Source organism: Micromonospora sp. NPDC004540 (genome assembly GCF_040610095.1).
Lineage (GTDB): Bacteria > Actinomycetota > Actinomycetes > Mycobacteriales > Micromonosporaceae > Micromonospora.
Window position 1 is genome coordinate 1 of record NZ_JBEXLR010000043.1, and the last position, 49,325, is coordinate 49,325.

The 49,325-nt window shown below is 74.2% G+C and carries 50 protein-coding genes and 1 pseudogene; 23 read left to right on the forward strand and 28 right to left on the reverse strand.

Features of this window, described 5'->3' with window-relative positions; all coding sequences use genetic code 11:
* From ABZV78_RS16375 to ABZV78_RS16400, 6 genes are all read right to left on the reverse strand, one after another.
* Window positions 1–1,074: glutamate mutase L (locus ABZV78_RS16375; protein WP_355639297.1), on the reverse strand; the 1,074-nt coding region annotated here is incomplete at its 3' end.
* A gap of 40 nt (window positions 1,075–1,114) precedes the next feature.
* Window positions 1,115–1,507: a hotdog domain-containing protein gene (locus tag ABZV78_RS16380; protein WP_091307206.1), complete on the reverse strand. Its 393-nt coding sequence runs from the start codon at window positions 1,505–1,507 to the stop codon at window positions 1,115–1,117.
* A 53-nt stretch (window positions 1,508–1,560) separates the two neighbouring features.
* Window positions 1,561–2,313 (reverse strand): OAM dimerization domain-containing protein, encoded by a 753-nt coding sequence (locus tag ABZV78_RS16385; RefSeq protein WP_355639370.1) that lies wholly within the window; start codon window positions 2,311–2,313, stop codon window positions 1,561–1,563.
* Window positions 2,314–2,366: 53 nt separating this feature from the next.
* On the reverse strand, window positions 2,367–3,926 hold the full coding sequence (locus ABZV78_RS16390; RefSeq protein ID WP_355639299.1) for a lysine 5,6-aminomutase subunit alpha: 1,560 nt from the start codon (window positions 3,924–3,926) through the stop codon (window positions 2,367–2,369).
* Complete coding sequence (locus ABZV78_RS16395) at window positions 3,923–5,497, reverse strand: amidohydrolase family protein (protein ID WP_355639301.1); 1,575 nt, start codon at window positions 5,495–5,497, stop codon at window positions 3,923–3,925. Before ABZV78_RS16395 ends, ABZV78_RS16390 begins: the two co-directional genes overlap by 4 nt.
* 5 nt (window positions 5,498–5,502) lie before the next feature.
* A complete protein-coding gene (locus ABZV78_RS16400) occupies window positions 5,503–6,552 on the reverse strand; it encodes a zinc-binding alcohol dehydrogenase (protein WP_355639372.1) in 1,050 nt (349 codons plus the stop codon).
* A 155-nt stretch (window positions 6,553–6,707) separates the two neighbouring features.
* Here ABZV78_RS16400 and ABZV78_RS16405 point away from each other — a divergent pair, with 155 nt between their 5' ends.
* Window positions 6,708–8,114, forward strand: coding sequence for a lysine 2,3-aminomutase (locus tag ABZV78_RS16405; RefSeq protein ID WP_355639303.1), 1,407 nt, complete (start codon window positions 6,708–6,710; stop codon window positions 8,112–8,114).
* A 54-nt stretch (window positions 8,115–8,168) separates the two neighbouring features.
* Here the strand turns inward: ABZV78_RS16405 and ABZV78_RS16410 are convergent, their stop codons facing one another.
* The 3 genes from ABZV78_RS16410 to ABZV78_RS16420 form a co-directional block, all read right to left on the reverse strand.
* Window positions 8,169–8,501: a YnfA family protein gene (locus ABZV78_RS16410; protein WP_355639305.1), complete on the reverse strand. Its 333-nt coding sequence runs from the start codon at window positions 8,499–8,501 to the stop codon at window positions 8,169–8,171.
* 79 nt (window positions 8,502–8,580) lie between these two features.
* Window positions 8,581–8,775 (reverse strand): CsbD family protein, encoded by a 195-nt coding sequence (locus tag ABZV78_RS16415; RefSeq protein ID WP_355639307.1) that lies wholly within the window; start codon window positions 8,773–8,775, stop codon window positions 8,581–8,583.
* Between the two features lie 114 nt (window positions 8,776–8,889).
* On the reverse strand, window positions 8,890–9,597 hold the full coding sequence (locus tag ABZV78_RS16420; protein ID WP_355639309.1) for an SDR family NAD(P)-dependent oxidoreductase: 708 nt from the start codon (window positions 9,595–9,597) through the stop codon (window positions 8,890–8,892).
* Between the two features lie 103 nt (window positions 9,598–9,700).
* On the opposite strand from ABZV78_RS16420, the gene ABZV78_RS16425 reads away from it, so the two are divergent.
* Both ABZV78_RS16425 and ABZV78_RS16430 read left to right on the forward strand, forming a co-directional pair.
* Window positions 9,701–10,540, forward strand: a complete 840-nt coding sequence (locus ABZV78_RS16425; RefSeq protein ID WP_355639311.1) for a helix-turn-helix transcriptional regulator — start codon at window positions 9,701–9,703, stop codon at window positions 10,538–10,540.
* A 48-nt stretch (window positions 10,541–10,588) separates the two neighbouring features.
* Window positions 10,589–11,200: a histidine phosphatase family protein gene (locus tag ABZV78_RS16430; RefSeq protein ID WP_355639313.1), complete on the forward strand. Its 612-nt coding sequence runs from the start codon at window positions 10,589–10,591 to the stop codon at window positions 11,198–11,200.
* Here the strand turns inward: ABZV78_RS16430 and ABZV78_RS16435 are convergent.
* The 6 genes from ABZV78_RS16435 to ABZV78_RS16460 form a co-directional block, all read right to left on the reverse strand.
* On the reverse strand, window positions 11,130–11,636 hold the full coding sequence (locus ABZV78_RS16435; protein WP_355639315.1) for an Lrp/AsnC family transcriptional regulator: 507 nt from the start codon (window positions 11,634–11,636) through the stop codon (window positions 11,130–11,132). The two genes, ABZV78_RS16430 and ABZV78_RS16435, sit on opposite strands and share 71 nt — an antisense overlap.
* A gap of 91 nt (window positions 11,637–11,727) precedes the next feature.
* A complete protein-coding gene (locus ABZV78_RS16440) occupies window positions 11,728–12,870 on the reverse strand; it encodes an acyl-CoA dehydrogenase family protein (protein ID WP_355639316.1) in 1,143 nt (380 codons plus the stop codon).
* Window positions 12,867–13,982, reverse strand: a complete 1,116-nt coding sequence (locus ABZV78_RS16445) for a Xaa-Pro peptidase family protein (RefSeq protein ID WP_355639373.1) — start codon at window positions 13,980–13,982, stop codon at window positions 12,867–12,869. Before ABZV78_RS16445 ends, ABZV78_RS16440 begins: the two co-directional genes overlap by 4 nt.
* A 43-nt stretch (window positions 13,983–14,025) precedes the next feature.
* A complete protein-coding gene (locus ABZV78_RS16450) occupies window positions 14,026–14,646 on the reverse strand; it encodes an FUSC family protein (RefSeq protein WP_355639318.1) in 621 nt (206 codons plus the stop codon).
* A 97-nt stretch (window positions 14,647–14,743) separates the two neighbouring features.
* Window positions 14,744–15,580, reverse strand: coding sequence for a siderophore-interacting protein (locus ABZV78_RS16455; RefSeq protein ID WP_355639320.1), 837 nt, complete (start codon window positions 15,578–15,580; stop codon window positions 14,744–14,746).
* Window positions 15,577–16,614: an ABC transporter substrate-binding protein gene (locus ABZV78_RS16460; protein ID WP_355639322.1), complete on the reverse strand. Its 1,038-nt coding sequence runs from the start codon at window positions 16,612–16,614 to the stop codon at window positions 15,577–15,579. The genes ABZV78_RS16455 and ABZV78_RS16460 overlap by 4 nt, the downstream gene beginning before the upstream one ends.
* A 197-nt stretch (window positions 16,615–16,811) precedes the next feature.
* Here ABZV78_RS16460 and ABZV78_RS16465 point away from each other — a divergent pair, with 197 nt between their 5' ends.
* The 4 genes from ABZV78_RS16465 (at window position 16,812) to ABZV78_RS16480 (ending at window position 20,069) form a co-directional block, all read left to right on the forward strand.
* The gene (locus ABZV78_RS16465) at window positions 16,812–17,762 is read left to right on the forward strand and encodes an iron chelate uptake ABC transporter family permease subunit (RefSeq protein WP_355639323.1); all 951 of its coding nucleotides are present in this window, start codon (window positions 16,812–16,814) and stop codon (window positions 17,760–17,762) included.
* Window positions 17,759–18,784 (forward strand): iron chelate uptake ABC transporter family permease subunit, encoded by a 1,026-nt coding sequence (locus ABZV78_RS16470; protein ID WP_355639324.1) that lies wholly within the window; start codon window positions 17,759–17,761, stop codon window positions 18,782–18,784. The genes ABZV78_RS16465 and ABZV78_RS16470 overlap by 4 nt, the downstream gene beginning before the upstream one ends.
* Before the next feature lie 26 nt (window positions 18,785–18,810).
* Window positions 18,811–19,650 carry an ABC transporter ATP-binding protein gene (locus ABZV78_RS16475; protein ID WP_355639375.1) on the forward strand — a complete coding sequence of 280 codons (840 nt, stop codon included), beginning with the start codon at window positions 18,811–18,813 and terminating at the stop codon, window positions 19,648–19,650.
* Between the two features lie 200 nt (window positions 19,651–19,850).
* A complete protein-coding gene (locus ABZV78_RS16480; protein ID WP_355639325.1) occupies window positions 19,851–20,069 on the forward strand; it encodes a hypothetical protein in 219 nt (72 codons plus the stop codon).
* A gap of 119 nt (window positions 20,070–20,188) precedes the next feature.
* Here ABZV78_RS16480 and ABZV78_RS16485 read toward each other — a convergent pair whose 3' ends face one another.
* Genes ABZV78_RS16485 through coxB form a run of 9 tightly spaced genes read right to left on the reverse strand, consistent with a single transcriptional unit; the run spans window position 20,189 to window position 28,860 of the window.
* Window positions 20,189–21,952, reverse strand: a complete 1,764-nt coding sequence (locus ABZV78_RS16485; RefSeq protein WP_355639326.1) for a ubiquinol-cytochrome c reductase cytochrome b subunit — start codon at window positions 21,950–21,952, stop codon at window positions 20,189–20,191.
* The gene (locus ABZV78_RS16490) at window positions 21,949–22,812 is read right to left on the reverse strand and encodes a Rieske 2Fe-2S domain-containing protein (protein WP_355639327.1); all 864 of its coding nucleotides are present in this window, start codon (window positions 22,810–22,812) and stop codon (window positions 21,949–21,951) included. The genes ABZV78_RS16485 and ABZV78_RS16490 overlap by 4 nt, the downstream gene beginning before the upstream one ends.
* On the reverse strand, window positions 22,809–23,594 hold the full coding sequence (locus ABZV78_RS16495) for a c-type cytochrome (RefSeq protein WP_355639329.1): 786 nt from the start codon (window positions 23,592–23,594) through the stop codon (window positions 22,809–22,811). The genes ABZV78_RS16490 and ABZV78_RS16495 overlap by 4 nt, the downstream gene beginning before the upstream one ends.
* 3 nt (window positions 23,595–23,597) lie before the next feature.
* Window positions 23,598–23,984 carry a c-type cytochrome gene (locus tag ABZV78_RS16500; protein ID WP_355639331.1) on the reverse strand — a complete coding sequence of 129 codons (387 nt, stop codon included), beginning with the start codon at window positions 23,982–23,984 and terminating at the stop codon, window positions 23,598–23,600.
* Complete coding sequence (locus tag ABZV78_RS16505; protein WP_355639332.1) at window positions 23,981–24,880, reverse strand: cytochrome c oxidase assembly protein; 900 nt, start codon at window positions 24,878–24,880, stop codon at window positions 23,981–23,983. The genes ABZV78_RS16500 and ABZV78_RS16505 overlap by 4 nt, the downstream gene beginning before the upstream one ends.
* On the reverse strand, window positions 24,868–25,269 hold the full coding sequence (locus ABZV78_RS16510; protein ID WP_355639334.1) for a hypothetical protein: 402 nt from the start codon (window positions 25,267–25,269) through the stop codon (window positions 24,868–24,870). Before ABZV78_RS16510 ends, ABZV78_RS16505 begins: the two co-directional genes overlap by 13 nt.
* On the reverse strand, window positions 25,269–25,898 hold the full coding sequence (locus tag ABZV78_RS16515; RefSeq protein WP_355639336.1) for a cytochrome c oxidase subunit 3: 630 nt from the start codon (window positions 25,896–25,898) through the stop codon (window positions 25,269–25,271). The genes ABZV78_RS16510 and ABZV78_RS16515 overlap by 1 nt, the downstream gene beginning before the upstream one ends.
* On the reverse strand, window positions 25,895–27,823 hold the full coding sequence (ctaD, locus tag ABZV78_RS16520; protein ID WP_355639338.1) for a cytochrome c oxidase subunit I: 1,929 nt from the start codon (window positions 27,821–27,823) through the stop codon (window positions 25,895–25,897). Before ctaD ends, ABZV78_RS16515 begins: the two co-directional genes overlap by 4 nt.
* Before the next feature lie 8 nt (window positions 27,824–27,831).
* On the reverse strand, window positions 27,832–28,860 hold the full coding sequence (gene coxB, locus ABZV78_RS16525; RefSeq protein WP_355639340.1) for a cytochrome c oxidase subunit II: 1,029 nt from the start codon (window positions 28,858–28,860) through the stop codon (window positions 27,832–27,834).
* 203 nt (window positions 28,861–29,063) lie between these two features.
* Between coxB and ccsA the strand changes: the two genes are divergently transcribed.
* From ccsA to ABZV78_RS16550, 5 genes and pseudogenes are all read left to right on the forward strand, one after another.
* Entirely contained in the window at window positions 29,064–29,759 is a 696-nt protein-coding gene (gene ccsA / locus ABZV78_RS16530) for a cytochrome c biogenesis protein CcsA (RefSeq protein ID WP_355639342.1), read from the forward strand.
* Entirely contained in the window at window positions 29,756–30,166 is a 411-nt protein-coding gene (locus ABZV78_RS16535; protein ID WP_355639344.1) for a cytochrome c maturation protein CcmE, read from the forward strand. Before ccsA ends, ABZV78_RS16535 begins: the two co-directional genes overlap by 4 nt.
* Complete coding sequence (locus tag ABZV78_RS16540) at window positions 30,156–32,099, forward strand: cytochrome c-type biogenesis CcmF C-terminal domain-containing protein (RefSeq protein ID WP_355639346.1); 1,944 nt, start codon at window positions 30,156–30,158, stop codon at window positions 32,097–32,099. Before ABZV78_RS16535 ends, ABZV78_RS16540 begins: the two co-directional genes overlap by 11 nt.
* 137 nt (window positions 32,100–32,236) lie before the next feature.
* A pseudogene (locus ABZV78_RS16545) lies at window positions 32,237–32,599 on the forward strand (TlpA disulfide reductase family protein); the annotation flags it as partial.
* Window positions 32,600–32,655: 56 nt separating this feature from the next.
* Complete coding sequence (locus ABZV78_RS16550; protein WP_355639348.1) at window positions 32,656–33,558, forward strand: cytochrome c-type biogenesis protein CcmH; 903 nt, start codon at window positions 32,656–32,658, stop codon at window positions 33,556–33,558.
* A 109-nt stretch (window positions 33,559–33,667) separates the two neighbouring features.
* Here the strand turns inward: ABZV78_RS16550 and ABZV78_RS16555 are convergent, their stop codons facing one another.
* Complete coding sequence (locus ABZV78_RS16555) at window positions 33,668–35,326, reverse strand: FAD-binding dehydrogenase (protein WP_355639350.1); 1,659 nt, start codon at window positions 35,324–35,326, stop codon at window positions 33,668–33,670.
* Between the two features lie 95 nt (window positions 35,327–35,421).
* Here ABZV78_RS16555 and ABZV78_RS16560 point away from each other — a divergent pair, with 95 nt between their 5' ends.
* Together ABZV78_RS16560 and ABZV78_RS16565 are read left to right on the forward strand one after the other, a co-directional pair.
* Window positions 35,422–36,609: a helix-turn-helix domain-containing protein gene (locus ABZV78_RS16560; RefSeq protein ID WP_355639351.1), complete on the forward strand. Its 1,188-nt coding sequence runs from the start codon at window positions 35,422–35,424 to the stop codon at window positions 36,607–36,609.
* A 48-nt stretch (window positions 36,610–36,657) separates the two neighbouring features.
* Window positions 36,658–37,038, forward strand: a complete 381-nt coding sequence (locus ABZV78_RS16565; RefSeq protein ID WP_107077591.1) for a YccF domain-containing protein — start codon at window positions 36,658–36,660, stop codon at window positions 37,036–37,038.
* A gap of 28 nt (window positions 37,039–37,066) precedes the next feature.
* Here the strand turns inward: ABZV78_RS16565 and ABZV78_RS16570 are convergent, their stop codons facing one another.
* Window positions 37,067–38,212 (reverse strand): DUF6596 domain-containing protein, encoded by a 1,146-nt coding sequence (locus tag ABZV78_RS16570; protein WP_355639353.1) that lies wholly within the window; start codon window positions 38,210–38,212, stop codon window positions 37,067–37,069.
* 6 nt (window positions 38,213–38,218) lie between these two features.
* Window positions 38,219–38,626, reverse strand: coding sequence for a YciI family protein (locus tag ABZV78_RS16575; protein ID WP_355639377.1), 408 nt, complete (start codon window positions 38,624–38,626; stop codon window positions 38,219–38,221).
* Between the two features lie 272 nt (window positions 38,627–38,898).
* Between ABZV78_RS16575 and ABZV78_RS16580 the strand changes: the two genes are divergently transcribed.
* Window positions 38,899–39,630 carry an FkbM family methyltransferase gene (locus ABZV78_RS16580; RefSeq protein WP_355639379.1) on the forward strand — a complete coding sequence of 244 codons (732 nt, stop codon included), beginning with the start codon at window positions 38,899–38,901 and terminating at the stop codon, window positions 39,628–39,630.
* A 59-nt stretch (window positions 39,631–39,689) separates the two neighbouring features.
* Here ABZV78_RS16580 and ABZV78_RS16585 read toward each other — a convergent pair whose 3' ends face one another.
* Window positions 39,690–40,196 carry a hypothetical protein gene (locus tag ABZV78_RS16585; protein ID WP_355639355.1) on the reverse strand — a complete coding sequence of 169 codons (507 nt, stop codon included), beginning with the start codon at window positions 40,194–40,196 and terminating at the stop codon, window positions 39,690–39,692.
* Between the two features lie 237 nt (window positions 40,197–40,433).
* Here ABZV78_RS16585 and ABZV78_RS16590 point away from each other — a divergent pair, with 237 nt between their 5' ends.
* From ABZV78_RS16590 to ABZV78_RS16625, 8 genes are all read left to right on the forward strand, one after another.
* The gene (locus ABZV78_RS16590; RefSeq protein WP_355639357.1) at window positions 40,434–41,435 is read left to right on the forward strand and encodes a LacI family DNA-binding transcriptional regulator; all 1,002 of its coding nucleotides are present in this window, start codon (window positions 40,434–40,436) and stop codon (window positions 41,433–41,435) included.
* Between the two features lie 122 nt (window positions 41,436–41,557).
* Window positions 41,558–43,234, forward strand: a complete 1,677-nt coding sequence (locus ABZV78_RS16595) for an ABC transporter substrate-binding protein (protein ID WP_355639359.1) — start codon at window positions 41,558–41,560, stop codon at window positions 43,232–43,234.
* A gap of 74 nt (window positions 43,235–43,308) precedes the next feature.
* Window positions 43,309–44,475 carry an ABC transporter ATP-binding protein gene (locus ABZV78_RS16600; protein ID WP_355639360.1) on the forward strand — a complete coding sequence of 389 codons (1,167 nt, stop codon included), beginning with the start codon at window positions 43,309–43,311 and terminating at the stop codon, window positions 44,473–44,475.
* Complete coding sequence (locus ABZV78_RS16605) at window positions 44,472–45,449, forward strand: ABC transporter permease (protein WP_346534230.1); 978 nt, start codon at window positions 44,472–44,474, stop codon at window positions 45,447–45,449. The genes ABZV78_RS16600 and ABZV78_RS16605 overlap by 4 nt, the downstream gene beginning before the upstream one ends.
* Window positions 45,450–45,452: 3 nt before the next feature.
* Entirely contained in the window at window positions 45,453–46,487 is a 1,035-nt protein-coding gene (locus ABZV78_RS16610) for an ABC transporter permease (RefSeq protein WP_355639362.1), read from the forward strand.
* On the forward strand, window positions 46,484–47,482 hold the full coding sequence (locus ABZV78_RS16615) for an ABC transporter ATP-binding protein (protein WP_355639364.1): 999 nt from the start codon (window positions 46,484–46,486) through the stop codon (window positions 47,480–47,482). Before ABZV78_RS16610 ends, ABZV78_RS16615 begins: the two co-directional genes overlap by 4 nt.
* A gap of 47 nt (window positions 47,483–47,529) precedes the next feature.
* Window positions 47,530–48,942, forward strand: a complete 1,413-nt coding sequence (locus ABZV78_RS16620; protein ID WP_355639366.1) for a GH1 family beta-glucosidase — start codon at window positions 47,530–47,532, stop codon at window positions 48,940–48,942.
* Window positions 48,943–49,010: 68 nt separating this feature from the next.
* Window positions 49,011–49,223, forward strand: coding sequence for an RICIN domain-containing protein (locus tag ABZV78_RS16625; protein ID WP_355639368.1), 213 nt, complete (start codon window positions 49,011–49,013; stop codon window positions 49,221–49,223).
* Window positions 49,224–49,325: the final 102 nt, after the last annotated feature.

Here is a 49,325-nt window from a genome sequence, read left to right on the forward strand (position 1 = left end):
GGCGCCGCGGGCGTGCCGGCGCAGCGCCACCGTCGCGGCGAGCGCGGCGATGCGCCGGTCGGCGGCCCGGTCGGCGTCGTCGCCTGGCAGGAAGCCGGGGTCGGCGGCCCGCACCGCCGCCGCCGCGGCCAGGTCGTCCTGCTCCCCCGCGGCGAGGAGGCGTTCCTCGGCGGCGGCGCGGACCACGCCGGGGGCGCTCCACCGCATGCCGAGGTCCCCCTCGACGGTGCGGGCCCGCCACAGGGTGCCGGCGACCTCCTGGCTGGGTCCGCTGTCCCGCTCGTCGGGGGTGAGCACCGAGTACACGTCGGTGGTGGCGCCGCCGACGTCGACGACGGCCAGGTCCCCGCCGAGGGCGTCGGCGAGGACCTCCACCCCGGTGAGCACCGCGTCGGGGGTGGCGGCCCGCACCAGGCGGGCGAACCGGCCGCCGCGGGACAGCTTCTTGCCGCCGATGACGTGCCGCAGGAACACCTCCCGGATCGCGGCGCGGGCCGGCGCGGGGGTGAGCACCCCGATGCGGGGCAGCACGTTGTCGGCGGCGGTGACCGGCACCTTCGCCGCAGCGAGCAGGGCGTGCAGGTCGTCGCGGACGTCGGCGTTGCCGGCGAGCACCACCGGCACCCGCCAGCGCGCCCGGGCCAGCCGGGTGGCGTTGTGGGTGAGCGTGTCCGCGTCGCCGCCGTCGGTGCCGCCGACGAGCAGCACCACGTCGGGCCGGGCGGCGCGCAGCGCGGTCAGGTCGGCCTGACCGAGCCGCCCGGCGGCCACGTGCACCACGTTCGCCCCGGCGGACAGCCCGACCCGCCGGCCGGCCTGCGCGGTCACGAGGGGCTCGTAGCCGACGACGGCCAGCCGCAGGCCACCGCCGGCCGACGAGCAGACGTACCAGGGCAGGTCCCCAGCGGTGAGCCCGGCGGTGGCGGCGCCAACGGCGGCGTCCAGGCCGTGCAGCACGTCGGTGCCCACGGTGGTCGGGGCGGCCGCCGCGCCGACGAGGCGGCCGCCGTCGAGGTCGACCACCGCGGCCTTGGTGTACGTCGACCCGACGTCGGCGCAGACGGCGAGGTTCACGCGGAGTTGTCCTTCATTCGCGACCGCGGGCTCGCAGCGCTCACGCCGCTGGGGGTACGACCACCGTGCCGGTCGCGGTGACCGCCACGATCGGCTCGGCGAGGACCTCGGCGGCCGACTCCGACTTGTCGGGGCGGCCCCGGCACACCACCCGGGCGGCGAAGTCGATGGTGCGGCTGCGGGTGCCGACCCGGGTGACGGTGGCGACCACCTCCAGCACGTCACCGGCCTTCATGGGCGCCTTGAACTGCACGTCGGAGTAGGAGGCGAACAGCCCCTCGTCGCCGTCGGTGCGGATGCACACCTCGGTGGCGACGTCCCCGAACAGCCCCAGCGCGTACGCCCCGTCGACGAGGTTGCCGGCGTAGTGGGCGTGGGAGTACGGCACGTACCGGCGGTGGGTGACGGTCAGGCCGACCCGGGAGTCGCTCATGCCGGGCCGGCTGGGCATGGGCTCACGGCCCTCGCTGCGCTCGGTGCGTTCGCTCATGCTCTCGCCTTCTTCTCGGTGATCAGGGCGTGCACCAGGTAGCTGGCGACCTCGCCGGGGGTGGTGCCGCGACCGAAGATCCGGTCGACGCCCAGCTCCCCGGTCATGGTCTCGTCGAAGCGGGGCCCGCCGACGATCAGCAGGGGCCGCCTGCCGGCGGGCATGGCCTCCCGGAACGCGGCGGACATCTCCCGGGTGTTGTGCAGGTGCGCGTCGCGCTGCGTGACGACCTGGGAGACGAGCACCGCGTCGGCCTTCTCCCGCCGGGCCGCCTCGACCAGCTCGGGGACGCTGACCTGCGCGCCCAGGTTGGTGACCTTGAGTTCCCGGTAGTACTCCAGGCCCTTCTCCCCGGCGATGCCCTTGACGTTGAGGATGGCGTCGATGCCGACGGTGTGCGCGTCGGTGCCGATGCAGGCCCCCACCACGGACAGCTTGCGCCGCATCTTCTGCTTCACCACCGTGTTGACCTCCTTGGCCGACAGCAGCGGGAAGTCCCGTTCCACCACCTGCACCTTGTCGAGGTCGACGAGGTGGTTCACCCGCCCGTAGACGACGAAGAAGGTGAACCCGTCGCCCATCTGCTTGGCGTGCACCAGCATCGCCGGGTCGATGCCCATCTTGTTGGCGAGCTGGACCGCGGCGCCCTCGGCGCGCTTGTCGTGCGGCACGGGCAGGGTGAACGACACCTGCACCATGCCGTCGCCGGTGGTGTCCCCGTACGGCCGGACGATCTTCTTCTCCGTCATGCCGTGCTGGCCGGGCATGCCCTCACGGCCCTCGCTTCGCTCGGTGCGTTCGCTCATGCCGCCTGCTCCAGGATGTCCGTGGCGGGGTTGTAGTAGTCGGCCTCGTGCTTCGCGACGCCGTCGAGGCCCTTGCCGCGGTCCGCGGGCCGCTTCATGATCCCGAAGGTGCCCTCGGCGATCGCGGTCAGCAGCGACTGGTCACCGATGCGGTCGAGCAGGTCCACGGCCTCGCCGAGCACCCGGTGGGCGCGCTGCTGGATGAACCCGCCCGGGGCGGGCACGAAGTCCTCGTGCAGTCCGCCGGCGGCGCCCAGCACGTACCGGACGTTCTGCAGGGCGATGTCCCGGTCGGACAGCCACGGGGTGACCACCGCCTCGGTCATCATGCCGACCAGCAGGATGCCCTGCCCGGTCATGGTGCCGACCAGGTTGAAGAACCCGTCGAGCAGGTTGCCGCGGAACACGTCACCGGTCATGTGCTTGGTCGGCGGCATCCACTTCAGCGGCGCGTCCGGGAACAGCTCCCGGGCCAGCAGCGCGTGCGCCAGTTCGAGGCGGAACGACTCCGGCACGTCCGGGTTGATCTCGAACGCGTGGCCCAGGCCGAGTTGCCAGTCGGCCAGCCCCGCCTCGTGCGCGAAGTATTCGTTGAGCAGCTGCGACACCGTCACCGTGTGCGCCTCGTCGACCGCGTCGGCGGTGGTGAGGTAGTTGTCCTCGCCGGTGTTGATGATGATCCCGGCGCGGGCGTGCACCTGGCGGGAGAACCGCTGGTCGACGAAGGTGCGGATCGGGTTGATGTCGCGGAACAGGATCCCGTACATCGAGTCGTTGAGCATCATGTCGAGCCGTTCCAGGCCCGCCAGGGTGGCCATCTCCGGCATGCACAGGCCCGACGCGTAGTTCGTCAGCCGCACGTACCGGCCCAGCTCCCGCGACGACTCGTCCAGCGCCGCCCGCATCAGCCGGAAGTTCTCCTGCGTGGCGTAGGTGCCGGCGAAGCCCTCCCGGGTGGCGCCCTCCGGCACATAGTCCAGCAGCGACTGCCCGGTCGAGCGGATCACCGCGATGATGTCCGCGCCGGCCCGCGCGGCGGCCTGCGCCTGCGGGATGTCCTCGTAGATGTCGCCGGTGGCCACGATCAGGTAGATCCACGGCCGCTGCTTCGGGTCCCCGTACCGCTTCACCAGGCGGTCCCGCTCGGCGCGGCGCCGGTCGATCTGCCGCACGCCCGCGGCGACCGCCTTCCGGGCGGCCCGCCGCGCGGCCGTGGCGGCCTTGCCGGTCGGCTGGGTGAACCGCACCGACCCGGCGGCGGCCTTCTGCGCCAGCAGCGTCACGTCGGCGATCTGCTCCCGCGCCAGGGCGTCGAACACCGGCGCGGCCACCCCGTGCCCCAGACCGACGTCGGCGACGACCGCGTCCACGAGGCGGTTCACCCACGGGATGCCGTCCGGGTCGGCGCCGGTCACCCCGGCCAGCCGCAGCACCGCCCGCTCCACCGACACCGTGGTGTGGCTGCGCGCCAGATCCACCACCGGCTGCCCGGCGCGGCGCGCCAACTCCCGCGCCCGCGCCACCAGCGCCGGATCCAGCCCAAGCTTGCCTGTCACTGAGAAGTGCCTTCCTGATAGATCACGTCACCGCGCAGCACCGTGGCCCGGCACACCGGCAGCGGCGTCGGGTCCTCCGCGCCGCGCGCCTCCGGGTCCTCGGCCTGCAACACCGGCAGTCCCCGCTCCACCCCGGCCGGGGTGTCCCACACCGCGAACGTCGCCGGCGCGCCCAGCGCCAGGACCCCCTCGTTGTCCAGGTGCACGGCCCGCCACCCGCCGCGGGTGTGCGCCGCGAACGCCGCCCGCACGCTCATCCGCTGCACCGGGTTGTGGTGCGCCGCCGCCGCCCGCACCGACCCCCACGGGTCCAGCGGCGTCACCGGCGAGTCCGACCCGAACGCCAACGCCACCCCCACCCCGTGCATGGCGCCCATCGGGTTCGACTCCAACGACCGGGACAGCCCCAGCCGCGACTCGTACATCCGGCCCGCGCCACCCCACAACCGGTCGAACGCCGGCTGCATCGACGCCACGATGCCGTACTCCACGAACCCGGCGATCAACCGCTTGCTCATGATCTCCGCGTGCTCGACCCGGTGCCGGGCCGCCCGCAACCGGTCCACGCCCACCTTCTGCGCCGCCTGCGCGAACCCGTCCAGCACCGTGCCGATCGCCGCGTCCCCGATGGCGTGGAAACCGCCCTGCAGCCCGTGCGCCGCGCAGTCCAGCAGATGGTCCCGCACCTGCTCCACCGTCACGTACCCGTGCCCGCACGCCCCCGGCTCCCCGTCCAGGTACGCCGCCGACACGTGCGCCGTCCGCGAGCCCAGCGCCCCGTCGGCGAACAGGTCACCACCGGCGCCCACCGCGCCCAGTTCCCGGGCCTTCGCGGCGCCCAGCAGCTCACCCCAGTACCCGTACACCTCCGGCACCCCGGCCCCCGAGATGGCCAGCAGCCCGGTGAAGTCCTCCTCGTCGGAGATGTCCGGGCCGCCGCACTCGTGCACCGCCGCGATGCCCAGCGACGCCGCGTGCGCCAGCGCCCGCCGCTGCGCCGCCACCCGCTGCGCCCGGGTCACCGACGAGAACGCCGCCGCCCGCACCACGTGATGCGCGTCACGGCGCAGCCAACCCGACGGGTCGAACCCGGCCGCGTCCGCCGCATCCGGGCAGGCCGCCAGCAGCGCCGCCGACACCAGCGCCGAATGGATCGACGCCTGCGACAGGTACACCTTCCGGCCCCCGGCCGCCCGGTCCAACGCCGCCGCGTCCGGCAGGGCCGGCTCCGCCCAGGACGACTCGTCCCAGCCGTGCCCCAGCACCACCGCGTCGCCCGGCAGCGCGGCCGCGAACGCCGCCAGGGCCTCCAGCAGCCCGGACGCCGACCTGACCGCCGACAGGTCCAGCCCCGACAGGGCCAGTCCCGTGTCGGTGGCGTGCACGTGCGCGTCCACGAACGCCGGCGTCACCAGCGCCCCGCCCAGCTCCACCACCCGGTCGGCGGCCGGCGCCTCGGCGTCGGCGCCCAGCCAAGCGATCCGCCCGTCACGCACCAGCAACGCCGTCGCGCTCGGGTCGGCCGGACAGTGCAGCACTCCGCCGCGGTACAAGGTCGAGGGGTTCGTCATGACGATCAGTCTGCCGCCAACCGGGCCTCGAAGAGACGACGCACCCCCGGCTCGGCGCGCAGCAGGTCCAGCGCCAGCTCGGCGTGCCCCGGCACGTACCCGTTGCCGACCAGCATGGTCACGTCCGCGGCCAGGCCCTCCGCGCCCAGCGCCGCCGCCGCGAAGCTCGTCGCCATCGAGAAGAAGATCACCGTGCCGCCGTCCTCGGTCGCCAGGACCGCGCCGTGCTCACAGCCCGGCACGTCCACGCAGACCACCGTGACGTCCGCCGGGGCGCCGAGAGCCGTGGTGACCGCCGTGGACAGGCCCACCGGGTCGCGGGCGTCGGCCAGCGCGACCACGTCGGCCAGCCCGGCCGCTTCGAGGGCGTCGCGCTCCGCCGCCACCGGCACCACCCCGACGGTACGGCCGGCGCCGGCCCGCCGCGCCGCGGCCAGGGACAGCGAGCCGCTCTTGCCGGCGCCGCCGATCACCGCCACCGTCACCGGACGCCGGTCCTCCTCGCGGCGCCGCCTCGCCACCTGCTCGGCCACCACCCGCGCGGTCAGCGCCGGCGCCCCGCACACGTCCAGCACCGCCAGGGACAGCTCCGGGTGCAGGTCGCCCGGCAGCACCGCGGCGATCGACCGGGCGAACAGGATCGCGTAGCCGTCGCAGGGCACCTGCTCGCTGCGCCCGTCCCAGCGGGCCAGCCCGTCGAGGATCGTCAGCGGAGTCAGCGTCAGCGACACCAGGGTGGCCACCCGGTCGCCCGGCTTCAGCCCCAGCGGGGACCGCTTCCCGGCCTCCTCCACGCTGCCGATCAGCATGCCACCGGAGCCGGTGACCGGGTTCTGCATCTTCCCCCGGGTCGAGATGATCTCCAGCACCTCGGCGCGGACCTTCTCCCCGTCGCCGCCGTGCTTCTCCGACAGCTGCCGGAAGCTCGCCGCGTCCAGATTCAGCCGCTCGACCCGGATCCGCACCTCGTTCGCCGCGATCCGCGGGTCGGCGTCCAGCCGCCACGCCGCCTGCGGCAGCACCCCCGCCGGTTCCACGACTCGGTGCAGACCCACCGGTGACGTCACGCCGACCCCCTATGTCCAGCCGCCCGAACCCCTGGCCAGGGCTCGCGTCGCGGGAAAACTTCCGGCAGACTAATTTCTTCACCGGATATTTTCCAGTAGCCTTCAGGATCGCTGATCACCCGCACCAGATGTCAGGAGGGGCCGTGACCCAGACCCAACCGGTTGAGACCATCCCTCAACCCCGTCACGCCCCGGTCGCCGTACCGACCGCCGGGCAGCCGTACGAATACCGCCGCAGCCCTCTGGTCGAACCCGACTGGACCCGCTTCCCCGGCTGGCGCCACGTCACCCGCGAGCAGTGGGAGAACGCCCAGTGGCAGCGGGTCAACTGCGTCAAGAACATCAAGCAGCTGCGCACCGTCCTCGGCGACCTCGTCGACGAGACCTTCTACGCCGACCTCGAGGCCGACCAGAAGGCCCTGGCCACCATGTCCATGCTGGTGCCGCCGCAGATGCTCAACACCATGGTGCCGTTCGAGCCCATGACCACCGAGGCGTTCCTCGCCGACCCGGTCCGCCGCTACATGATCCCCGTCGCCTCCGACCGGCGCACCGACTGGCCCTCACACCCCTACGCCAGCCGCGACAGCCTCCACGAGCACGACATGTGGGTCGCCGAGGGCCTCACCCACCGCTACCCCACCAAGGTCCTCGCCGAGTTGCTCTCCACCTGCCCGCAGTACTGCGGCCACTGCACCCGGATGGACCTCGTCGGCAACTCCACCCCCGCCGTCGACAAGCTCAAGCTCACCCTCAAGCCCGTCGACCGCTACGACGCCCACATCGCCTACCTCAAGGCCCACCCCGGGGTCCGCGACGTCGTCGTCTCCGGCGGCGACGTGGCCAACGTGCCGTGGAAGAACCTCGAGTCCTACCTCATGCGGCTGCTCGAGATCGAAACCATCCGCGACATCCGCCTCGCCACCAAGGCCCTCATGGGCCTGCCCCAGCACTGGCTCCAGGCCGACGTCGTCGAGGGCCTCGAACGGGTCGCCCGCACCGCCGCCCGCCGCGGCGTCAACCTCGCCATCCACACCCACGTCAACCACCGGCAGTCGATCACCCCGCTGGTCGCCAAGGCCGCCCAGACCGCCCTCGACGTCGGCGTCCGTGACGTGCGCAACCAGGGCGTGCTCATGCGCGGCGTCAACGCCACCAGCGCCGACCTGCTCGACCTCTGCTTCGCCCTCCAGGGCGAGGCCGGGATCCTGCCGTACTACTTCTACATGTGCGACATGATCCCCAACGCCGAGCACTGGCGGGTCCCCGTCTGGCACGCCCAGCAACTCCAGCACGACATCATGGGCTACCTGCCCGGCTACGCCACCCCGCGGATCGTCTGCGACGTCCCCTTCGTCGGCAAGCGCTGGGTGCACATGCTCACCGAGTACGACCGGGAGCGCGGCATCTCCTACTGGACCAAGAACTACCGCACCTCGATCGAGTCCGCCGACCTCGAAGCGCTCAACAAGCGCTACGCCTACTACGACCCGATCGACACCCTGCCCGAGACCGGCCAGGCGTGGTGGACCGCCCACCGCGACGACTGACCCGAACCACCCCGCCGCCCCCGCGAGCCACCTGGCCACGGGGGCGGCGCGCGTTCAGCCCCGCGGGGCGTACATGATCACCGCGACCCCGAGCAGGCAGATCGCCGCGCCCGTGACGTCCCACCGGTCCGGCCGGAACCCGTCCACCAGCACGCCCCACGCCAGCGACCCGGCCACGAACACGCCACCGTACGCCGCCAGGATCCGGCCGAAGTTCGGGTCCGGTTGGAACGTCGCCACGAACCCGTACGCCCCCAGCGCCAGCACCCCGGCCGCCACCCACCACAGCCCCCGGTGCTCCCGCCAGCCCTGCCAGACCAGCCACGCGCCGCCGATCTCCGCCACCGCGGCCAGCACGAACAGCACCAGGGAACGCAGGACCGTCACCCCGCGACCCTAACCAGCCCCGACCCCCGCACACGCGGCGGCGGGCCCCCGGTCATCCGAGGGCCCGCCGGCGTACGGGTCACTTGTCGAAGGAACCGCCGACCTTGCGCCCGGCCTCCTTGACGTTCTGCCCGGCCTGCCGCGCCCGGGCGGCGCTCTGCTCGTTGGCGCCCTCGGCCCGCAACCGCTCGTTGTCGGTGGCGTTCCCGATCCGCTCCTTGGCCATGCCGGCCATCTCCTGGGCCCGGCTCTTGGCCTTGTCGGTGAAGCTCATCCCGCCTCCTCGGCTCGTTTGGGCTTCCGCGGGTTGCGTCCCCGGTGCCGATGACCGCAAACGCTGTGCCCCGGCGCACGTCGCGTACGGCATCCTAGGAAGATAGGTTGAGGGTCACCAGGGCAGCGGGCCCTCCGCGTCGAGGTAGCCGCCGGTCGGGCCGTCCGGGCCCACCTGGGCCATTCGGACGATGATCTCGGCACCCTCCTCGACGGTCTGCGTGCCGGTCCGCCCGTTGAGGTCCGTCGCCGTGAACCCGGGCTCCACCGCGTTGATCCGCATGCCGGGGAACGCCTTGGCGTACTGCACCGTGAGCATGTTGACCGCCGCCTTCGAGGCGGGATACGCCACGCCGGGGTAGCCGTACGCCGGGTCAGCCGGGTCGGCGAGCCGCGCGAGCGAGGCCAGTCCGCTGCTCACGTTCACCACCACCGGGGCGGTCGAGCGCCGCAGCAGCGGCAGGAACGCGTGCATGACCCGGACCGGGCCGAAGACGTTCGTCTCGAACAGCGTCCGCATCTCCTCCGCGGTCACCTCCGCGGCGCCCACCACGCCGTTGTCCGCCGTCCGTCCCTCGATGCCGGCGTTGTTGACCAGGACGTCCAGTCCCCCGCCAGCCTCGACGGCGCGCACCGCGGCCGCCACCGAGGCGTCGTCGGTGACGTCCAGCGGGACGAAGCGCGCGCCCAGCCGTTCGGCGGCCCGCCGGCCACGCTCGGCGTCCCGGCTGCCGATCCAGACGGTGTGCCCGGCGGCCACCAGCCGCCGGGCGGTCTCGAAACCGAGCCCCTTGTTGGCTCCGGTGATCAGTGTCGTCGTCATGTCACCAGGCTCCGTCGGCGCCGGGTGGCCAGCCAGGCGTCCGGTCTTCCTGGGACTGCCAGGGCCACCCCCGACCCGCCCGCCGCCGGGCAGACTGGTCAGCGTGGCGGAGGCGGAGTTCGGTCAGGCGGTGCGGCGCTGGCGCGACCGGGTGCCGCCCGAGGCCGCCGGGCTGCCCGCCGGCCGGTCGCGCCGGGCGGCCGGCCTGCGCCGGGAGGAACTGGCGCTGCTGGCCGGGATCTCCGTCGACTACCTCACCCGCCTCGAGCAGGGCCGCGCGGCCCACCCGTCGGCGCAGGTCGTCGCGGCGCTGGCCCGGGCGCTGCGGCTCTCCGGCGCCGAACGGGCCCACCTGCACCGGCTCGCCGGGCTCGCGCCGCCCGGCCCGCAGGCCGTGCCCACCGAGGTCACCCCGAGCGTCCAGCGGCTGCTGGACCGGCTGGCCGGCACCCCGGTCGCGGTGTACGACGCCACCTGGACGCTGCTGGTGGCCAACCCGCCGTACGCGGCGCTCATGGGCGACCCGTCCGGGTGGCGGGGCGACGAGCGCAACGGGGTGTGGCGGCACTTCCTCGGCCCCGGCTCGCGGGTCCGGCTCGGCCCCGAGGAGCGGCGCGGCTTCGAGGCCGCGCTGGTCGGTGACCTGCGTGCCGCCGCCGCCCGCTACCCGGCCGACCCGCGGCTGGGCCGGCTCCTGGCCGACCTGCGGACGGGCAGCCCCCGGTTCGCCGAACTCTGGGAGACCGGCACGGTCGGCCGGCACGCGGCCGCGCGCAAGACCGTCGAGCACCCGCACGTGGGGCCACTGACCCTCGACTGCGACGTGCTCACCGTCGCCGGCAGCGACCTGCGGATCATGGTCTACACCGCCGAGCCGGGCAGTGCGGACGCCGAACGCCTCGCCCTGCTCACCGTGCTCGGCACCCAGTCGCTGCGGGGCTGACCCTCCCGGCGCCCGGCCCGGACGGCCGGTCCGTGGTTGACTGGTCCGGTGAGCGAGATCCTGCTGATCCGGCACGGCGAGACCACCTGGAGCGCCAGCCGCCGGCACACCTCGTACACCGACCTGGAGCTGACGCCCGACGGCGAGCGGCAGTCCCGGGCGCTCGCCGCGGCGCTCGCCGGGCGGCGCTTCGTGCGGGTGCTGTCCAGCCCGCGGCAGCGCGCGACCTGCACCGCGCACCTGGCTGGGCTCACCGTCGACGACACCGACCCCGACCTGGCCGAGTGGAACTACGGCGCCTACGAGGGGCGCACCACCGCGGACATCCACGAGGAGGACCCGCGGTGGAACATCTGGACCGACGGCTGCCCCGGCGGGGAGTCACCGGCCGAGGTCGGCGCCCGGCTCGACCGGGTGCTCGACCGGGTGGCCCCGCTGCTGGAGCAGGGCACCGTGGCGCTGGTCGGCCACGCGCACAGCCTGCGGGTGCTCGGCGCGCGCTGGGTCGGCCTGCCCCCGTCCGGGGGCGGGCTGCTGCGGCTGGACACCGCCACGCTCAGCGCGCTCGGTCACGAGCACGGCCGGCGGGTCATCCTGCGGTGGAACCAGCCGGTTCCGTCGACGGCCGGGCCCGGCCCCGATCGGGCAGCTCGCCATTGATCTTCGGCGGGCGGTTCTCGTAGGGCGTGGAGAGCACCACGGTCGTCCGGGTGGTGACGTTGGCGGACGTGCGGATCTCCTGCAGCACCCGCTCCAGGTCCGCCGGGCTGGCCACCCGCACCAGCAGGAGGTAGAAGTCCTCCCCGGCCACCGAGTAGCACGAGTCGATCTCCGGCAGGTGGGCCAGCCGCTCCGGGGCGTCGTCCGGCTGCGAGGGGTCGAACGGCCGGATCGCCACGAACGCGGTCAACGGCAGGTCCAGCGCCTCGAACGAGACGCGGGCGGCGTACCCCTTGATGACGCCGCGCTGCTCCAGCCGGCGGACCCGCTGGTGCACGGCGGACACCGACAGGCCCACCCGCTCGGCCAGGTCCGTGTACGACAGCCGACCGTCTCCGGTCAGCGCGGCGACGATGGCGCGGTCGATCTCCTCCACGCGGTGCAACCTACCGGTAAATGCGCTCCCACGTCGCACCCGGCCCGCCGCCGTGACGCTGTGCGGGCCGGGTGGTCGCGCACCGCGTCGATCAGCCCTTGGCCAGGGCCCGGGAGATGACCAGCCGCTGGATCTGGTTGGTGCCCTCGACGATCTGGAGCACCTTCGCCTCGCGCATGTAGCGCTCGACCGGGTGGTCGGCGACGTAGCCGGCGCCGCCGAGCACCTGCACGGCGTCGGTGGTCACCCGCATCGCCACGTCGGTGGCGAACAGCTTCGCCTTCGCCGCCTCGATCGAGTACGGTCGGCCGGCGTCGCGCAGCCGGGCCGCGGCCAGCAGCAGCGCGCGGGCGGCGGAGATCTGGGTGGCGTGGTCGGCCAGGGTGAAGCCGAGCCCCTGGAAGTCGATGATCGCCCGGCCGAACTGCTGGCGCTCCCGGGCGTAGCCGATGGCGTAGTCCAGGGCGGCCTGGGCCAGGCCCACCGCGCAGGCGGCGATGCCGAGCCGCCCCGAGTCCAGCGCCGACATGGCGATGGTGAAGCCCGTCCCCTCGCCGCCGATCAGCCGCTCGGCCGGCACCCGGGCCTCGTCGAAGGCGATCTGGGCGACCGGGGAGGAGTGCAGGCCCATGGTCCGCTCGGCGGCCTGCGGGTGGATGCCCGGGGTGTTCCGGTCGGCCAGCAGACAGGAGATGCCCTTCGGGCCGGGGCCGCCGGTGCGGCAGAAGATGTTGTAGAAGTCGGCGACCCGGGCGTGGGTGATCCACGCCTTGGTGCCGGAGACGACGTACGCGTCGCCGTCCCGGACCGCCTTCGTGGTCAGGGCCGCGGCGTCGGAGCCGCCCTGCGGCTCGGAGAGGCAGTACGCCCCGAGCAGCTCGCCGCCGATCATGTCGGGCAGCAGCTTGCGCTGCTCGTCGGTGCCGAACTGGGCGAGCGGGTAGCAGGACAGGGTGTGCACGCTGACCGCCTCGGCGACGGCGAGCCAGCGGCTGGCCAGGATCTCCAGCACCTGGACGTACACCTCGTACGGCTGGGCGGCGCCGCCGTGCTCCTCGGCGTACGGCAGGCCGAGCAGGCCGGCCCGGCCGAGGGTGCGCAGCACCTCGCGGGGGAACTCGGCGCGCTCCTCGAAGCCGGCGGCCTTGGGGGCGAGCTCCCGGTCGGCGAGTTCGGTGGCGAGGTCCAGCAGGTCGTGGGCCTCGTCGGTGGGGAGGATCCGGTCGACAGTCATAGCGCGATGAGCTCCGTGGGGGTGGTGTTGAGCCGTTGCCCGCCGTCCGTCGTGCAGACGACGATGTCCTCGATCCGGGCGCCGTGCCGCCCGGCGAGGTAGATCCCGGGTTCGACCGAGAACGCCATGCCGGCCTCGAGGGGCCGGGGGTTGCCGGCCACGACGTACGGTTCCTCGTGGGTGTCGAGGCCGATGCCGTGGCCGGTGCGGTGCAGGAACGCGTCGCCGTGACCGGCGGCGGTGATGATGTCCCGGGCGACCGCGTCGAGCGCCTCGGCGGTCATCCCCGGGCGGACGGCCGCCACCGCGGCGCGCTGCGCCTCGTGCAGGACGGTGTAGTAGTCGGTGAACTCGGCCGGGGCGGGGCCGCCGGCGACGTAGGTGCGGGTGCAGTCGGAGCGGTAGCCGGACGGCATGGTGCCGCCGATGTCGACCACCACCGGCTCGCCAGCGCGGATCGGCCGGTCGGCGGTGCCGTGGTGCGGGCTGGCGCCGTTCGGGCCGGCGGCCACGATGACGAAGTCGACCCGGACGTGCCCGGCGACCCGGATCGCGGCGGCGATGTCGGCGGCCACCTCGACCTCGGTCCGGCCCGGGCGCAGCCACTCCCCCATCCGCCGGTGCACGGCGTCGATCGCCGCGCCCGCCTCGGCCAGGGCGGCCACCTCGGCGGGCGACTTGCGGATCCGGAGCTCGCGCAGCACCTCGGAGGCGAGCCGCTGGGCCGCGTCGGGCAGCGTGGCGCGCAGGGCGAGCACCTGCTCGGCCCACATCCGGTCGGCCAGCCCGACGGCGGCGACCGGGCCGGGCAGCGCGGCCCGCAGCAGCGGCCAGGGGTCGGTGCCGTCGGCGTGGTCGACGATCCGGTAGCCGGCGCCAGGCGCGGCCTCGGCGGCGGGGCGTTCCAGCACCGGCACGATCAGGGTGGGCTCGCCCTCGGCGGGGAGCACCAGGCAGGTGAGCCGCTCCCCCTCGTGGGCGTCGTAGCCGGTCAGGTAGCGCAGGTCGGAGCCGGGGGTGAGCAGCAGCGCGTCCAGGCCGGCGGCGGCGGTGGCGCGCTGGGCGGCGGCCAGCCGCCCGGCCGGGTACAGCTCGTCGGTTCCCACCCCCAGAGCTTAACGGTCGTTTGGGCGGTCCCGGGAGCCCGGTGGCCGCTCAGACCCCGGCCATCCGGTCGGCCTCGGGCTTGGTCAGCCCGGAGGCCGGCAGCAGTTCGCCAACCACTATGAAGAGCTGCGAGGCGACGATGGTGCCGGAGAAGCCGAGCTTCTGCGCCCGGGCCCGGCGGGCCGCCTCGGCGGCGTGCAGGGCCCGGGACCGGGCGATCTCGGGGGTCCGGCCGGCCAGGAAGTCCCGGTGCAGCAGCCGCAGCGACTGGCCGAAGGTCTCGATCGCGGCCGGCAGGTCGGCCGGCACCATCACCGCCCCGCTGCCGCGGAACACCACCGCCGCCGAGATGGCCAGCGCGACGACCAGCCCGGTCTGCACGGGCCCGTTTCCGATCACCTGGATGATCAGGTCGCCGGCGAGCACGCCGACGATCACCCCGGCGAGCAGTTCGGCGGTCCGGCGTACCCGGTTGCCGATGGCCGCGGCGATGGTGCCGACCGCGGCGGCGGGCGCGAACAGCGGCTGCGGGTTGTGCAGCAGGGTGTTGGCGACGTACCAGGACAGCCCGGCCGCCAGCCCGGCCTGGAGGGCGACGATGAAGTAGCGGCGCAGCCGCTCGTACGCCTCCCGCGCGTGCCGGCGGGCGACGGCCACCACGGCGGTCACGGCGGGTCCCGGCGGTCCGGGCGCCACCGGTGGTACGGCCCGGGCGCGGTCACGCTCCCCTCTACCCCGGGCGCGCTCGGGTAGTCCCGCCTGCGCGTCAGGCGCTCGCGGCCTCGGCCCGCAGGTCCTCCTCCGACGCGCCGCGCCGCCAGTAGCCGGCGAAGGTGACCCGGCGGCGGTCCAGGCCGCGCTCGCCGACCAGGTGCCTGCGGACCGCCCGGACCATGCCCGCCTCCCCGGCGATCCAGGCGTACGGGGCGGCGCCGGGCAGCCGGGCGCCGCGCAGCGTGTCGGCCAGCAGGCTGCTGCCCGGGCCGGTGGCGCCCCGGACCAGCCAGGTCACCTCGGCGCGGGCGGCGCTGGGCAGCGGCTGGATGTCGCCGGCCGTGGGAACCTCGACGAAGGCCCGGACCGGGGTGCCGGCGGGCAGCCAGTCGAGGATCCCGCCGACCGCCGGCAGCGCGGTCTCGTCGGCGACCAGCAGCACGGCGTCGGCGCCGGTGGGCGGCTGGAAGCGCACGGTGCGCTCGTCGGGCACGGCCGGCCCGAGCAGCAGCACCCGGTCACCCGGGCGGGCCCGGCCGGCCCAGCGGGTGGCCGGGCCGGTGTCGCCGTGCCGGACGAAGTCGATGTCCAGCTCGCCCTGCTCGGGCCGCTGCGCCCGGATGGTGTACGAGCGCATCACCGCCCGCACCGCCGGGTCCAGGGCCCGCCAGGCCGCGTACCAGTCCTCCCCCGCCTCGACGGGGACGACCGGGGCGTCCTGGCCGGGGTGCGGCAGGAACACCGAGACGCTCTGGTCCCGACCGCCGCCGGCGAACTCGCCGAGGTCGTCGCCGCCGAAGGTGACCCGGACCAGGCAGTCGCCCACCGCCCGGGTGGCGAGCACCCGGGCGGCGTAGAACCGGTACCGCAGGGCGACCGCCGTGGTCACGCCGTGACCTTCTTCGCGCCCCGGATGGCGGTGGCGAGGTTCTCCAGCAGCGGGGCGGCGCCGGCGTACGAGAAGCGGGGCACCGCGTCCCACGGGGTGACCTGGTTGGCCTTGACCGCGGGCAGCTGGGCCCAGGTGGGCTTGGCGGCGAGGTCCTTCGGCTGCAGGGCGGTGGGACGGTTGTCGAGCAGGATCAGGTCGGCCGGGAACTTGGCGGTGTTCTCCCAGCTCAGCGCCTCGAAGTAGTCGCCCTGTTCGAGCTTGGTCGGCACCACCAGGTCGACGCCGAGTTCGGCGAAGTACATGAGGTCGGTGCTGACCTTCGGGTTGGAGACGTAGAACAGGTCGGGGCTGCCGGAGGCGGCCATCACCCTGATGCCCGGGTTCGCCTTGACCGCCTGCCGCACCGCGTCGGCCGCGGCGGTGAACCGGGCCTTCGCGTCGGTGACCTTCTTCGCGGTGAGATCGGCGCCGAGGGAGCCGGCGAGTTCGGCGTACCGCTCGATCGGCCGGGTCATCGGCACCCGGGCGGTGGTGATGGCGACGCTCGGCGCCAGCGGGAGGATCTTCGCCTTGCTCTCGTCCGGGACGTACCAGAGGGCGTCCGGGTCGTACATGTGGGTGACCAGCAGGTCGGGGCGGAGCCCGGCGTACTTCTCCAGGTTGAACTCGCCCCAGGCGTTGCCGAGGATCTCGACCTGCTCGACGTCGAGGTCGCCGGCCTGCGGCTCTTTGCTGCCGTCACTCTTCCTGGTCTCGCCGAAGACGCCGACGATCTGCTTGTCGAGTCCGAAGTCGACCAGCGCGGCGGCCACCCCGGTGAAGGCGACGATCCGTGTCGGTCGGGCCGCGGCGTCGACCTTCTGCTGCCGGTCGTCGGTGAACGACCAGGGTCCGCCGGTCGGGCCGGCGCTGGTGGCGGCGTCGCCGCCGTCCTTGCCGCAGCCGGCGAGAAGGGCGCCGAGGCCGGCGGCGCCGGCGGCGGCGAGGAGGCCACGGCGGGAGAGCCGGCGGCTGGACAGGGCATCGGGCATGGCGAAGTCTTTCGGTACGGGTCTGGGAATGACCATGGACGGCGAGGTTAGGTTAACCTAACCTAAGTCGCTGTCAAGGTCCTCCCCGCCTCCCGGAGTCCACGCTGTCCGTCATCACCTCACCCCGAAGCGGCGCCGTCGCCACCCCGGCGTCCGGCGGGCGCCGCCGGCTCCGGGCCGGCGGGCTGGCCCTCGGCGTGCTGCTGCTCGCCGCGGTGGCCGTGCTCAGCCTCGTCCTCGGCGCGAAGCCGCTCTCCCTCGCCGAGGTGTGGCACGGCCTCACCGACCCGGCCTCCCCCGAGTACGCCGTGGTGCACCAGGGACGGCTGCCCCGTACGCTGCTCGGCCTCGCCGCCGGCGCGGCGCTCGGCGTCGCCGGGGCGGCCATGCAGACGCTGACCCGCAACCCGCTCGCCGACCCCGGCCTGCTCGGCATCAACGCCGGCGCGTCGGCCGCGGTGGCCACCGCCACCGTGCTGCTCGGCGTCGCCGACCTGGACCACCAGGTCTGGTATGCGCTGCTCGGTGCCGCCGGAGTCACCGTCGCCGTGCACACGATCGCCGGCGGCCGACAGGCCACCCCGGCCCGGCTGGCCCTGGCCGGGGCGGCGCTCAACGCGGCCCTCTACTCCTACGTCAGCGCCCTCATGCTGGTCGACAGCACCTCGCTCGAGCGAATGCGGTTCTGGACGGTCGGCTCGCTGGCCGGCGCGCGCACCGACACCGTGCCGAGCCTGCTGCCGTTCGTCCTGGCCGGACTGCTCATCGCCCTGCTGGTGACCCGCCCGCTGGCCGCCCTGGCCCTGGGCGACGACTCCGCCCGGGCGCTCGGCGCCCGCCCCGGCCTGGTCCGGGGCGCGGTGGTCGTCGCCGTCACGCTGCTCTGCGGGGCGGCCACCGCCGCCTGCGGGCCGATCGTCTTCGTGGGGCTGCTCGCGCCGCACCTGGTGCGCGCCCTCACCGGGCCGGACCCGCGCCGGCTGCTGCCGTGGTGCGCGGTGTTCGCGCCGGTGCTGCTGCTCACCGCCGACGTGGCCGGCCGGGTGCTGGGCCGCCCCGGCGAACTCCAGGTGGGCCTGGTCACCGCCGTGCTCGGCGGGCCGCTCTTCCTGCACCTGGTCCGGCGTGGACGGGTGGGCCGGCTGTGATCGTGCTGCGCCTCCCCGGCGGGCTGTCGCTGCGCCTGCGCCCCCGCGCCCTCGTCGTCGGCCTGGCCGGCACGCTGCTCGCCCTCGTCCTCGCCGTGCTGGCGGTGGGCGCCGGCGACTACCCGATCGCCCCGGCCGACGTGCTGCGGGTGCTGGCCGGCGGCGGCAGCCCCGCCGACCGGTTCATCGTCACCGAGCTGCGGCTGCCCCGACTCGTCACGGCGCTGGCGGTCGGCGCCGCCCTCGGCCTGGCCGGGGCGGTGTTCCAGTCGCTGACCCGCAACCCGCTGGGCAGCCCCGACGTGCTCGGGGTCACCTCCGGCGCGGCCACCGGCGCGTTGGTCGTGGTGGTGGCCGGCGGCGGCAGCGCCGCGCTCGCCGGGGCGGCCGCCGGCGGCGGGCTGGCCACCGGCCTGCTGCTGTACGCCCTGGCCGGCCGGCACGGCGTGGGCGGGCACCGGCTGGTGCTGGTGGGCATCGGGGTCACCGCGATCCTCACCGGCGTCAACGGCTGGCTGCTCACCCGCGCCCCGCTCATGGACGCCGCCCGGGCCGCGCTCTGGATCACCGGCAGCCTGGACGGCCGGGGCTGGGCGAACGCCGTGCCGGTGCTCGCCGCGCTGGCGGTGCTGCTGCCCGCCGTGCTGCTCGCCCGCGCCCCCGCGCTGCGGCTGCTGGAGATGGGCGACGACTCGGCGGCCGGGCTGGGCGTGTCGGTGCGCCGGGTCCGGGTGGCCGCGCTCGGCGCGGCGGTGCTGCTGGTCTCGGTCGCGGCGGCGGCCGCCGGCCCGGTGTCGTTCCTGGCGCTGACCGCGCCGCACCTGGCCCGCCGGCTGACCCGCGCGCCCGGGCCGAACCTGCTGCCGTCGGCGGTCGTCGGCGCGGCTCTGCTGCTCGCCGCCGACCAACTGGCCCAGCACGCGATCGCCGGCCGGCAACTGCCCGTCGGTGTGGTCACCGGCGTGCTCGGCGGCGGCTACCTGGCCTGGCTGCTCGCCGGCGAACGCGGGGGTCGGCGATGACCGGCCCCGACGAGAAGGGAACCCTGATGCGGCCCGACACCTCCCGGCTGGTCGGCGAGGCGCTGACCCTCGGCTACGACCGGCGCACCGTCGCCGAGGACCTCACGGTGGCCGTCCCCGACGGTTCCTTCACCGTGATCATCGGGCCGAACGCGTGCGGCAAGTCGACGCTGCTGCGCGCCCTCGCCCGGCTGCTGCGCCCGACCCGGGGCACGGTGCTGCTCGACGGCGCCGACATCCACCGCCGGCCGGCCCGGCAGGTCGCCCGCACCCTCGGGCTGCTCCCGCAGTCGGCGGTGGCCCCCGACGGGCTCACCGTGGGCGAGCTGGTGTCCCGGGGCCGCTACCCGCACCAGGGCCTGCTGCGGCAGTGGTCCCGCGAGGACGAGCGGGTGGTCGACCAGGCGATGGCCGACACCGGGGTCGCGGAGCTGGCCGACCGGCCGGTCGACGAGCTCTCCGGCGGGCAGCGGCAACGGGTGTGGATCGCCATGGCGCTGGCCCAGCAGACGCCGCTGCTGCTGCTCGACGAGCCGACCACCTACCTGGACATCGCCCACCAGGTCGAGGTGCTGGACCTCTGCGCCCGGCTGCACGAGGAGCAGGGCCGCACCCTGGTGGCGGTGCTGCACGACCTGCACCAGGCCGCCCGCTACGCCACGCACCTGGTGGCCATGCGCGACGGGCGGGTGGTCGCCGCCGGGGACCCCCGGCAGATCGTCACCACCGAGCTGGTCGAGGAGGTGTTCGGGCTGCCCTGCCGGATCATCGAGGACCCGGAGACCGGCACGCCGCTGGTCCTGCCGGCAGTTCGCCGATCCGGCACCGAGGGAGAGCCCGCCCCCGCCGTCGCTGGCCGGTGCTGATCGGGGACCCGCACGGACCGGCGCCCCCAACGTTGGTGCGGCCCGTCGCCGGGTAAGCGAGCCGGGACCGTGAACCGGCAACGGGCGAGACGGACGACAGCGGCCAAACGGTGCGGCGACGCCGTCACCGGCACGACCGGCCTGCGGCCCGGCGGACGCCGACCGGGTTCCCAGTTCGTCCGCCGACCGAAGGAGGAACGATGGCCCGCGATCCCGCTCAGATGAAGACCGGTGAGCTGCGGAAGCAGGCGGAACGCGCCGGAATGCGCAACGTCGACCAGATGAACAAGGGCGAGATGATCCAGGCACTCGGCGGGTCGGCCAACGCCAACCAGGGCGGCGGCCAACGGCAGAAGGACCCGCGCCCGAAGGGGATCAGCCCGCAGGACTACAAGAACGTGCCCGGCAACCAGACCTGACCGACCAGCAGACGCCCGGTGCCCCGCCCGTCTCGGGCGGGGCACCGGGCGTCTCGACCCTGTGGTCCGCCGGTCCGGCGCGGACCTGCCCGCCGCGCGGAGCGTGCTTCAGCCCAGCCTCACGTCGGCTCGCCACCGCGCGGCGCCGCGTCCGCCGTCTCCAGCGGCTCGGCTTCGTCGCCGTCCTGCTGCCGGCGGTGGTCGCGCCTGCGCTCGACCAGCGCCGCGACGAGCAACGAACCGGCGGCCGCCGCCCGTCCCCACCGGCGCAGGGCGGCCCGGACCGGCCCGGGCGGACGCGGTGGCGGCGGCCCCGGCACCACGACCCGGTCCACTCCTGGATACGCCAGCCGGGCGGCCTCCACCGCCTCCTCCTCCGACACCGCGACCCGGTTGGCGGTCAGCACCAGCCGCCGGGCCTCGTCGCGGTAGCGCCACCGCCACACCTCCCCCTCCGACCACAGCTCGATCCGCTCACCCGGCCGGTCCGGCGCGGGGGTCTCGGGTTCGTCGTCGCGCGGGGCGGGTCGGCGGGAGGGACGGGCGGCACGGCGCAGGTCGGCCCGGGTGAGGTCGCCGAGCGAGGTCGCGTCGCCGCGGCGCAGCGCCCGCGCGGTCAGGAACGCGACCGCGCCGGTCAGGACCGGTAGGGCGAGCACCAGGACCCGGAAGAGGTACAGCAGGTCGTAGACCGGCACCCCGAGCAGCCGGGCGAGGACGTCGTCCCCGGCGGCCACCACGAGCACCGCGAAGAAGGTCAGGGCGGCCACGCCGACACCGACCCGCACGGGGTGATCCCGGGGCCGGTCGAGCAGGTGGTGCTGGCGGCGGTCGCGCGTGCGCAGCCGCTCGGCGAACGGCCAGAGGTAGAGGGCCAGGAAGGCCACCCCGCCGAGCACGACGCCGGGAAAGAACGGCGCGGGCACCAGGTAGCCGCCGATGCGGAACTCCCAGGGCGGGAACAGGCGCAGCGCGCCGTCACCCCAGGCGACGTACCAGTCCGGCTGCGCCGGCGAGGTGGACTGGGCCGGCTCGAACGGTCCGTAGAGCCACACCGGGTTGATCTGGGCCAGGCCGCCGAGGGCGAACAGCACCGCCAGGACCCACGCGAAGAGGGCCAGCGAACGCAGGGTGTAGCTCGGCCACAGTCGTGACCCGACCACGTTGTGCTCCGTCCGGCCCGGACCCGGGAACTGGGTGTGTTTCTGCCGCACCAGGATGCCGAGGTGCAGGGAGATGAGGGCGACGAGGACGGCCGGCACGAGCAGCACGTGGGTGACGAACATCCGCGGGATCATCTCGTCGGAGGGGAACTCGCCACCCAGGGCCAGGGCGGCCAGCCAGGTCCCGACCAGCGGGATCGACTCCACCACCGAGGTGATGATCCGCAGGCCCAGTCCGGAGAGGAGGTCGTCGGGCATCGAGTAGCCGGTGAAGCCGTTGGCCAGGGCGAGGGTCAGCATGGTCACGCCGATCAGCCAGTTGAGTTCGCGCGGCTTGCGGAAGGCCCCGGTGAAGAAGATCCGGGACAGGTGCAGCACGATCGCGGCGACGAAGACCAGGGAGGCCCAGTGGTGGGTCTGCCGGATCAGCAGACCGGCGCGTACGTCCCAGCTCAGCCGCACCACGGAGGCGTACGCGGCGGAGGTGGTGCTGCCGTCCAGTGGGGCGTACGACCCCTCGTAGACGCGGTCGGCGGAACTGGCGTCGAAGAAGAAGGTGAGGTAGACGCCGGTGAGGATCAGCGCCACGAACGAGTAGAGCGCGATCTCGCCGAGCATGAACGACCAGTGGTCGGGGAAGACCTTCGCCAGCGCCCGGCGGGTGATCGGGGAGAGCCGGAGCCGGTCGTCCAGCGCGCGGGCCAGCCGGTTCATGATCATGGCCGGCTCCAGAAGCCGGCGCCGGGTGGCGCGGTGAAGTCGCCGGTGGCCCGGAGGAAGCCGTCCGGGCCGACCTCGATCGGCAGCCCCGGCAGCGGCCGCGCCGCGGGACCGGCGACCGCTCGCGCCCCGGCCAGCAGGTCGAATGACGACTGGTGGCAGGGGCAGAGCACCCGGCCGGTGCCCTTGAGATAGAGCCGCACCGGGCAGCCGGCGTGGGTGCAGAGCAGCGACCAGACGACCAGGCCGCCCAGGTGGCCGCCGGCGGGCGGGCGGGAGAAGCGCTCGGGGTCGAGGCGGACCGCGAACGCGGGTGCGTCGCCGGCGTCGGGGGCTCCCTCGGGGAAGACCGCGACCATCGTCTCGGCGGGCACGTCGTCCGGCCGCAGGGGTCGTCCCGTGTCGTCGACCAGCCGTACGCCAGGCCCCCACGGGGTGTCCTTCCGGGCCCTGAGCGGGCGGCCCCGGTCCCAGGGGAGCAGTGAGCGCAGTGGGAACAGCGCGGCGACACCGAGGGCGGTCAGCGCGAACCCGAGTGCCGCGAGCAGGCCGTACCGGCGCGTCGGGCTGTCCGGCGCGGCGAACTCCGCCGCGGCCATCGCCTGCTCGGCCGGGGGCGGGGTGAAGCCCTCGTGCTCCTCGACGTATCCGCCGACCGGGACCAGCCGCCGGGCCCAGACCGCGAGCCCCACCGCCAGGCCGGCGAAGGCGACCGCCAGGCACACCCCCTCCCACCGGGTGTCGCCGCCCAGCCCGTACGTCACCGCGAAGCCGACCGCCCCGGTGGCGCTCACCAGGAACGCGCCGACGATCCGGCGGCTCGCCGACTCCTCGGCCGGCGACGGGGTCGGGCGCCTCACTCCGCTGCCCTCCGGCCCAGCCAGCGCACGCCGGCCACCAGAAGTAGGAGCACCGCCAGCCAGGCGAGCAGCCCCTCGGCCAGCGGGCCGAGCCGGCCGAGCGGGTTGCCGCCCGGGTCCAGCCGCTCGGTGCGCAGCCGCCGCACGTAGCTGGTCAGGTCGTCGACCTGCTGATCGGTGAGCACCTGGCCGGGGAAGGCCGGCATCAGCCCGGGCCCGACCCGGACCGCCTCGGCGATCTGGGTGGCGGAGGCGTCGTACAGCGGTGGGGCGCTCCAGCCGTTCGTGAGCACGGCCCCCGAACCGGCAGCCCCGTGGCAGGGCGCGCAGTTGGCGGCGAAGAGGTCCCGGCCGGAGACCACGTCGCCGGGGGCGACCCGGGGAATCCGCGGGCCGCCGCCGCCGAAGCTGGCGACGTGGTCGACCAGCGCGGAGATGTCGTCGGCGGAGAAGACGGGCTCGCGGCGCCGTGCCTGGGAAACTTCGTGCGACACCGGCATCCGGCCGGTGGAGAGCTGGAAGTCCACTGCGGCGGGCCCGACGCCGACCAGCGACGGCCCCTGCTGCGACCCCTGCCCCTGCACGCCGTGGCAGCTCGCGCACTGCTCCAGGTAGAGCTGGGTGCCGCGGTCGCCGGCGGGGGTGGTGGCGGCCGGGGTCGGCGTGGGGTCGGGCGCGGGCGCGAGGGCCACCGGGCCCACGGCGAGCGCCAGTACGAACCCGACCACGAGGGCCCGGCGCGGGTACAGGGCGGGCAGCGTCACCGCTCGTCGTCGCCGCATCCGTCAGTCCAACGTGAAGAGGTACGCGGCGATGTCCTGGGCGTCGATCGCGCTGACGCCGAGGTTCGGCATGGCGGTGCCCGGCTCGACGGCCTGCGGGTCGGTGATCCACCGTCGCAGGTTGTCCGCGTTGTTGGGCAGCTCACCGGCGATGTACGACCGGGCGCCGAAGCGGGTCAGCGGCGGGCCGACCAGCCCACCGGCGCGGTCGACGCCGGGCACGGTGTGGCAGGAGCCGCACCCGTACTGGGCGATCAGCTTCGCGCCCCGGTCCGGCCGCCCGGCGTGGGACTCCGGCGGTGGTGGTGGCGACGTCGAGGCGCAGCCGGTCACGGCGACGACCGGCAGCGCCGCCAGCACCGTTGCCAGCATCCAGAGACGACGGCTCATCGCACCATCCATTCGGTTGCGGGACTCTTCGCCGGCGGTACGGCGGGCCGGACCAGGCGGTCGGGCCGTTCCCGGTCCAGCCGCAGCAGCCAGCCGAGGAAGACCGCCAGCGCCGCCACCAGAACCACGAGGTCCATCGGCGCCCACATCAGCAGTCCGGCGAGCTGCTGGTCGGCAAGCGGGTCGGGGCCGAGGACACGCGCGGGGTAGACCGGTTCGGGGGCGAAGGTGAGGACCGCGCCGAGAGCGGAGGCGGGCAGCATGGTGCCGACCAGCAGCAGCAGCGACACCGGCGCGGGCGTCCGGTGGCGGGTCGGGCCGAGCACCGGCGCCCACAGCAGCCAGGCCGCCGCCACCAGGCTCAGGTGCTCGGCGGCGTGCAGGACCGGGCGGTCCACCGCGGCGACGTAGGGGCCCGGCAGGTGCCACAGCCACAGGGCCAGGGTCTGCGCCGCAGCGGCCAGCAGGGCGTACTCGGCCGGGCGGCGCAGCCGACGCACCGGCGCCGCGGCCCGGACGCGGGCCAGCAGCCGGCGCAGCGGGCGAGGCGCGGCCAGGGTCAGCGGCAGTCCCGCCGCACCGGCCGCGAGCAGCGGGCCCGCCACCAGCAGGAGCAGCATGTGTTGGGCCATGTGCCCGGCGTAGGAGGACTCCGCCAGCCGGTGCACCGGCCCCTGGTCGGCCGCCAGCAGCACCAGCAGCCCGGCGCCGAACGCCGTCACCCGCCGACCCGCCACCACCCGGCCGCGGCCGCGCCGCGCCCACAGCTCCTGGACACCCCGGCCGTAGCCGGCCGCGAGCAGGCAGACCACGGCCACGGACAGCATCGTCAGGAGCCCGTCGGCCACGTCGCCCGGGCCGGACCCGTGGGCCCGGTAGACGGTCAGCCCTGACATGGCGGGAACACCAGCACGGCGACCCCGCCGAGCACGATGATCGTCAGGAACAGCAGGTTCGCCCAGACCCCCACCACGGCGAGCATCCGGGAGCGGTCGACGGCCCGGTCCTCGGCGCCGGCCGACGGCGCCCGGGCGGTACGCCGCCACACCAGGGTGGCCACCAGCAGCGATCCCACGGCGACCAGGCCCGGGATCACCACCGCGAGCCACACCGCCAGCCAGAGCGGCACGGCGGCGACGCGCTCGCGGCCCGCGGCGCAGGTCAGCTCGTCCAGCGGCCAGGCCACGAGCAGGTGCGCGGCCCAGGCGACGGCCCCGCCGAGGACGCCGTACCAGAGCAGCAGCCCGCCGGCCAGGCGGGTGTGCGGGCCGGGTCCGGTGGTCATCACAGCCGCGGGGAGAGGTAGATGGTGAACAGGATGGCGACCCAGACCGCGTCGACGAAGTGCCAGTAGATCGCGGCGTTGCGGACGCGTTCGTGGCGGTGGGACCCGAAGCTGCCGTCGCGCAGGGAGGCGGCGAGCAGCCACCCGATCATCGTCAACCCGACCAGCACGTGCAGCCCGTGGAAGCCGGTGATCAGGTAGAACAGCGAGCCGTAGACGTCGGTGGTCATGGTGAAGTGCTTGAGGTTCTCGGCGTACTCGACGGCCAGCAGGGCCAGGAAGCTCAGCCCGAGCACCAGGGTGGCGGCGAGCCCCGCCCGCAGCCGCCCGCGCCGGCCGCGCCGGATGCCGTGCTCGGCCCAGATCACGGGCAGGCTGCTGGGCACCAGCACCGCGGTCATCAGCAGCGGGATGAGCAGCTTCGGCTTGTCGACGCCGCCCGGCGGCCACTGCGGACCGAACTGGAAGCGGAGGTAGAAGTAGCTGCCGAGCAGGCAGGCGAAGAGGGTGGCCTCGGTGGCGACGAACAGCACCATGCCCCACCAGCCGGTCGGCCGGCCGACCGGCTCCTCGGTGGTCAGCGCCGCGACGCCGGTGGCCGCGGTCACGACCCCACCCCGGTCCGTCATGACGCCACCCCGAGTTCCTCGTCGGGGCGACGCGGCGGCCAGAGCCAGGCCGCGATCGTCGCCGCCACCACCAGCACGGCGACGGCCGCGATCGGGTACGCGGCCAGCAGCATGGCGGTGAAGAAGACCAGCAGCGCGCCGGCGAGGACGAGTGGCTTGAACGACGGCTCGGGCATCGCCACCGCCCGCTCGGTGTGCGCGTCCAGCTCGCTGGTGAACAGGGTGCGCCGACCGTCGCTGAGGACGCGGTCCGCGGTCGCGCCGGTGGTGGTCGACTCGGCGGTCCGCGCGTCCCAGGTGGGGTGCAGGCTGTGCACCCGGGGAATGACCGCGAAGTTGTACGGCTCGGGCGGCGAGGCCGTCGACCATTCCAGGCTGTCGCCCTCCCACGGGTCCGCCGGCGCCGGCCGGCCCCGGCGCAGCGCGTGCACCACGCCGACGAGCACCAGCAGCAGCCCGAGCGCCAGCAGGTACGACCCGACCGTGCTGACCAGGTTCCACCCGTCCCAACCCGGCTCGCTGCGGTACGTGTAGACGCGCCGGGGCATGCCGAACAGGCCGGTGAGGTGCATGGGGAAGAAGGTGACGTGCATGCCGGTGAAGGCCAGCCAGAACGCCCACCGCCCGAGCCCCTCGTGGTACATCCGGCCGGTGATCTTGGGCAGCCAGTAGTAGATGCCGGCGAGCATCGGGAAGACCGCCCCGCCGATCAGCACGTAGTGGAAGTGCGCCACCACGAAGTAGGAGTCGGTGACCTGCTGGTCGAACGCGGTCAGCGCGAACATCGCGCCGGTGAAGCCGCCCAGCACGAAGGTCACGATGAACCCGATCACGAAGAGCAGCGGCACCCGCGGCACCAGCCGGCCGAGCAGCATGGTGGCGAGCCAGGCGAAGATCTGGATCCCGGACGGGATGGTGATGACGGTGCTGGCCGCGCTGAAGAAGCTGTAGGACAGCTGTGGCAGACCGGTGGCGAACATGTGGTGCACCCAGACCCCGAACGAGATGATCGCGATCGCCACGATGGAGAGCACGATCAGCGAATAGGCGACCACGCCCCGGCGGGTGAACGCGGGCAGCACCGCGGAGACGATGCCCAGCGCGGGCAACACGATGATGTACACGTCGGGGTGCCCGAAGATCCAGAACAGGTGTTGCCAGAGCAGCACGTTCCCGCCGCCGGACGGGTCGAAGAAGTGGGTGCCGAACCGGCGGTCGAAAAAGAGCATCGCGTTGTCCGCGTTCAGCGCCGGCAGGGCGAAGATCACCATGAACGCGGTGGCCACGATCGCCCAGACGAACAACGGCACCCGGTTGAGCGACATCCCCGGCGCCCGCAGCTTGAGCGCGGTGACGATGAAGTTGATGGCGCCCGAGGTGGTGGAGATGCCGAGGAAGAGCAGACCGAGCGCGTAGACGTCCATGTGCAGGCCCGGGTTGTGCTGCACCTGGTTCAGCGGCGCGTACGCGAACCAGCCGTTGTTGGGGGCCGCCCCGAAGGGCAGGCTCGCCCACATGAACAGGCCGGCGAAGAGGAACACCCAGTAGCCGAAGGCGTTCAGCCGGGGAAACGCCATGTCCCGTGACCCGATCATCAACGGCACGAGGAAGTTGCCGAAGCCGAAGAGCATCGGGGTGGCGAACAGGAAGATCATCGCCGTGCCGTGCATGGTGAAGAGCTGGTTGTACTCCTGCGGCGACACCACGCCGGCCTCGGGCCGGGCGAGCTGGGTGCGCATCACCAGGGCGCTGAGCCCGGCGAGGACGAAGAAGAACGCGGCGGTGACCAGGTAGCGCCGGCCGATCTTCTTGTGGTCCACGGTGGTGAACCAGGCGCGCAGCGAGCGGGGCTCGGCCCAGTGCTCGGCCAGCCGGGCCAGGTCGTCCCGGCCCACGCCGGGCGTTGTGCTGGTGGTCGTGGACATGGTGGCCCCTACTCCAGCGACCGCAGGTAGGCGATGAGGTCGGGCAGTCGTGGGGCGTCGACCGGCTGCGGGGGCATGCCGTTGCCCGGCTTGACGGTCTGCGAGTTGGCGATCCAGCCGCCGAGGTGTCCGGCGTCGTTGGGCACCGCCCCGGCGCCGATGCTCCACCGCGAGCCGACGTCCGACAGGTCGGGCCCGACCCGCCCCTGCGCGGCGGTGCCCCGGACCGTGTGGCAGGCGGCGCAGGTGCCCTGCACGAAGGTCAGCTGACCGCGCCGTTCGGCCTCGGTCCGCGGCGCCCGGGCGGGGGCGTCCAGCCGGGCCAGCCAGGCGTCGAAGTCGGCGCGGGGTTCGGCCACCACGAGGAACGCCATGTGGGCGTGCTGGGTGCCGCAGTATTCGGCGCACTGGCCCCGGTAGCTGCCGTCGCGCCGGGCCTCCAGCCAGGTCTCGCGAGTCTCGCCGGCGATCAGGTCCGTCTTCGGCATCAACTGCGGCACCCAGAAGCTGTGCAGCACGTCGTCGGTGCGCAGGCGGACCCGGACCCGCTCCCCGACGGGAATGTGGATCTCGTTGGCGGTGGCGCCGGAGGTGCCCGCGTAGCGCACCTCCCACCACCACTTGTGGCCGGTGACCTCCACGGTGAGCGCGTCCCGGCCGGGGCCGGCGCCGAGCGCGGCGAGGTCCCGCAGACCGACGCCGTAGACCGCCACGAGGATGATGAACGGCAGCCCGGCCCCGGCGATCGTCACGAAGCGCAACGGTTGGCCGTGACGCACCCGGGCAGCGCCCCGCCGGAACACGAGCGCCCAGGCGAGCAGCGCCATGACCTCGGCGAACACCGCGACGGAGACCCAGAACAGCAGCCACCAGAGGCCGCTGACCCGCGCCGCCCCGGTCCCCGCCGGATTCAGCGCCGACGGGCTGCCGCCGGAGCAACCGGCGAGCAGCAGCGGGCCGTACAGCAGCGGCAGCACCGACCGGGCTCGGCGCTGCGGCCGTGCCGGGCGCGAGGTGGTCTGCGCTGTCGTCTTCACCGGGAAGGACCTTAGTACCGCTTTCCGAGCTTCATACCTTTTACCCGGAACGGCGGCATGTGGGACCCGGATCACCTTATGGTGGGTTCTCCAGTCCCCCCTTCTCGGTCAAGCGCCTCAGGGACGCGGACAGGGAGATGATGCAAGCCTCCACCGTGGACCTCCTCACGGACACCGCCAGAGCGGCCGCGGCGCGTCGGACGATGGCCTGGGCCGCCGGCGGGCTCGCCGCCGCGGCCACCGTGGCCGGCGGATGGCTCGCGCCCCCCGATGAACTCCAGGGCGACGCGCAACGCCTGATGTATCTGCACGTCCCCGCCGCCTGGGTGGCGTACGCCGCGTTCGCGGTCGTGCTCGCGGCCAGCGGGGCGTACCTGATCGGCGGTGACCTGCGCTGGGACCGGTTTGCCCGGGCGGCGGCCGAGCTCGGGGTGGTGCTCACCGCCGCCGCCATCGGCACCGGGTCCGTCTGGGGGCACCTGGTCTGGGGCACCTGGTGGGCCTGGGATCCCCGGCTGGTCAGCACCGCCCTGCTGCTGCTCGCCTACGCCGGCTACCTCGCCCTGCGCCGGACGCTGGCCGAGCGTCGGGGAACGCGCGACGGCGGCGATCACGGGGTGGCCCGGCCCGCCGCGGTCGCTGGCGTCGCCGGCTTCCTCCTCGTGCCCGTGGTGCACTTCTCCGTGGTCTGGTGGCGCTCGCTGCACCAGCAGGCGACGGTGCTGGCCCCGCACCGGCCGCCCATCGACCCCCGGATGGCCACCGCGTTGCTGCTCGCCGTGGCCGCCGCGACCCTCGCCGCGTTCTGTCTCCTGCTGCACCGGGTCGTCCATCTGGAGCGCCGCCTGGCCCCCGAGCCCTGCCCCGCCGCCGAGCGCACGCCGGCCGGAGTCGGATGATGCGTAGCTGGGCGGGCCGGGTGGCCCTCGTCGCGGTGCTGCTCGCCGCCGGTGGACTGCTGGTCACCAGCGCGCTCCGCGACACCGTCACCTACTACCGGACGCCGGGCGAGCTGCTCGACGATCCGGGCGGCGCGCGCCAGCCGGTCCGCCTCGGCGGCGACGTCGTGCCCGGATCGCTGCGCCACGACGGCGACCTCGTCGTGTTCCGCCTCGCCGAGGGAGGTCACGAGATCACCGTCGAGCAGCGCGGCGCACCGCCGGAGACCTTCCGGGAGGGGACCGGTGCGGTCGTCGAGGGCACGTTGTCGTCCGACGGCGTGTTCCGCTCGGACCACGTGGTGGTCCGGCACGGCAACGAGTACCGGCCGTCGTCCTCCCCCGCGGTTCCGGTCGATGCTGGGTGACCTCGGCACCGCCGGCCTCGCCGTCGGGCTCGCCTGCGCGACCCTCACCGCCCTGCTCTGGCTGCGGGTGGCCCTGTTCGGCGCGGACCCCCGCACCGCCCGGCGCGGCACCGCCGCCACTCTGGCCGCCGCCGCCCTGGCCTGCGCCCTGCTGGAGACGGCGCTGCTCCGGCACGACTTCAGCGTCCGGTTCGTGGCCGAGAACGGCGGCCGGCACGTTCCGCTCTACTACACCCTGACCAGCCTCTGGTCGGCCCTGGACGGTTCGCTGCTGCTGTGGTTGCTGATCCTCGGCGGGTACGCCGCGCTGCTGGCCCGGCGCGCGTACCCGGCACGGCTGCACGCGTACGCGATGGTGGTCGTCAGCGTGGTCATGCTGTTCTTCTTCGCGCTGTCCACCTTCGCCGCGAACCCGTTCCGCGCGGTGAGCCCGGTGCCGGCCGACGGCCCCGGACCGAATCCCCTGCTCCAGCAGCACCCGGCCATGGGCGTGCACCCGCCGCTGCTCTACGCCGGCTACCTCGGTCTGGTCGTACCCTTCGCGTTCGCGCTGGCGGCGCCGCTGGCGGGACGGGACGGACCGGGCTGGGTGCGGACGGCGCGCCCATGGGCGCTGGTCGCCTGGGCGGCGCTGACCGGCGGCGTCGGGATGGGCGCCTGGTGGTCGTACGCGGTGCTGGGCTGGGGCGGCTACTGGGCGTGGGACCCGGTGGAGAATGCCTCCCTGCTGCCCTGGCTGACCGCCACCGCGTTCCTGCACACCACCCTGGTCCGCGGCCGGGCCGCCTGGCACGGCGCGCTCGCCTGCGCGAGCTTCCTGCTGGTGCTGCTCGGCACCTTCCTCACCCGATCCGGTGCGGTGGCCAGCGTGCACGCCTTCACCGACTCGCCGCTGGGCCCGATGCTGCTCGGCTTCGTACTGCTGGCGGTGGTGGTGTCGGCCGTCCTGACCGGTCGCCGGGTCCCCGAGCCGGCCCGCGCCGGGCGCCCCCGGGCGCTTTCCCGAGCCACCCTGGTGCTGGTCCACGGCGTGCTCCTGGTGACCATCGCCGCGGTGGTGCTGATCGGCACGATCCTGCCGCTGCTCACCGCCCCGTTGACGGGGACGCGCTCCTCGGTGGGCCCCGCCTACTACCAGCGCACCGCGGTGCCCCTGGCGGTCGTGGTGCTGGTGGTGATGGGCGTGACGCCGGCCCTGCGGGTCCGCGACCGGTCGGCGGCGCTGCGGCGACTCGTCGTCCCCGCCGGTGCCGGTCTGGGCACCGTCGCCCTCGTCGGCCTGCTCAGCCGGCCCGGCCCGGCCGCGCTCACCGCGTTCGGCGCGGCGGCGTTCGTCCTCACCGGACTGGCCGCGGACCTGGCCCACCGGCTACGCCGGCCCGGCCCGCACCGACGGCCGGGCCGGCTCGCCGGACTGGTCGCGCACGCCGGGCTCGCCCTGGTCGCGGTGGGCGTCGCCGGCTCGTCGGCGTACGGCCGGGACGCCGAACGGACGCTGCGGATCGGCGAGACCCTGCGGGTGGGCGACGTCGCGGTCCGACTGGTCGGGGTGGACCGGACCGGCGGCAGCGGAAGCATGGCGGTACAGGCCCGGCTGGCGCTCACCGCGTCGGGCCGCGCCGGGGGCACGATCACGCCGGCGCTGCGCTACCACGCCGCCCGGGACACCGCCGTCACCGTGCCCGCGATCGGCACCGGCCCGCTGCGTGACACGTACGTCACGCTGCTCGCCGTCGGCGAGGACACCGGCGCCGCCACCGTGCGGCTCGCGGTGAACCCGCTCGTCGGCGTGATCTGGGCCGGCGGCGGCCTGACCGCCGTCAGCGGGTTGCTCGCGGCCGCCGCCACCGCCCGCCCGCGAACCCGCCCGGCCGCCCGCGCCGACCGGCCGCGGCCCGGCCCGGTGGCCGTCGGACCGGGAGCCGCGACGTGAGGCGGCCAACCGCGCGGCGCCCCGGATGGCTGCGCGTCGGACCGGCGACGGTCCTCGCGCTCACCGTCGCCGTCGGCGCCCTGCTCGCCTTCGGCCTGCGCGCACCCGCCACGCCGAGCCCCGGCGAGGCCACGGCGGTGGCCGGCAGACCCGCCCCGGCGCTGTCCGGCGCCACCCTGGACGGTGGCCGCTTCGCGCTCTCCGACGCCCGGGGCCAGGTGGTGCTGGTCAACGTGTTCGCCTCCTGGTGCGGGCCGTGCCGGGACGAGCTGCCGTTGCTGGTGGACGCCGAGCGCAGCTGGTCCCCGCGTGGCGTCCGGCTGGTCGGGTTGAACATCCGCGACGGCGCCGACGCGGTCCGGGCGCTGCTCGACGAGACCGGTGCGACCGGGTTGACCGTGGTGCCGGATCCCGACGGCACGCGGGCGGTCGAGTGGGGCGTGCGGGGCGTGCCGGAGACCTTCGTGGTCGGCCGGGACGGCCGGCTCGTCGACCGGCGGCAGGGGGTGGTGACCCGGCAGTGGCTGGAGCAGCGGATCGCACCGCTGCTGGCCGGATGTGGTGGCGGCGCGCCCTGGTGGCGCTCGTGCTCGTCACGCTCGCCGCGGCGGCCGGCGCGGCGCTGGCCCGGTCGGCGGGCGACCCCGGCCGGCAGGATCCGGTACGCGCGGTGTCCGCCGGGCTGCGCTGCCCGGCCTGTCAGGGCGAGTCGGTGGCGGACTCCCGGTCACCGATCGCGGCGGCGATGCGGCAGGTGGTGGCGGACCAGCTCGCCCAGGGGCGGGACCGGACCGAGATCCGGCGGTGGTTCGTCCAGCGGTACGGCGCCGACGTGCTGACCGATCCGCCGGCCCGCGGAGTCCGGCTGCTGCTCTGGGGCGTACCCGTGCTGGCGCTGCTGGCCGGCGGCTACGCGGCCCTGCGGACGCTCCGACCCGGTGCCGCCCGGACCGGTTCCACCGCACCCTGGACGCCGGACGCTCGGGGCGCACGGCGGGCGTGGCGGGTGGCGTCCGTGGGCGTGGTGGGGCTCGTGGCGTCCGTCGCGATCGTCGCCGACCGGCTCGGCCCGCCCGCCCGGCCGGCGCCGGCCGACCCGGTCGCGGTCGCCCTCCAGCTCGCCCACGACCTGGAGACCCAGGAGCGGTACGACGCCGCCGCGCAGATGTACCAGGAGGCGCTGCGGGACCGGCCCGACGACGGTGTCCGGCTGCGACTCGCGTTCGCGCTGCTCCGGGCCGGCGACGGCGCCGCCGCGCAACGAACCGCCCGGGACGTGCTCGCCCGCGAGCCGGATTCCCCCGACGGCCTGCTGGTGCTGGGCCTGGCGCAGCGGAACAGCCGCTCCGTCGAGGCGGGAGACACGCTGCGGCATTTCCTGGCCGTCGCACCGGCACACCCGGCCGCCGCGGAGATCAGGCGCCTGCTCGCGACGGGCCCGGAACCTGCCGGGCGCTGACGGGGACCGTGCCGAAGAACGGCACGCCGCTGGTGGCTCCCCACGGCGTGGCGGCCTGACCCCGAGTCGGCCGGGTCCGCCGCCCCGCGGGTCCCGGCCGGCGTCCGCTCTACCCGATCGCCGCCGCGGCGGCCCGGCCGGCGGTGCGGCCGGAGAAGAGGCAGCCGCCCAGGAAGGTGCCCTCCAGGGCGTTGTAGCCGTGCATGCCGCCCCCGCCGAAGCCGGCGACCTCGCCAGCGGCGTACACCCCGGCGAGAGGCTCGCCGTCGGGGCGCAGGACCCGGCCGGACAGGTCGGTGTGCAGGCCGCCGAGGGTCTTGCGGGTCAGCACGTGCAACTGCACGGCGATCAGCGGGCCGGCGGCCCGGTCGAGCAGCCGGTGCGGGGTGGCGACCCGGATCAGCCGGTCGCCCCGGTAGCGGCGAGCGCCGCGGATGGCGTGCAGCTGGGCGTCCTTGCCGAACGGGTGGGCGATCTCCCGGTCCCGGGCCTCGACGACCCGGCGCAGCGCCACGGCGTCGAGCTGCGGCCCGCCGGTCTCGGCGGCCAGCTTGTTCATCCCGTCGACCAGCTCCGGCAGGTCGTCGGCGACGACGAAGTCCGCGCCGTGCCGCTTGAACGCCTCCACCGGGCCGGGCGCGCCGGGGCGGACCCGCTGGAGCACCTGCCGCACGCTGCGGTTGGTCAGGTCGGGGTTCTGCTCCGAGCCGGAGAGCGCGAACTCCTTCTCCAGGATCTTCTGGGTGAGCAGGAACCAGCTGTAGTCGTGGCCGGTGGCCCGCAGGTGGCGCAGCGTGGCGAGGGTGTCGAAGCCGGGGAAGAGCGGCGCCGGAAGCCGCTCGCCGGTCGCGTCGAGCCAGAGCGAGGACGGCCCGGGCAGGATCCGGATGCCGTGCCCCGGCCAGATCGGGTCCCAGTTGCGCAGCCCCTCGGTGTAGTGCCACATCCGGTCCGGGTTGATCACCTGTCCGCCGGCCGTCTCGGTGACGGCCAGCATCCGGCCGTCGACGTACGCGGGCACCCCGGTGACCATCCGGGCCGGTGGGGTGCCGAGCCGCGCCGGCCAGGCCCGCCGGACCAGGTCGTGGTCGCCGCCGATCCCGCCCGAGGTGACGATCACCGCCTGCGCCCCGTAGGCGAAGTCGCCGACCACGGTCCGGGAGGTGGGTCGCCCGCGCGGGGCGTCGTCGGGGGCGAGGATCGCGCCGCGCACGCCGGTGACGGCGCCACCACTGGTGACCAGCTCGTCGACCCGGTGCCGGAACAACAGCCGGATCCGGCCCTGCTCGGCGGCGGCGCGGACCCGCCGGGCGAACGGCTCGACCACGCCCGGGCCGGTGCCCCAGGTGACGTGGAACCGCGGCACCGAGTTGCCGTGCCCGTGCGCCGCTCCCCCACCCCGCTCGGCCCAGCTCACCACCGGGAAGACGCGGTGGCCCAGGCCCCGCAGCCAGGCCCGCTTCTCCCCGGCCGCGAAGTGCACGTACGCCTCGGCCCACCGGCGCGGCCAGTGGTCCTCGGGACGGTCGAAGGCGGCGCTGCCGGTCCAGTCCTGCCAGGCCAGCTCCACCGAGTCCCGGATGCCCATCCGCCGCTGCTCCGGCGAGTCGACCAGGAACAGCCCGCCGAACGACCACCACGCCTGCCCGCCGAGGTTCTGCTCCGGCTCCTGGTCCAGCAGCAGCACCCGGCGACCCGCGTCGGCGGCCTCGGCGGCGGCAACCAGGCCGGCCAGCCCGGCCCCGATCACGATCACATCGGTATCCACGGCACCGACCGTACGTAGCCGGGTGCCAAAATCCTTGGTCGGGGCGTGCATGATCCGCCACCGCGTTTGTCACCGCGATGACAAAGGAGCCGACGATGGCCGACACGCTGCTCGACATCGAGCCCGGCCTGGCCCACCTCGCGCCGGCGGTCGGCGAGCAGCTGCGCGGCCTGCGCGCCCCGCTGCACGGGCGGATCCTGGAGACCGTCCGCGCCGCCATGCGGGCGCAGGGCCGCTCGCTCACCGGCGGGCAGGGCCGCGGGCTGGCCCTCGGGGTGCGGACCGCGGTGGACGCCTTCGTCGACGCGGTCGCCGAGCCGGCCCGCGACCTGGCCGCCACCCGGGCGGTCTTCCATGAGCTGGGCCGCACCGAGTACCGGGAGGGGCACCGGGTCGACGCGCTGCGCGCCGTGCTCACCCTCGGCGGCCGGGAGATCTGGGCCTTCCTGGTCGCGCACACCACGGCCGCCGGCCCCGCCCCGGCGGACCTGTACGTGGTCGCCGGCGCGCTCTTCGGCTACGTCGACGCGCTGGCCGGCGCCGCCGCCGAGGGGTACCTCGACGAGCAGCGCGACGCCGCCCAGGACTGGGCCACCACCCGGCGGCGGCTGATCACCCTGCTCGTGCAGCCGCAACCGCCGGCCGAGGCCGCGCTGCGCGCCGCCGCCGATGCGGCCCGCTGGCCGCTGCCCCGGACGGTCGCGGTGCTCAGCGTCGACGGCGACGACGCCGAGCACCTCGGCCGCACCATCGGCGGCGGCGCGATCGCCACGGTCATCGACGACGTGGTGCGGATCGTGCTGCCCGACCCGGCCACCCCGGGGCGGCTCGACCGGGCCCGCCAGGCCCTCACGGGCCGCCGGGCGGCGCTCGGGCCGAGCGTGGCGCTGGGCCGGGCCAGGCTGTCGTACCGGATCTCCGCGCGCGCCCTGGCGCTGCGCCGCGACGGCGTGCTGCGCGCGGACCCGGTGGTCGGGGACGACCACCTGCTCACCCTGCTGCTGCGCTGGGAGCCAGGGCTGGCCGACCATCTCGCCGACGCCTGCCTGGCCCCGCTGGCCGGCCTGCGGCCGGCCGCCCGCCGCGCCCTGGCCGAGACGCTGCACGGCTGGCTGCGCCGGCAGGGGCAGGTGGTCGCCGTGGCCGAGGACCTGCACACCCACCCGCAGACCGTGCGCTACCGGATGCGCCGGCTGCGGGAGCTGTTCGGCGCGGCCCTGGACGACCCCGACCGGCGGCTGGTGCTCCACCTCGCGCTGCGCCACCGGCTCGGCGACGGGTAGCGCCCCCGCCGGCGGGGTGACCTTGCGGGCGGCGGCAACCATGGGAGTGTGCTTCGCTTCCTGCTGAACGTCTTGTGGCTCGTCTTCGGCGGTGGTTTCGTCCTGGCGCTGGGCTACGGCGTAGCCGCCCTGATCTGCTTCGCGCTGGTCATCACCATCCCGTTCGGGGTGGCCTCGCTCCGCCTCGCCTCGTACGCGCTGTGGCCGTTCGGCCGCACCCTCGTGCCGAAGCCCGGCGCCGGTGTCGCCTCCGGCCTGGCGAACGTGTTGTGGGTGCTGCTGGCCGGCTGGTGGCTGGCCCTCTCGCACATCCTCGCCGGCGTCGCGCTCTGCGTGACGATCATCGGCATTCCGTTCGGGGTGGCCAACTTCAAGCTCGTCCCCGCCGCACTCTGGCCCCTCGGCCAGGAGGTCGTCGAGACGCCGTGAGTCGGACCGGCCGAAGGAGCACCCGCCGCTAACCGCGCAGCCGCGCGTTGAGTCGTGCGGCCTGTCGGGTGAGGTGGTCGCGTTCGGCGAGGCTGGACGCCGACCGGGCAGCTTCGGCGTAGAGCCGTGCCGCGGCCACGAGGTCACCGTCCCGCTCCGTGAGGTACGCCGCGACGGCGGCGTGGCGGGGCAGGCCGGGGTCGAGCCTCGCCAGCGTGGCCAGCCCCGCCCGCGGACCGTCGGCCTCGCCGACCGCGACGGCCCGGTTGAGGCGGGCCACCGGGCTGTCGGTGAGTCGCACCAGTTCGTCGTACCACTCGACGATCTGCACCCAGTCGGTCTCCTCGACCGTCCGGGCGTCGGCGTGCAACGCCGCGATGGCGGCCTGGGCCTGGAACTCGCCCAGACGGTCGCGGGCGAGGGCCTTCTGGAGCACGTCGACGCCCTCGGCGATCAGGCGGGTGTCCCACCGGCTGCGGTCCTGCTCGGCCAGCGGCACGAGCCGGCCGTCGGGGCCGGTCCGTGCCGCGCGCCGGGCATGGTGGAGCAGCATGAGCGCGAGCAGGCCCGCGACCTCCTCGTGGTCGGTCCTGGCCGCCAGCTGGCGAGTGAGCCGGATCGCCTCGGCGGCGAGGTCGACGTCGCCGGAGTAGCCCTCGTTGAAGACCAGGTACAGCACGCGCAACACCGTGGCGACGTCACCGGGCTGGTTGAACCGGACGCCCGAGACGGTCCGCTTGGCCCTGCTGATCCGCTGGGCCATGGTCGCCTCCGGCACGAGGTAGGCCTCCGCGATCTGACGCGTGGTCAGGCCGCCGACCGCGCGCAGGGTGAGCGCGACGGCCGACGCCGGTGTCAGGGACGGGTGCGCGCACAGGAAGTACAGCTGGAGCGTGTCGTCCGCCACCTCGCTCGGGCCGGGCATGGGCTCGATCTCGACGCGCACCTCGCGCCGGCGCCGGGAGGCGTCGGCGCGGGCGGCGTCGAGGAACTTCCGCCAGGCCACGGCGACCAGCCAGCCCCTGGCGTCCCGCGGCGGGTCGTCCGGCCACCCGCGCACGGCCTCGACCAGGGCGTCCTGGACGGCGTCCTCGGCCGCCGCGAAGTCAGCTCCGCGACGGACGAGGACCCCGATCACGGTGGGAGTGAGGGTCCGCAGCAGGGCCTCGTCCACCGTGCGTCACTCCGTGATGGTGGGGTGCGCGGTCAGGAACGGGCGCACCTCGAGCCATTCGTGGATCGGCTTTCCGCCCGCACCCGGAGCCGCGGACAGCTCGCCGGCCAGCTCGAGCGCCCGCTCGTAGGTGTCGACGTCGATCACCATCCAGCCGGCGATCAGGTCCTTGGTCTCCGCGAACGGGCCGTCCGTGACCGGCGGCCGCCCCTCCCCGTCGTAGCGTACGAACGTGCCCTCCGGGGAGAGCGCCTGACCGTCGACGAACTCGCCGGTGCCCTCCAGCCGATCGGCGAAGTCCTGCATGTACCGCAGGTGCGCCGAGACCTCCTCCGGCGTCCACTGGTCCATCGGCACGTCGTTGACCGCCGCCGGCGCCCCGCGGTAGTGCTTCAGCAGCAGGTACTTGGCCATCATGTTCTCCTCGGTGCGGTACGGCCCGTCGTGGCCGTGTTCACTGCGGGGACGGAGCCGAGTCCGGGTTCTCGACATCCCACCACGAAATTTTTCTGGGAAACATCTGCGGGCGAGGTCGAACCCACTCCCCCTACGGCGTCCTAGGAGGCTGGGTTGAGGGCACGGGGGCGGGTCACCCGAATGGGGCTCACAAAGGGCCGGGCGCGGCTACGGTCGGAGTGGTGGGCGGTCATAGCGGGGTGATCGAGGCACTCAAGGCAGATCCCACGATGTCGGGCCTGCGCCGCTCGCTGGAGGCGTACTACGGCGACCCGGCGCGCGAGGCGGCGATGGACGCGTTCTACGCCCCCCTGGTCCGCCCGGGAGACCTGGTCTTCGACCTCGGCGCGCACGTGGGCGACCGGCTCGGCAGCTTCCGGCGGCTGGGCGCCCGGGTGGTGGCCGTGGAGCCGCAGCCGCTCTGCACCCGCGCCCTGCGCGCCCTGTACGCGGGCGACGACCGGGTGACCGTGGTGGAGGCGGCGTGCGGGTCGCGCAGTGGACCGATGCGGCTGCACGTGAACTCGGCGAATCCCACGATCTCCACCGCGTCGGCGGGGTTCCTGCGGGCCGCCCACGGGGCCGGCGGCTGGGCACACGAGACGTGGGATGCCGAGATCGAGGTCGCCGGCACCACGCTCGACACCCTGATCGCGGCGCACGGCGTGCCGGCCTTCGTGAAGATCGACGTGGAGGGCTTCGAGGACGCCGTTCTGGCCGGGCTGAGCCGGCCGCTGCCGGCACTGTCGTTCGAGTTCACCACGATCGCCCGGGACCTGGCCGCGCGCTGCCTGGACCGGCTCACCGGGCTGGGCTTCACCGCGTTCACCGTCGCGCTCGGCGACGAGATGGCGTACGCCCTGCCCGGGTGGCGGCCGGCGGGCGAGGTGGCGGCGTACCTGCGGGCGCTGCCACACGAGGCCAACTCGGGCGACGTCTACGCCCGCACCCGGCCGGCCTGACGCCGCCGAGTGGCGTCCAGGCCCGTGCCCGCCCGGCCTGACCTCTGCCCGGGCGGACGTCAGCCGGCGGCGAACGCGGCGATCCGGTCGAGGTCGGCCGGTTGCAGGCCGCGCGAAGGGCGGGGCGCGATCAGCAGGGACCGCCCGTCGGCGGTCAGCGCGTCCCGATCCGCGCCGGCGGCCGGCAGCGCCTCGTCGTCGGTCCACACCAGGCGCCGTCCGGCAGCGAGCACAGCTTGCGCGGCGGCCAGCTTCAGCGGCCAGCACGCGGCACCGCGCGGCATCGGGTGGGCGTCCAGCGAGCGCGCCAGCGGTGGGAGCCGCCACAGCCGCTCCAGCCGTTCGGCGTCCGGGCACCAGGTGGTGCACCAGCGCACCTCGACCGCGCCGGAGCGGTGCAGGGCGCGGATCCGGTCGAGCAGGGCCGGCGCCCAGCGGACCCGGTAGCCGACGGCCTCGGAGTCGGCCCAGACCAGGCTGCGCCGGGGCGGCGCGCCCCAGCCGGGTCGGGACACGTTGACCACGCCGTCCACGTCCAACAGCCACACGGGAGGCGGTTCGGTCATCGGGTCACGGTAGGCGCCGCAACCCGCCGCGAGCCAGCCCTTTCCTCGCATCGACGCTGCTCACACCCTCATCGGCCGCGTTGTCCAGGGGCACTTTTTTCAGGTTTCGAACTTAGCCATGTTTCGTTACCGGCCCGTTATTGACGTGACCGCCGCCACTTCGGTTGACTGCGACGGAACCGCTTCCGCAACCGGTTCCGAAGCATCCGCCTCACCCCTGCGACCCGGGAGCGTCACGTGCCGATCACCATCGCCGACGTCGCCACCCGGGCCGGCGTGAGCAAGACGACGGTCTCCCGGGTGCTCAACGGCAAGGGCGAGGTGCACGTCCGCACCGCCGACCGGGTCCGCGCCGTCATCAACGCCCTCGGCTACGTGCCGAGCGCCCGCGCGGTCGGCCTGGCCCGCGGGCGCACCCGGGTCGTCGGCATGCTGGTGCCCGCCCTGACCTGGCCCTGGATGGGCGAGGTGCTCCAGGGCGCGGCCGACGTCGTCGAGGCCGAGGGGTACGGCATGCTGCTGTTCACCTGCACCCACGGCGACGAGTCGATGCGGCGGTTCGCCTCCCAGGTCTCCGCGAAGTCCTTCGACGGCCTGCTCGTGGTCGAGCCGGAGGGCACCCTCGACTACATCACCGAACTGCACGAGCGCGGCCTGCCGGTCATCCTCATCGACGACCGCGGCCACCAGCCCGGCTTCCCGTCGGTCCGGACCACCAACGAGTCCGGCGCCCGGGCCGCCGCGGCGCACCTGCTGGCGCACGGGCGGAAGCGGCCGCTGGTCGTCACCGGCCTGAGCCGCTTCGGCTGCACCCGGGAACGGCTCGCCGGCTTCGCGGACGGCTACGCCGACGCCGGCCTGCCCATCGACCCCGCCCTCGTCGTGGAGGGCGACTTCACCTTCGAGTGCGGGCGGGTCGCGGTGGAACGCCTGCTCGCCGACGGCGTGCCGTTCGACGCCGTCTTCGCCCACAACGACCTCTCCGCGGCCGGGGCGCTCCAGGCGCTGCGCGACGCCGGCCGCCGGGTCCCGGACGACGTGGCGGTGGTCGGCTTCGACGACCTGCCCCTGGCCGGGCACACCCACCCACCGCTGAGCTCGGTGCGCCAGCCGTTGCGGGAGATGGGGGCGGCCGCCGCCCGTAGCCTCATCGCCCACCTCGCCGGCACGCCGCTGCCCGCCGCCCCGACCGTCATCCCCACCAGCTTCACCGTCCGCGCCTCGACCGGCACCACCTGACCTCCCCACCGCTGTATCCATCACCCGCACCGGTGGGCACCGCGCCCACCGGTGGTAACACCGCACACCCTCCATCCACCACATCCCGCTCGAGGATTGCGGGAGCACCGAGGGAGACCTCCATGAGAAGAAGGCAACTCCTCGCCGTCGCGCTGGCCGGCGCGATGGCCACCGGCGTCGCCGCGTGCGGCGACAGCCCGAACGCCAACAAGAAGAACGGCCAGGCGGCCACGGTGCTGAACGTCGGCATGCCCAACGGCCCGCAGGCCGAGAACAACAACCCGTTCCTCACCACGTCCGCCGCGGCCTCGCTGGGCTACCGCTGGCAGATCTTCGAGCCGCTGATGATGTGGAACCCGGTCAAGCCGGCCGACCCGTTCAAGCCGTGGCTCGCGACCAAGGCCGAGTGGTCTTCGGACTACACCTCGGTGAAGGTCACCATCCGCGACAACGCCACCTGGTCGGACGGGCAGAAGGTCACCGCCGAGGACGTCGCCTTCACCTACAACCTGGTCAAGAAGTACCCGGCGCTCAACGACCAGGGCGTGCCCTACACGGACGCGACCGCCAGCGGCAACGAGGTCACCATCAAGATGGCCAGCCCGCAGTTCGTGAACCAGCAGAAGGTGCTGTGGCGGGTGCCGATCGTTCCCAAGCACATCTGGGAGAAGATCAGCGACCCGACGACCGACGCCGTCAAGCAGCCGGTCGGCAGCGGCCCGTACACCCTGAAGTCGTTCACCCCGGCCAGCATGACCCTGGCGGTGCGCGACAAGGGCTACTGGCAGGACCTGCCGAACGTCAAGGAACTGCGCTACACCTCCTACACGGACAACAGCGCGCAGACCACCGCCCTGGCCAACGGCGAGTCGGAGTGGAGCTTCGTCTTCATCCCCAACTACCAGACGGTCTTCGTCGCCAAGGACCAGGAGCACCACAAGGTGTGGGCGCCCCCGATCCTGGGCATCCACGGCCTCTACCTCAACACCACGAAGAAGCCGTTCGACGACCCGACGCTGCGCCGCGCCATGAACATGGTCATCGACCGCGAGGACATCTTCACCACGGCGGAGGCCTCGTACTTCCACCCGCTGGTGAAGAGCGTGACCGGCCTGCCCAGCCCGGCCGGTGACGCGTTCATCGCGTCGGAGTTCAAGGGCCAGGAGCACAAGGTCGACATCGAGGGCGCCAAGGCGCTGCTCACCGGCGCCGGCTACAAGCTCGACGGCAACACCCTGAAGGACAAGACCGGCAAGGCCGTCACGATCAAGCTCACCGACCCGGCCGGGTGGTCCGACTACCAGACCAGCCTCGAGATCGTGAAGGACAACCTGTCGAAGATCGGCATCGCCGCGACGGTCGACAAGGCCAACCAGGACGCCTGGTTCCGCAATGTCGAGCAGGGCAACTTCGAGGCGACCTTCCGGTGGACCGAGGGCGGCGCCACGCCGTACGACATCTACCGGACCATCATGGACGGCCGGCAGCTCAAGCCGATCGGCACCGCCTCCCCGGCGGGCAACTTCGGCCGCTTCAACAACAAGGAGGCGACCGACGCCCTGGTCGCCTACGCGAACGCCACCGACGAGGCGGCCCGCACGGCCGCGATGAACACGCTGCAGAAGGTCTTCGTCGACCAGATGCCGATGATCCCGGTCGGCGCGGACAACATCGGTGGGGCGTACAGCACGAAGAACTGGACCGGCTGGCCGGACGACTCGAACCCGTACGGCGCCATGCAGCCCACCCAGCCCAACGCGCTGGACGTGGTCCTGCACCTCAAGCCCGCCAACGGCTGACCTTCGAACCGCCTCCCCGGCCGGCTCCCCAGCCGGCCGGGGAGGCGCACCCCACGTTGAGACAGGAACTCGGCATGACGTTGAGCGAGAGCGCGGCGGCGCCGGTCGACGAGGTGGTGCTGGAGGCCGTCGGCCTGACCAAGCACTTCCCCGTCCGCAGGCGGCTGCGTGACCTCTTCTCCCGGACGCCGGCCGTCGTGCACGCCGTCGACGACGTATCGTTCGCGCTGCGTCGCGGCCGGGTGGCCGCGCTGGTCGGGGAATCCGGCTCCGGCAAGTCCACGGTGGCCCGGCTGCTGGCCCAGATCTACCCCCGCACCGCCGGCGACATCCGCCTGCACGGCACGTCGACCCGGGTGCGCGGCGGCCGTCCCTTCCGGTCGTACGTGCGGCGGGTCCAGCTGATCCTGCAGGACCCGTTCGCGTCGTTGAACCCGGTGCACACCGTCCGCTACCACCTCACCCGCTCGCTGCGGATCCACGGCAACGCCGGGCGCAGCGCCGAGGACCTGGAGGCGGCCCTCGGCAAGCTGCTCACCCGCGTCAGCCTCACCCCGCCCGAGCGCTACCTGGACGCCTTCCCGCACGAACTCTCCGGCGGCCAGCGGCAGCGCGTGGCGATCGCCCGGGCGCTCGGCGCCGACCCGGAGGTGCTCCTCGCCGACGAGCCGGTCTCCATGCTCGACGTGTCGATCCGCCTCGGCGTGCTCAACCTGCTCCAGGACCTCAAGCAGCGGCTGAACATCGCCATTCTCTACATCACGCACGACATCGCCTCGGCCCGCTACTTCGCCGACGAGACGATCGTGATGTACGCCGGCCGGATGGTCGAGGGCGGCGACAGCGAGACCGTGACCCAGAACCCGGCCCACCCGTACACCCGGCTGCTCACCGATTCGGCGCCGGACCCGGAGCGCATCACCGGCGACGGCGCCGGCGTCGACGCGGCCGCCGGGGAGGACCGCGGCCAGGGGGAGCCGCCGAGCCTGATCGCCCCGCCCGCCGGGTGCCGGTTCCACCCCCGGTGCCCGCACGCCATGCGGCGCTGCACCACCGACCTGCCGCCGCGGCTGGACATCGGCGACCGGCCCGGCCACTGGGCGGCCTGCTGGCTCTACGACCCGGCCACCGTCGCCGCCGACACCCCCGGCTCCGCCGCGCCCGACGCCGACCCGGCCGTGGCGCCGCCCTCGGCGGCGGTCGAGCGGGACGGCACCGCCACCCTGGAGGAGACCCGATGAGATTCCTCCTGCAGCGCACGGCCTTCTACCTGTTCACGGCGTGGGCGGCCATCACGCTCAACTTCTTCATCCCGCGGCTGGTGCCGGGCGACCCAGTGCAGTCGCTCATCTCGCGAAACCAGGGCCGGATCAGCGCCGACGCCATCGAGTCGCTGCGCGTGCTGTTCGGGCTGGACGCGAACGAGAGCGTCTGGGAGCAGTACCTCGACTACTGGGGGCAGCTCCTCCACGGCGACCTGGGGCTGTCGTTCACCTTCTTCCCGGCCCCGGTCTCGACGGTGATCGGCGACAGCCTGCCGTGGACGGTCGGCCTGGTCGGCATCACCACGATCATCAGCTTCCTCCTCGGCACCGCGCTCGGCGTCGGCGCGGGCTGGCGGCGCGGCTCCTGGGTCGACGGGCTGCTGCCGGCCACGACGTTCCTGTCCTCGATCCCGTACTTCTGGTTGGGCCTCGTCGCCATCGCCGTGTTCGCCGGCCCGGGGAGCTTCTTCCCGTCCTCCGGCGGCTACGAGCCGGGCCTCGTGCCGGCGTTCGACCAGTACTTCATCCCGAGCGCGATCCAGCACAGCATCCTGCCCGCCGCCACCATCCTGGTCTCCTCGATGAGCGGGTGGATCCTCAGCATGCGCAACATGATGGTCACGGTCTCGTCGGAGGACTACATCACGGTCGCCCACGCGAAGGGGCTGTCGGAGCGCCGGGTCGCGCTCAGCTACGCGGCGCGCAACGCGCTGCTGCCCAACGTCTCGGGTTTCGCCCTGTCGCTCGGGTTCATCGTCGGCGGCACGCTGCTGGTGGAGATCGTCTTCTCCTACCCGGGTCTCGGGTACCAGCTCTTCCAGGCCGTCGGCGCCAAGGACTACCCGCTGATGCAGGGGATCTTCCTGATCATCACGATCTCGGTGCTGGTGGCGAACCTGCTCGCCGACGTGGCGTACCTGCTTCTCGACCCGCGGACCCGAAAGAGCTGAGCGATGACTATCTCACCGTCGAGCATCGAGCAGGTCATCCCCGGTCAGGGGGCGATGGCCCAACCGGCGGCCGCGCCGGGCCGGGCGAAGCGGCGCCGCTTCCGGTTCGTCGCCAACGCCAAGGCCGCGACCGGCCTGGCCATCCTGGCCGTCTACTGCCTCTTCGCGGTGATCGGGCCGTGGGTGGCGCCGTACGACCCGGACGCGCGCAGCGGCGACGTGCTCCAGCCTCCGTCGGCCACGCACTGGTTCGGCACCACCCATCTCGGTCAGGACATCTTCAGCCAGATCCTGGTCGGCGCGCGCAGCGTCATGGTGGTGGGCCTGGTCGCCGGCATCCTGGCGACGATCCTGTCCATCCTCATCGGCGTGACGGCCGGCTACATCGGCGGGGTGGCTGACGAGGGCCTGTCGGCGCTGTCCAACGTGTTCCTGGTCATCCCCGCGCTGCCGCTGATCATCATCGTGACGTCGATCGTCGAGCAGGCCAGCGACACGCTGGTCGCGCTCATCATCGGTTTCACCTCGTGGGCGTGGGGCGCCCGGGTGCTGCGGGCCCAGACGTTGTCGCTGCGGCGCCGCGACTACGTCGAGGCGGCCCGGGCGACCGGCGAGCGGACCTGGCGCATCATCCTGTTCGAGATCCTGCCCAACCTCACCGCGATCATCGCGTCCGGCTTCGTGGGCACGGTCATCTTCGCCGTGATGTCGGAGATCACCCTGGCCTTCATCGGCATCTCGTCGATCTCGTCCTGGAACTGGGGCACCATCCTGTTCTGGGCGCAGGGCCAGCAGGCCCTCGCGCAGGGCGCCTGGTGGTGGTTCGTCCCGGCCGGGCTGGCCATCGCGCTGCTCGGCACCGCCCTCGCCCTGATCAACTTCGGCATCGACGAGTTCGTCAGCCCCCGGCTGCGCAGCGCCGGCAAGACCCGGATCCGCACCGCCGACGGCCGCTCCGTGCGGATGCGGGTCGGCTTCACCCCCGTGCTGGCCCCGGCCCGACCGGTGCCGGCCCCCCGAGAGGAGGTCGCACCATGAGTGATCGGGTGCTGGAGATCCGCGGGCTGCGGGTCGACTACGGGCTCGGTGACGCGGCGGTGCACGCCGTCCGCGACGTCGACCTGACCCTGCACCGCGGCGAGGTGCTGGGGCTGGCCGGGGAGAGCGGCAGCGGCAAGTCCACCCTGGCGTACGGGCTCACCCGGCTGCTGCCGCCGCCCGGCGTGGTCAGCGGCGGCCAGGTGATCTACCACCCGACCGACGGGCCGCCGGTGGACGTGCTGACCCTCAGCCCGGCGCAGCTGCGGCAGTTCCGCTGGGCGGAGACCTCGATCGTGTTCCAGGGCGCGATGAACTCGCTCAACCCCGTGCACAAGGTCTCCACCCAGCTGCTCGACGTGATCAAGGCACACGAGCCGAAGAGCACGGCGGCGGGCCGGCTGGCCCGGGCCCGGGACCTGCTCCGCCTGGTCGGCATCGCCGCGGACCGGCTGGACAGCTACCCGCACCAGCTCTCCGGCGGCATGCGGCAGCGCGTGATGATCGCCATGGCGCTGGCGCTGGAGCCGCAGGTGGTCATCATGGACGAGCCGACCACCGCGCTGGACGTGGTGATGCAGCGGCAGATCCTCGGCCAGCTCGCCGAGCTGCGGGAGCGGCTGGGCTTCGCGGTGCTGTTCATCACCCACGACCTGTCGCTGCTGGTCGAGTTCTCCGACCGGATCGCCATCATGTACGGCGGCCGGATCGTCGAGGAGGCGCCCGCCGCCCAGCTGTACCGGCAGGCCCTGCACCCGTACACCGAGGGGTTGCTGCACTCCTTCCCGGCGCTGCGCGGCCCGCGCCGCGAGCTGACCGGCATTCCCGGCTCGCCGCCGGACCTGCGGGCCATGCCGGAGGGCTGCGCGTTCCACCCGCGCTGTCCGAAAGCCTTCGACCCGTGCGACAAGAAGGTGCCGGTACTGGGCGCCGCCGAACCCGGCCGGGACGTCGCCTGCTGGCTGCACCCGGTCGCCGGCCCGGTCCCCCGCTGACCCCCATCCTCCGTCCGACCGAACGACCCGCTACCGCGAGGAGAACCATGGACACCGACCTCACCCGCCCGGCCACCACTGGGCAGGCCGACCCGATCGACACCCTCCCGCCGACCTTCCGGTGGGGGGTGGCGACCTCGTCGTACCAGATCGAGGGCGCGGTGGCCGAGGACGGCCGGACGGCCTCGATCTGGGACACCTTCTGCCGCGTGCCGGGCGCGGTGGCCAACGGCGACCATGGCGACGTGGCCTGCGACCACTACCACCGGATGCCGCAGGACGTCGCGCTCATCGCGGACCTGGGCCTGGACACCTACCGGTTCTCGGTGGCGTGGCCGCGGGTGCAGCCGGGCGGCCGCCGGCCGGCCAACCCGGCCGGCCTGGCCTTCTACGACCGCCTGGTGGACGAGCTGCTCGGCCGCGGGATCGACCCGTGGGTGACGCTCTACCACTGGGACCTGCCGCAGGAGCTCGAGGACGCGGGCGGCTGGCCGAACCGGGACACCGCCTACCGGTTCGCCGACTACGCGGAGCTGGTCTTCGCGGCCCTCGGCGACCGGGTGAAGACCTGGACCACGCTGAACGAGCCGTGGTGCTCGGCGATGCTCGGGTACGCGTACGGCAACCACGCCCCGGGGCGGCGGAACCTGGGTGACGGGATCGCCGCCGCACACCACCTGCTGCTCGGCCACGGGCTGGCGGTGCAGCGGCTGCGCGCCGCGGCGGCCACCCCGATCGAGCTGGGCCTCACCGTCAACCTGTCCACCGCGGACCCGGCCACGGACAGCGCGGCCGACCGGGACGCTGCCCGGGCCGCCGACGGGCTGGGCAACCGGCTCTACCTGGACCCGGTGTTCCGGGGCGCCTACCCGGAGGACGTGGTGGCCGACCTGGCCGCCGAGGGGGTGCGCATCCCCGTCGAGGAGGGCGACCTGGAGGTCATCTCGTCCCCGATCGACGTGCTCGGGGTGAACTTCTACTTCGGGCAGGTCCACTCCGGCACGGACGAGCAGGGCCGGGAGCGCGACGACGACGGCCGGCCGGTGCGCCGGGTCATCCGCCGGGACCTGCCGCGCACCGCGATGGACTGGGAGATCGTGCCGGACTCCTTCACCGAGCTGCTGGTCCGGCTGCACCGGGACTACCCGGGCGTGCCTCTGGTGATCACCGAGAACGGGGCGGCGTTCGACGACAAGCCGGACGCCGACGGGTTCGTGGCCGACGACGACCGGGTGGCGTACCTGACCGAGCACCTTCAGGCGGTGGCCCGGGCCCGGCAGGCCGGCGCGGACGTGCGCGGCTACTTCGCCTGGTCGTTGCTGGACAACTTCGAGTGGGCGTACGGCTACGACAAGCGGTTCGGCATCGTCCGGGTGGACTACGACACCCAGCGGCGCACGCCGAAGCGCAGCGCGCACTGGTACCGCGACACGATCCGGCGGGTGCGCGGGGAGAGCTGAGCCGCTGGTCAGTGCGGCCGCCCGGACGGGATCCCGGGCGGCCGCGTTCCCGTGCCCACGGCAACCCCGTGGCCTACACCCTGCCGGCCCGCACCACCGCCACGTTCACCTGGGCCGGCAGCCAGTCCGGCGGCGGCGGGGGCGGCACGCCGACCGGCCCGATCACCGGCGTCGGCGGCAAGTGCCTCGACGTCACCGACAACAGCAGCGCCGACGGCACGCCGGCGCAGATCTGGAGCTGCACCGGCGAGGCCAACCAGAAGTGGACGCTCCCGTCCTGAGCCATGGCCGGGCCGGCGGCGCTCCCGCCGCCGGCCCGGTGGCTCAGCGGGTCCGCGAGCGGGGGCGCCGCGGCCGCGCCGGCGCCGGGACCACCCGGGCGG

Excerpts from the sequence above, each read along its gene's own strand:
- ABZV78_RS16385 (WP_355639370.1), bottom strand. The coding sequence starts at position 2,313 with ATGACGGAGAAGAAGATCGTCCGGCCGTACGGGGACACCACCGGCGAC.
- ABZV78_RS16605 (WP_346534230.1), top strand. The coding sequence starts at position 44,472 with ATGAGATTCCTCCTGCAGCGCACGGCCTTCTACCTGTTCACGGCGTGG.
- ABZV78_RS16615 (WP_355639364.1), top strand. The coding sequence starts at position 46,484 with ATGAGTGATCGGGTGCTGGAGATCCGCGGGCTGCGGGTCGACTACGGG.
- ABZV78_RS16540 (WP_355639346.1), top strand. The coding sequence starts at position 30,156 with ATGCTGGGTGACCTCGGCACCGCCGGCCTCGCCGTCGGGCTCGCCTGC.
- ABZV78_RS16535 (WP_355639344.1), top strand. The coding sequence starts at position 29,756 with ATGATGCGTAGCTGGGCGGGCCGGGTGGCCCTCGTCGCGGTGCTGCTC.
- ABZV78_RS16510 (WP_355639334.1), bottom strand. The coding sequence starts at position 25,269 with ATGACCACCGGACCCGGCCCGCACACCCGCCTGGCCGGCGGGCTGCTG.
- ABZV78_RS16505 (WP_355639332.1), bottom strand. The coding sequence starts at position 24,880 with ATGTCAGGGCTGACCGTCTACCGGGCCCACGGGTCCGGCCCGGGCGAC.
- ABZV78_RS16595 (WP_355639359.1), top strand. The coding sequence starts at position 41,558 with ATGAGAAGAAGGCAACTCCTCGCCGTCGCGCTGGCCGGCGCGATGGCC.
- ABZV78_RS16420 (WP_355639309.1), bottom strand. The coding sequence starts at position 9,597 with ATGACGACGACACTGATCACCGGAGCCAACAAGGGGCTCGGTTTCGAG.
- ccsA (WP_355639342.1), top strand. The coding sequence starts at position 29,064 with ATGGCCTGGGCCGCCGGCGGGCTCGCCGCCGCGGCCACCGTGGCCGGC.
- ABZV78_RS16620 (WP_355639366.1), top strand. The coding sequence starts at position 47,530 with ATGGACACCGACCTCACCCGCCCGGCCACCACTGGGCAGGCCGACCCG.
- ABZV78_RS16395 (WP_355639301.1), bottom strand. The coding sequence starts at position 5,497 with ATGACGAACCCCTCGACCTTGTACCGCGGCGGAGTGCTGCACTGTCCG.
- ABZV78_RS16440 (WP_355639316.1), bottom strand. The coding sequence starts at position 12,870 with ATGACTGTCGACCGGATCCTCCCCACCGACGAGGCCCACGACCTGCTG.
- ABZV78_RS16515 (WP_355639336.1), bottom strand. The coding sequence starts at position 25,898 with ATGACGGACCGGGGTGGGGTCGTGACCGCGGCCACCGGCGTCGCGGCG.
- ABZV78_RS16585 (WP_355639355.1), bottom strand. The coding sequence starts at position 40,196 with ATGACCGAACCGCCTCCCGTGTGGCTGTTGGACGTGGACGGCGTGGTC.
- ctaD (WP_355639338.1), bottom strand. The coding sequence starts at position 27,823 with ATGTCCACGACCACCAGCACAACGCCCGGCGTGGGCCGGGACGACCTG.
- ABZV78_RS16550 (WP_355639348.1), top strand. The coding sequence starts at position 32,656 with ATGTGGTGGCGGCGCGCCCTGGTGGCGCTCGTGCTCGTCACGCTCGCC.
- ABZV78_RS16460 (WP_355639322.1), bottom strand. The coding sequence starts at position 16,614 with ATGCCCGATGCCCTGTCCAGCCGCCGGCTCTCCCGCCGTGGCCTCCTC.
- ABZV78_RS16600 (WP_355639360.1), top strand. The coding sequence starts at position 43,309 with ATGACGTTGAGCGAGAGCGCGGCGGCGCCGGTCGACGAGGTGGTGCTG.
- ABZV78_RS16380 (WP_091307206.1), bottom strand. The coding sequence starts at position 1,507 with ATGAGCGACTCCCGGGTCGGCCTGACCGTCACCCACCGCCGGTACGTG.
- ABZV78_RS16575 (WP_355639377.1), bottom strand. The coding sequence starts at position 38,626 with ATGGCCAAGTACCTGCTGCTGAAGCACTACCGCGGGGCGCCGGCGGCG.
- ABZV78_RS16560 (WP_355639351.1), top strand. The coding sequence starts at position 35,422 with ATGGCCGACACGCTGCTCGACATCGAGCCCGGCCTGGCCCACCTCGCG.
- ABZV78_RS16415 (WP_355639307.1), bottom strand. The coding sequence starts at position 8,775 with ATGAGCTTCACCGACAAGGCCAAGAGCCGGGCCCAGGAGATGGCCGGC.
- ABZV78_RS16610 (WP_355639362.1), top strand. The coding sequence starts at position 45,453 with ATGACTATCTCACCGTCGAGCATCGAGCAGGTCATCCCCGGTCAGGGG.
- ABZV78_RS16475 (WP_355639375.1), top strand. The coding sequence starts at position 18,811 with ATGCGGCCCGACACCTCCCGGCTGGTCGGCGAGGCGCTGACCCTCGGC.
- ABZV78_RS16485 (WP_355639326.1), bottom strand. The coding sequence starts at position 21,952 with ATGATCATGAACCGGCTGGCCCGCGCGCTGGACGACCGGCTCCGGCTC.
- ABZV78_RS16500 (WP_355639331.1), bottom strand. The coding sequence starts at position 23,984 with ATGAGCCGTCGTCTCTGGATGCTGGCAACGGTGCTGGCGGCGCTGCCG.
- ABZV78_RS16480 (WP_355639325.1), top strand. The coding sequence starts at position 19,851 with ATGGCCCGCGATCCCGCTCAGATGAAGACCGGTGAGCTGCGGAAGCAG.
- ABZV78_RS16580 (WP_355639379.1), top strand. The coding sequence starts at position 38,899 with ATGTCGGGCCTGCGCCGCTCGCTGGAGGCGTACTACGGCGACCCGGCG.
- ABZV78_RS16495 (WP_355639329.1), bottom strand. The coding sequence starts at position 23,594 with ATGCGGCGACGACGAGCGGTGACGCTGCCCGCCCTGTACCCGCGCCGG.